Annotated in this window: 37 protein-coding genes and 2 pseudogenes (2 of these 39 cut by a window edge); 24 read left to right on the forward strand and 15 right to left on the reverse strand. The window is 69.0% G+C overall.

Features of this window, described 5'->3' with window-relative positions:
• Positions 1–186 carry the 5' end (the start) of an N-acetylglucosamine/diacetylchitobiose ABC transporter substrate-binding protein gene (gene ngcE, locus KUM40_RS38635; protein ID WP_217171016.1) on the reverse strand. The gene continues 1,227 nt to the left of window position 1, outside the view, so only the first 186 of its 1,413 coding nucleotides appear in the window; it begins with the start codon at positions 184–186; its stop codon lies off the left edge, out of view.
• Between the two features lie 611 nt (positions 187–797).
• Between ngcE and KUM40_RS38640 the strand changes: the two genes are divergently transcribed.
• The 3 genes from KUM40_RS38640 to KUM40_RS38650 all read left to right on the forward strand — a co-directional run bounded on the left by KUM40_RS38640 (position 798) and on the right by KUM40_RS38650 (position 7,300).
• Positions 798–4,604, forward strand: a complete 3,807-nt coding sequence (locus KUM40_RS38640) for a GH92 family glycosyl hydrolase (RefSeq protein ID WP_217171017.1) — start codon at positions 798–800, stop codon at positions 4,602–4,604.
• A 155-nt stretch (positions 4,605–4,759) separates the two neighbouring features.
• Complete coding sequence (locus KUM40_RS38645; RefSeq protein WP_217171018.1) at positions 4,760–5,290, forward strand: hypothetical protein; 531 nt, start codon at positions 4,760–4,762, stop codon at positions 5,288–5,290.
• Positions 5,291–5,293: 3 nt separating this feature from the next.
• The gene (locus tag KUM40_RS38650; RefSeq protein WP_217171019.1) at positions 5,294–7,300 is read left to right on the forward strand and encodes an alpha-glucuronidase; all 2,007 of its coding nucleotides are present in this window, start codon (positions 5,294–5,296) and stop codon (positions 7,298–7,300) included.
• A gap of 7 nt (positions 7,301–7,307) precedes the next feature.
• Here the strand turns inward: KUM40_RS38650 and KUM40_RS38655 are convergent, their stop codons facing one another.
• From KUM40_RS38655 to KUM40_RS38680, 6 genes are all read right to left on the reverse strand, one after another.
• Positions 7,308–9,326 (reverse strand): beta-galactosidase, encoded by a 2,019-nt coding sequence (locus KUM40_RS38655; RefSeq protein WP_217171021.1) that lies wholly within the window; start codon positions 9,324–9,326, stop codon positions 7,308–7,310.
• On the reverse strand, positions 9,323–10,006 hold the full coding sequence (locus KUM40_RS38660) for a hypothetical protein (protein ID WP_217171022.1): 684 nt from the start codon (positions 10,004–10,006) through the stop codon (positions 9,323–9,325). The genes KUM40_RS38655 and KUM40_RS38660 overlap by 4 nt, the downstream gene beginning before the upstream one ends.
• Before the next feature lie 211 nt (positions 10,007–10,217).
• Entirely contained in the window at positions 10,218–11,741 is a 1,524-nt protein-coding gene (locus KUM40_RS38665) for a xylan 1,4-beta-xylosidase (RefSeq protein WP_217171024.1), read from the reverse strand.
• Complete coding sequence (locus KUM40_RS38670) at positions 11,738–13,390, reverse strand: extracellular solute-binding protein (protein ID WP_217171025.1); 1,653 nt, start codon at positions 13,388–13,390, stop codon at positions 11,738–11,740. The genes KUM40_RS38665 and KUM40_RS38670 overlap by 4 nt, the downstream gene beginning before the upstream one ends.
• 36 nt (positions 13,391–13,426) lie before the next feature.
• Entirely contained in the window at positions 13,427–14,308 is an 882-nt protein-coding gene (locus KUM40_RS38675; RefSeq protein ID WP_217171028.1) for a carbohydrate ABC transporter permease, read from the reverse strand.
• Positions 14,302–15,222, reverse strand: coding sequence for a sugar ABC transporter permease (locus KUM40_RS38680; RefSeq protein ID WP_217171030.1), 921 nt, complete (start codon positions 15,220–15,222; stop codon positions 14,302–14,304). The genes KUM40_RS38675 and KUM40_RS38680 overlap by 7 nt, the downstream gene beginning before the upstream one ends.
• Positions 15,223–15,513: 291 nt before the next feature.
• Between KUM40_RS38680 and KUM40_RS38685 the strand changes: the two genes are divergently transcribed.
• Positions 15,514–16,506 (forward strand): acetylxylan esterase, encoded by a 993-nt coding sequence (locus KUM40_RS38685; protein WP_217171032.1) that lies wholly within the window; start codon positions 15,514–15,516, stop codon positions 16,504–16,506.
• A 128-nt stretch (positions 16,507–16,634) separates the two neighbouring features.
• Here KUM40_RS38685 and acnA read toward each other — a convergent pair whose 3' ends face one another.
• On the reverse strand, positions 16,635–19,370 hold the full coding sequence (gene acnA / locus KUM40_RS38690; RefSeq protein ID WP_308401334.1) for an aconitate hydratase AcnA: 2,736 nt from the start codon (positions 19,368–19,370) through the stop codon (positions 16,635–16,637).
• A gap of 498 nt (positions 19,371–19,868) precedes the next feature.
• On the opposite strand from acnA, the gene KUM40_RS38695 reads away from it, so the two are divergent.
• From KUM40_RS38695 to KUM40_RS38710, 4 genes and pseudogenes are all read left to right on the forward strand, one after another.
• On the forward strand, positions 19,869–21,398 hold the full coding sequence (locus tag KUM40_RS38695; protein WP_217171036.1) for a UDP-N-acetylglucosamine 1-carboxyvinyltransferase: 1,530 nt from the start codon (positions 19,869–19,871) through the stop codon (positions 21,396–21,398).
• A 939-nt stretch (positions 21,399–22,337) separates the two neighbouring features.
• Positions 22,338–22,928, forward strand: coding sequence for an SLATT domain-containing protein (locus tag KUM40_RS38700; RefSeq protein WP_217171038.1), 591 nt, complete (start codon positions 22,338–22,340; stop codon positions 22,926–22,928).
• 2 nt (positions 22,929–22,930) lie between these two features.
• Positions 22,931–23,358 (forward strand): annotated as a pseudogene (locus KUM40_RS38705) (nucleotidyltransferase); the annotation flags it as partial.
• Between the two features lie 408 nt (positions 23,359–23,766).
• Positions 23,767–24,207 carry a hypothetical protein gene (locus KUM40_RS38710; RefSeq protein WP_254396355.1) on the forward strand — a complete coding sequence of 147 codons (441 nt, stop codon included), beginning with the start codon at positions 23,767–23,769 and terminating at the stop codon, positions 24,205–24,207.
• A gap of 169 nt (positions 24,208–24,376) precedes the next feature.
• Here KUM40_RS38710 and KUM40_RS41915 read toward each other — a convergent pair whose 3' ends face one another.
• The 6 genes from KUM40_RS41915 to KUM40_RS38740 form a co-directional block, all read right to left on the reverse strand.
• The gene (locus KUM40_RS41915; protein WP_254396326.1) at positions 24,377–30,064 is read right to left on the reverse strand and encodes a hypothetical protein; all 5,688 of its coding nucleotides are present in this window, start codon (positions 30,062–30,064) and stop codon (positions 24,377–24,379) included.
• Positions 30,064–31,710: a hypothetical protein gene (locus KUM40_RS38720; protein ID WP_217171040.1), complete on the reverse strand. Its 1,647-nt coding sequence runs from the start codon at positions 31,708–31,710 to the stop codon at positions 30,064–30,066. The genes KUM40_RS41915 and KUM40_RS38720 overlap by 1 nt, the downstream gene beginning before the upstream one ends.
• Positions 31,701–36,101, reverse strand: a complete 4,401-nt coding sequence (locus KUM40_RS38725) for a serine/threonine protein kinase (RefSeq protein ID WP_217171042.1) — start codon at positions 36,099–36,101, stop codon at positions 31,701–31,703. The genes KUM40_RS38720 and KUM40_RS38725 overlap by 10 nt, the downstream gene beginning before the upstream one ends.
• On the reverse strand, positions 36,101–37,525 hold the full coding sequence (locus KUM40_RS38730; protein ID WP_217171044.1) for a restriction endonuclease subunit S: 1,425 nt from the start codon (positions 37,523–37,525) through the stop codon (positions 36,101–36,103). Before KUM40_RS38730 ends, KUM40_RS38725 begins: the two co-directional genes overlap by 1 nt.
• Positions 37,522–39,678, reverse strand: a complete 2,157-nt coding sequence (locus tag KUM40_RS38735; protein ID WP_217171046.1) for an N-6 DNA methylase — start codon at positions 39,676–39,678, stop codon at positions 37,522–37,524. Before KUM40_RS38735 ends, KUM40_RS38730 begins: the two co-directional genes overlap by 4 nt.
• A gap of 255 nt (positions 39,679–39,933) precedes the next feature.
• The gene (locus KUM40_RS38740; protein WP_308401335.1) at positions 39,934–42,045 is read right to left on the reverse strand and encodes an AIPR family protein; all 2,112 of its coding nucleotides are present in this window, start codon (positions 42,043–42,045) and stop codon (positions 39,934–39,936) included.
• A gap of 260 nt (positions 42,046–42,305) precedes the next feature.
• Here KUM40_RS38740 and KUM40_RS38745 point away from each other — a divergent pair, with 260 nt between their 5' ends.
• A complete protein-coding gene (locus KUM40_RS38745) occupies positions 42,306–43,241 on the forward strand; it encodes a DUF5655 domain-containing protein (protein WP_217171047.1) in 936 nt (311 codons plus the stop codon).
• A 95-nt stretch (positions 43,242–43,336) separates the two neighbouring features.
• Here the strand turns inward: KUM40_RS38745 and KUM40_RS38750 are convergent, their stop codons facing one another.
• Positions 43,337–44,083: a site-specific DNA-methyltransferase gene (locus tag KUM40_RS38750; RefSeq protein ID WP_217171048.1), complete on the reverse strand. Its 747-nt coding sequence runs from the start codon at positions 44,081–44,083 to the stop codon at positions 43,337–43,339.
• Positions 44,084–44,654: 571 nt separating this feature from the next.
• Between KUM40_RS38750 and KUM40_RS38755 the strand changes: the two genes are divergently transcribed.
• The 15 genes and pseudogenes from KUM40_RS38755 to KUM40_RS38835 form a co-directional block, all read left to right on the forward strand.
• On the forward strand, positions 44,655–45,800 hold the full coding sequence (locus KUM40_RS38755; protein ID WP_217171049.1) for a C40 family peptidase: 1,146 nt from the start codon (positions 44,655–44,657) through the stop codon (positions 45,798–45,800).
• Between the two features lie 86 nt (positions 45,801–45,886).
• Entirely contained in the window at positions 45,887–46,195 is a 309-nt protein-coding gene (locus tag KUM40_RS38760; protein ID WP_217171051.1) for a DUF6112 family protein, read from the forward strand.
• Positions 46,195–46,884, forward strand: a complete 690-nt coding sequence (locus KUM40_RS38765) for a hypothetical protein (RefSeq protein WP_217171052.1) — start codon at positions 46,195–46,197, stop codon at positions 46,882–46,884. The genes KUM40_RS38760 and KUM40_RS38765 overlap by 1 nt, the downstream gene beginning before the upstream one ends.
• A gap of 27 nt (positions 46,885–46,911) precedes the next feature.
• Positions 46,912–48,324, forward strand: coding sequence for an ATP-binding protein (locus KUM40_RS38770; protein ID WP_217171053.1), 1,413 nt, complete (start codon positions 46,912–46,914; stop codon positions 48,322–48,324).
• A 134-nt stretch (positions 48,325–48,458) separates the two neighbouring features.
• Positions 48,459–49,925 (forward strand): SCO6880 family protein, encoded by a 1,467-nt coding sequence (locus KUM40_RS38775; RefSeq protein WP_217171054.1) that lies wholly within the window; start codon positions 48,459–48,461, stop codon positions 49,923–49,925.
• 35 nt (positions 49,926–49,960) lie between these two features.
• On the forward strand, positions 49,961–50,413 hold the full coding sequence (locus KUM40_RS38780) for a DUF6238 family protein (RefSeq protein WP_217171055.1): 453 nt from the start codon (positions 49,961–49,963) through the stop codon (positions 50,411–50,413).
• Positions 50,414–50,437: 24 nt separating this feature from the next.
• A complete protein-coding gene (locus KUM40_RS38785) occupies positions 50,438–51,943 on the forward strand; it encodes a type IV secretory system conjugative DNA transfer family protein (protein WP_217171056.1) in 1,506 nt (501 codons plus the stop codon).
• A 54-nt stretch (positions 51,944–51,997) separates the two neighbouring features.
• On the forward strand, positions 51,998–52,441 hold the full coding sequence (locus KUM40_RS38790; RefSeq protein WP_217171057.1) for a hypothetical protein: 444 nt from the start codon (positions 51,998–52,000) through the stop codon (positions 52,439–52,441).
• A 27-nt stretch (positions 52,442–52,468) separates the two neighbouring features.
• Positions 52,469–53,167 (forward strand): hypothetical protein, encoded by a 699-nt coding sequence (locus tag KUM40_RS38795; RefSeq protein WP_217171059.1) that lies wholly within the window; start codon positions 52,469–52,471, stop codon positions 53,165–53,167.
• Between the two features lie 134 nt (positions 53,168–53,301).
• Positions 53,302–54,447, forward strand: coding sequence for a hypothetical protein (locus tag KUM40_RS41920; protein WP_254396327.1), 1,146 nt, complete (start codon positions 53,302–53,304; stop codon positions 54,445–54,447).
• 97 nt (positions 54,448–54,544) lie between these two features.
• Positions 54,545–55,309 (forward strand): hypothetical protein, encoded by a 765-nt coding sequence (locus tag KUM40_RS38810; protein ID WP_217171061.1) that lies wholly within the window; start codon positions 54,545–54,547, stop codon positions 55,307–55,309.
• A 26-nt stretch (positions 55,310–55,335) separates the two neighbouring features.
• Positions 55,336–55,833 carry a hypothetical protein gene (locus tag KUM40_RS38815; RefSeq protein ID WP_217171063.1) on the forward strand — a complete coding sequence of 166 codons (498 nt, stop codon included), beginning with the start codon at positions 55,336–55,338 and terminating at the stop codon, positions 55,831–55,833.
• Between the two features lie 228 nt (positions 55,834–56,061).
• A complete protein-coding gene (locus KUM40_RS38820) occupies positions 56,062–56,802 on the forward strand; it encodes a hypothetical protein (RefSeq protein ID WP_217171065.1) in 741 nt (246 codons plus the stop codon).
• A 50-nt stretch (positions 56,803–56,852) separates the two neighbouring features.
• Entirely contained in the window at positions 56,853–57,512 is a 660-nt protein-coding gene (locus tag KUM40_RS38825) for a hypothetical protein (RefSeq protein ID WP_217171066.1), read from the forward strand.
• Between the two features lie 93 nt (positions 57,513–57,605).
• Positions 57,606–57,671: pseudogene (locus KUM40_RS38835) on the forward strand (type IV secretory system conjugative DNA transfer family protein); it runs 1,723 nt beyond the window's last position.

Genomic DNA, 57,671 nt, shown 5'->3' on the forward strand with positions numbered 1-57,671 from the left:
GACGGTGGAGTTCGCGGCGACACCGAACGGGTTCTTGGCGCTCTTCTCGCCCTTCGGGCCGCCGTCGCCGTCGTTGTCGCTGCTGGAGGGAGAGCCACACGCGACCGCGAACGAGCCCATCGCCGCGGTGGCGATGGCCCCGCGCAGGAGCGTCCGCCTGTCAAGAGAACCGGCACGGATGGTCATCTTTGCATCCTCACTGATCGATTGGTTCTGTGCGGGTGTGCTGCGTGTGCGGCGGCCGTGGCCGGACCGGTCCTGCGCCGGCCGCACGTGAGGCGTTGTCGCCGTCGGCTCGGAGCCGCGGTGGGGCGCCGATGATCAGCTGAGCGATGCCGGCACAACAGTCGCCGAGGGCGGAGCGGCGGTCGCGCTCCGCCTGATCAGATCGCGATGGCCCACACCGGTGGTGGATCCCATGCTCAAGTCCTCGCCTTCTCCAGGACTCAGGCGGTGAACCGGATCCTCCCCGGTACCGCGTTCGGGTCAAGCTGGGTTGTGCAGGAAGTGCGGCCGTACAAGGTCGGGGGCGGTGAAGATGCCCCGGATTGCCGACAGGTATAGTCCACTTTCCGTCAGCGGAGCAAGATCGAATGCAAGGTTGGCGGTACGTCTTTTCCGAGTTGAGACCTCCCGGAAATATGACCGGCCTGTGCACCGCATGCCGTAGGAATCCCTGGCATAAGCCCCGAACACCACATCCAACACCCTTGACATCACATGCCACTTGACCCCTACTGGTCCTTGCGCAGTCGAATTGACAACGTTGTCCCCAGCGCAGGGAGGGTGGCCAGGCCATGGAATACAGAGTTCGGCACAGATGGGGTCCGGCGGTCGTGATGACGACCGCCTTCGCTTTGGCGGTGGGTTCACAGGGGGCGGCGGTCGCACTGCCGGACGCGCCCGCGAAGGCCGACCGCTCGTTCACGTCCTCCTTCGAGGCCGACGACCCGGCTCCGGACTGGGTCGACACCGTGGACACCGACGCGGACGGCGACAAGCGGTCCTCGGGCGTGGACGGCGGCTACAGCACCGGCATACCGGGCAACGTCACCGAACACGTCACCGAGGTGCGGGCCAGCGCCGAGAACACGGGCGGCGGGGAGGTCAAGGAGAACCTCGCCGACAACGAGCCGACCACCAAGTGGCTGACCTTCGCGCCGACCGGCTGGGTCGAGTTCGACCTGGACGCCCCGACGAAGATCGCCAAGTACGCCCTCACCTCCGCCAACGACCACCCCGAACGCGACCCCCGGGACTGGACGCTGAAGGGCTCGGCGGACGGCGAGACCTGGCAGACGCTGGACACCCGCTCCGGTGAGACGTTCGAAGACCCGTTCACGACAAAGACGTACGACCTCGCCGAGGCCGCCGAGTTCCAGCACTTCAGGCTGGAGATCACCAAGAACAACGGTGCGGGCGACGCGCTCCAGCTCGGCGACGTCCAGCTCGCCACCGACGACACCGAGACCCCCGCCCCCGAGGACATGCTGTCCTTCGTCGACGAGGGCCCCACCAGCTCGCCCACCGCGAAGGCCGACGTCGGCTTCACCGGCACGCACGCGCTGCGCTACGCGGGCCGGCACACCGCGGACGGCCGGGCCTACTCGTACAACAAGGTCTTCGACGTCGACGTCAGGGTCGACCGGCGCACCGAGCTGTCCTACAAGATCTTCCCGTCGATGGCGGACGGCGACCTCGACTACGACGCCACGAACGTCTCCGTCGACCTCGCCTTCACCGACGGCACCTACCTGAGCGACCTCAAGGCCACCGACCAGCACGGGTTCCCGCTGACGCCGCGCGGTCAGGGCGACGCCAAGATCCTCTACGTGAACCAGTGGAACAGCGTCCGGTCGGGCATCGGCTCGGTCGCGGCCGGCAAGACCGTCGACCGGATCCTGGTGGCGTACGACTCCCCCAAGGGCCCGGCGAAGTTCCGCGGCTGGCTGGACGACGTGGAAATCGAGCGGGCCAAACGCGAGCGCCCCAAGGCCCACCTGTCCGACTACGCGCTCACCACCCGCGGCACCAACTCCAGCGGCAGCTTCTCGCGCGGCAACAACTTCCCCGCGACCGCCGTGCCGCACGGCTTCAACTTCTGGACGCCGGTGACCAACGCCGGTTCGCTGAGCTGGATCTACGAGTACGCGCGCGGCAACAACGACGACAACCTGCCCACCCTGCAGGCGTTCGGCGCGAGCCACGAGCCGAGCCCGTGGATGGGCGACCGGCAGACCTTCCAGGTGATGCCGTCGGCCGCGTCCGGCACCCCGGACACCGGCCGGGACGCCCGCGAGCTGGCCTTCCGGCACGAGAACGAGACCGCCAGGCCGTACTACTACGGGGTGCGGTTCGAGAACGGCCTCAAGGCCGAGATGGCGCCGACCGACCACGCGGCGATGATGCGCTTCACCTACCCGGGTGACGACGCGAGCGTGATCTTCGACAACGTCGAGGACAAGGGCGGCCTGACCCTGGACAAGGAGAACGGCACCTTCACCGGCTACTCGGACGTCAAGTCCGGCGGCTCCGCGGGCGCCACCCGCCTCTTCGTCTACGGCGAGTTCGACAGCAAGGTCACCGGCGGCGACTCCGCCGGCGTCACGGGCCACCTGAGCTTCGACGCCGGCCGGGACCACACCGTGACGATGCGCATCGCCACCTCGCTGATCGGCGTCGACCAGGCGAAGGACAACCTGCGCCAGGAGATCCCCAAGCGGGCCTCCTTCAACAAGGTCAAGCGCGACGCCCAGAAGCAGTGGGACAAGATCCTCCGCAAGGTCGAGGTCGAGGGCGCCACGCAGGACCAGCTCACCACGCTCTACTCCAGCCTCTACCGGCTGTACCTGTACCCGAACTCGGGCCACGAGAAGGTCGACGGGAAGTACAAGTACGCCTCCCCGTTCTCCAAGGCGGTCAAGGAGAACACCCCGACCGAGACCGGCGCCAAGATCGTGGACGGCAAGGTCTACGTCAACAACGGCTTCTGGGACACGTACCGGACCACCTGGCCCGCGTACTCCTTCTTCACCCCCTCCCAGGCCGGTGAGATGGTCGACGGCTTCGTGCAGCACTACAAGGACGGCGGCTGGACCTCGCGCTGGTCCTCCCCGGGCTACGCGGACCTGATGACCGGCACCTCGTCCGACGTGGCCTTCGCGGACGCCTACGTCAAGGGCGTCGACTTCGACGCGAAGTCGGCGTACGACGCGGCCGTCAAGAACGCCACCGTCGTGCCGCCGTCCTCGGGCGTGGGCCGCAAGGGCATGGAGACCTCGCCGTTCCTCGGCTACACCTCGACCGAGACGCACGAGGGCATGTCGTGGGCGCTGGAGGGCTACCTCAACGACTACGGCATCGCCAAGATGGGCGAGAAGCTCTACAAGGAGACCGGCGAGAAGCGGTACAAGGAGGAGTCGGCGTACTTCCTCAACCGCGCCCAGGACTACGTCAACATGTTCGACTCGAAGGCCGGCTTCTTCCAGGGCAAGGACCTGGCGGGCAACTGGCGCGTGGACTCGGACAAGTACGACCCGCGCGTGTGGGGCTACGACTACACCGAGACCAACGGCTGGGGCTACGCCTTCACCGCCCCGCAGGACAGCCGCGGCCTGGCCAACCTGTACGGCGGCCGGGACGGCCTCGCCGACAAGCTCGACGAGTACCTCTCCACCCCGGAGACGGCCTCCCCGGACCTGAAGGGCTCCTACGGCGGTGTCATCCACGAGATGACCGAGGCGCGGGACGTCCGCATGGGCATGTACGGGCACTCCAACCAGGTCGCCCACCACGCCCTGTACATGTACGACGCGGCCGGTCAGCCGTACAAGACGCAGAAGAACGTCCGCGAGGTGCTGTCGCGGCTGTACACCGGCAGCGACATCGGCCAGGGCTACCACGGTGACGAGGACAACGGCGAGCAGTCGGCCTGGTTCCTCTTCTCCGCGCTCGGCTTCTACCCGCTGGTGATGGGCAGTGGCGAGTACGCCGTCGGATCCCCGCTGTTCACCAAGGCGACGGTCCACCTGGAGAACGGCCGCAAGCTGGTCGTCAAGGCCCCGAAGAACAGCACGAAGAACATCTACGTGCAGGGCCTCAAGGTCAACGGCAAGCGCTGGAACTCCACCTCGCTGCCGCACTCGCTGATCTCGAAGGGCGGCGTTCTGGAGTTCGACATGGGCTCCGAGCCGTCCTCGTGGGGCACCGGAAAGAACGCGGCGCCGCCGTCGATCACCAAGGACGACGAGGTGCCGACCCCGCGCGCCGACGCGATCACGGGCGAGGGCGCCCTGTTCGACAACACCTCGGCGACCGACGCGAACGTGACGTCGGTGGACCTGCCGGTGTCCGGCAAGGGCGCCAAGGCGGTCCAGTACACGCTGACCTCGTCGGCGGACCGCGCCAAGGCCCCGGCCGGCTGGAAGCTCCAGGGTTCGGCCGACGGCACGAAGTGGCGGACGCTGGACGAGCGCTCGGGTGAATCCTTCGCCTGGGACCGGCAGACGCGGGCGTTCTCGGTGAAGTCGCCGGGCTCGTACGCGAAGTACCGGCTGGTCCTGGACGGCGAGCACACGCTGGCGGAGGTGGAACTGCTGGCGTAGGCGACGGACGGACAAACGGGCGGCGGGTTCGGGCTTCGGCCGGAACCCGCCGCTCTCTCGTGCCGCCCCATTCCCCTGAGCCGACGCATGCACCAAAATGAGCGGGCGCCGTCGGCGGCCGCCGGGGGGGCGTCACGCATCGTCAGGGGGAACACATGCGGACCACCATCGGCAAACGGGTCACAGGTCTGGTCACGGGCGCGCTGCTGGCGGCGGGGGCGCTGTTCGCGACCGCCGCGCCGGCCCAGGCCTACAGCCCGGATCCCAGCGTCTCCACGTACTACCGCAACACCAGCAACTGCCCGTGCAGCGGCGGCACGCTCAGCGACCCGTTCGACGGCACCTACTTCGAACGCGACGCGGGCGGCTGGGCCGTCAAGATGGAGCTGAACGACGCGGGCTGGTTCATCGGCAAGGTCGAGTTCCACCCGGACGGCGAGAAGCTCTGGGTGTACGACACCAAGAACGACGGCGACGGGTTCTACGTGGCCGTCGGCTACTCGTCGGGGGGCTCGTACCACGACCTGGGCACCTTCTCGGCGCCGGGCACCTCGGCCACCGTGGACATGACGGTCAAGAACTTCAGCATCCCGGACGGCGCGTACGTGGACATCACGGTCTACGACGGTTCCGGCCGTTCCGACTACATCGACGCGGCGCGCGGCACCGGCGGCGCGGTCGCCTGACGCGTGGATGCCGCCGTCGACCCGGCCTGGCTGCCGGACGCTGCCTTCCGTGCGGTCGGCGTCCGGCGCACGCTGATCCGCGGGAGCGGGCCGCTCGCGGACACGGTGCGCGGCGAAGTGGCGGCGGCCTGCGAGCGGTTCGGGGGCGCGGTCGTACGGGAGGAGGCCCCGGCCGACCTGGTGCTGGAGCTGGCCGACGGGAGCGCGGACGGGAGCACCGGTGACTTCGGCGGCTTCGGCGGCTTCGGCGGCTTCGGCGGCTTCGGCGACGAGGGCTTCGCGTACGTCCGTGCGGGCGGCCGGGCCACCGTCACGGCGTCCGGCGGACGCGGGCTGCTGTACGGCCTGTTCCACGTCGTGCGGCTCGGCGAGGCGGCGTTCCGGGGCGGTCCTGCCCGCGAGGAGCACCGCCCGGCGCTCGCGCTGCGGATGCTGGACCACTGGGACAACGTGGCCGTGCACCCGGTGATGGGCCAGGTCGAGCGGGGCTACGCGGGCGGTTCGCTGTTCTGGGCCGACGGCCGGGCCCGCGACGACCTGGACCGGGTGCGGGCGTACGGCAGGCTGCTGGCGTCCTGCGGGATCAACGCGCTCTGCGTCAACAACGTCAACGTGCACGCGACCGAGGCGCGTCTGCTCACCGACCGGATGGGTGACGTGGCCGCGATCGCCGACGTGTTGCGTCCGTACGGCATCCGTACGCATCTGTCGGTCACTTTCGCCGCGCCGATGGTGCTGGGCGGGCTGCCCACCGCCGATCCGCTGGACGAGGCGGTGCGACGCTGGTGGGCGGAGGCGACGCGCCGGGTGTACGAGGAGATCGGCGACTTCGGCGGGTACGTCGTGAAGGCCGACTCGGAGGGGCAGCCCGGCCCGTTCGCCTACGGCCGCTCGCACGCCGACGGTGCGAACCTGCTGGCAGCCGCGCTGGAACCGTACCGCGGCACGGTCCACTGGCGGGCGTTCGTCTACGACCACCGCCAGGACTGGCGGGACCGGACGACGGACCGGGCCCGGGCCGCGTACGACCACTTCGTGCCGCTGGACGGAGGCTTCGCCGCGAACGCGGTGCTCCAGGTCAAGCACGGCCCGATGGACTTCCAGGTGCGCGAGCCGCTCTCGCCGCTGATCGGCGCGATGCCGGGCACCCGGCTCGCGGTGGAGGTGCAGGCCACGCAGGAGTACACCGGGCAGCAGCGGCACGTGTGCTGGCTGGGCCCGATGTGGAGCGAGGCGTTGCGGTTCCGCCCGGACGGCGAGGTGGACGTCGGGCGGCTGGCCGACGCCCTGGTGGCGGTGTCCAACGTGGGCGACGACCCGTTCTGGACCGGCCACCCGCTCGCCCAGGCCAACCTGTACACCTTCGGGCGGCTCGCCTGGGACCCGGCGGCGGACCCGCGGGCGGTCCTCGACGAGTGGATCGCGCTGACCCATCCGGGAACCGGGCGGCGGCTGGCCGAGGGCCTGCACGCGGTGCTCGACGGCTCCTGGTCGACGTACGAGAAGTACACCGCCCCGCTCGGCGTCGGCTTCATGGTGCAGCCGGGGCACCACTACGGGCCGAGCGTGGACGGCTACGAGTACAGCCCCTGGGGCACCTACCACTTCGCGGACCGCGACGGCGTCGGAGTGGACCGCGGCGCGGCGACCGGCACCGGGTACGCGGCCCAGTACGCCAAGCCCTGGGCGGAGCTGTACGAGTCCCTGGACACCTGCCCCGACGAACTGCTGCTGTTCTTCCACCACGTGCCCTACGGCCATGTGCTGCACAGCGGGAGGACCGTGATCCAGCACATCTACGACACCCACTTCGAGGGCGTCGAGGAGGCCGAGGAGGCCGGCCGGGTGTGGGCGGGCCTCGTGGACCTGGTGGACGCGGACCGGCACGCGCGCGTGGCGGAGCGGTTCGAGGAGCAGGTGCGCTCCGCCCGGGAGTGGCGCGACCAGGTCAACAGCTACTTCCTGCGCAAGTCCGGGGTGCCGGACGAACGAGGTCGGACGATCTGCTGAAGACGATCTACCGAAGGCGCAGGACCGCGACCCCGTGCGGGTCGAGGGTGAGCGGCTCGCCCCGGTCCGTGCGCCTGCCCGTGAGCAGGTCCTCGGCGGTGGCGTGGGCCGTCAGGCGGGCCGGCTCGGGGGCGTGGTTGAGGAGGAAGAGCAGGCGGGTGCCGTCGGGGGTGACCCGGTGCGCGGTCTCGACGGCGGCGTGGTCCGCGTGGGGGCCGACGAGGTCGTGCCGGGCGAGGACGCGGCGGACCACGTGGTCGACGCCCGGCTGGTCGAGGGCCGTGGCTACGTACCAGGCCTCGCCCGCGCCGACGCGGTGGCGGGTGACGGCCGGGGTGCCGGCGTAGAAGTCCGCGCCGTACGTGCCGACGGGCTCGGCGCCGCGGGGCCGCACGATCTCGAAGACGAGGCGTGCGCCGGCGGTGAGGTCGCCGAGACGGACGGGGTTGACCACGTCCTCGGGGCGGGCGTCCCACTCGTCGATCCGGATGCCCATCAGCGGGGCGAGCGGGCCGGGCACGTCGGCCGGGAAGGCGCGGTCGTGCTCGTCGCAGCGCGCGGTGAGGAAGGTGGCGAGGACGCTGCCGCCGCGCCGGACGAGGGCCTCCAGGCGGGCCGCGAGGTCGCCCTTGACCAGGTGGAGCACCGGGGCGAGGACCACGTCGTACGGCGTCAGGTCGGCCGTGACCGGGACGACGTCCACGTCGGCGCCGGCCTCGCGGGCGGCCCGGTAGTAGGCGTGCACGACGTCCGGGTAGCGGACCGGGCGGGAGGGCCCGTCGGAGATCTCCAGGGCCCACCAACTGTCCCAGTCGAAGAGCAGCGCGGTGCGGGCGGGAGTGCGGGCGCCGAGGGTGGTCGCGCCGAGATCGGACAGTTCCCGGCCCAGTTCGGCGACCTCCTGGAAGACGCGGGTGTCGTCGCGGCCGGCGTGGCCGACCACCGCGCCGTGGTACTTCTCGCAGGCGCCGCGCGAGGCTCGCAGTTGGAAGTAGAGGGCGGCGTCGGCGCCGTGCGCGATCGCCTGCCAGGTGGCCAGGCGCAGTTCGCCGGGGCGTCTGAGCGGGTTCACGTCGCGGCAGGCCGTGGTGGACGGCGTCTGCTCCATCAGCCAGAAGGGGGCGCCGTCCTTGAGGCCGCGTGTCAGGTCGTGCCCGAGGGCGGCCCGGGTGGGCGGGGCGTCCGGGGGCGGGTAGTTGTCCCAGGACGCGAAGTCGAGGTGGGGCGCCCAGCGGTGGTAGTCGAGGGGCCGGTACAGGCCCATGAGGTTGGTGGTGACGGGGGTGTCCGGGTCGTGCGCGCGGATCGCCTCCTTCTCGCCGAGGAAGCAGCCGAGCAGGGCGTCGGTGGTGAAGCGGTGGTAGTCCAGGGTGATGCCCTGGAAGGCGGTGTGGTCGGGTCCGCGCCAGTGCTCGGTGAGCGCGCTGGGCGGTTCGATCTGGTCCCAGTCGGTGTAGCGGTGCGACCAGAAGGTGGTCCACCAGGCGTCGTTGAGGGCGTCGAGGGTCTCGTACCGCGCGCGCAGCCAGGCGCGGAAGGCGTCGGCGCACAGGTCGCAGTAGCAGGCTCCGCCGTACTCGTTGTTGATGTGCCAGGCGAGCAGGGCGGGGTGGCCGGCGTAGCGCTCGGCGAGCCGGGCGGCGAGTGCGGTGGCCGCGCCGCGGTAGGCCGTTGAGGCGGGGCAGAAGTTGTGGCGCTGTCCGTAGCGGTGCCTGCGGCCCTCGAAGTCGGTCCGGTTGACCTCGGGGTGCCGTTTGGCGAGCCAGGGCGGGACGGCGGCGGTGCCGGTGGCCAGGCAGACGCGACGGCCATGGGTGGCGGCGCGATCGAGGACGCGGTCGAGGGTGGTGAAGTCGTACGTTCCCGGGTCGGGTTGGGTGAGGGACCAGGAGAAGACGCCGACGGTGAGGGTGTCGATGCCCGCCTTCGTGAACAGGCGGTGGTCCTCGGCCCAGGTGGCTTCCGGCCACTGCTCGGGGTTGTAGTCGCCGCCGTACGGGATCTTCGAGGTGCGGGGCGCTGTCATGCGGTGAACTCCTCCTGGGTCTCGGCGATCACCGGTCGGCTGCTGTGCAGCAGGGAGAGCAGCAGGGGCGCGGCCAGCAGGGCGGGCAGGGCCTCGGTCATGAGGGCGGTCAGGGCGGCGGCCAGGAGCAGCAGCGAGGCGGCGCCGAGGGTGGCGCGGCCGTGCCGGAGCAGGAAGTACGCGGCGAGGCGGGCGGTGTCGCGGGTGCGGAAGGTGAACAGGGAGGTGAGGACGAGGGCGTGCGCGCCCCACAGGAGACAACCGGCGCCCACGAGCGCGAGGAGCACCGCCCACCAGCCGGGCAGGCCGCTGGCGGTGAAGTGGGTGAGGGTGAAGGCGATGACGGTGAGCCAGGCCAGCAGCGGCGCCCACAGCCGCAGTGCGGGGAGGGCGCCCAGCCGCCAGCCGCGCAGGTAGGCGCGGGCCGGGTGGAGGTCGGTGAGGTCGGCGCTGCGGTGGTGCAGGGCGTACACGGCGGCGGACAGGGCCGGACCGAGGGGCAGCAGGCAGAGGGCGACGAGGGGGAGGTTGGCGGGGTCGGGCGCGAGCAGGAACAGTGGGGCGAGGCCGGGTGCGGCGGCCAGGAGCAGCAGGGCCTCGACGGTGAGCAGGGTGTGGATCAGCGCGGCGGCACGGGACAGCACACCGGTGCCGAAGTCGGCGACCCGCCCGACGCTCACGCGGGCACCCGCCCAACAGCCGACGCGGCGCTCACACCGGGGCCCGGCCCAGCAACCGGCACGACACCCACACCGGGCCCCGGCCCAGCAGGCAGCGCGGCGCTCACGCCACGCCCCCGCCCAACAGCCGACGCGGCACCCACACCACGCCCCCGCCCATCAACCGGCACGACACCCACACCGGGGCCCGGCCGAGCAGGCGGCACGGTGCTCACGCCGGGTCCCCGCCGAGTAGGCGGTGTTCGTCCCACCAGGGCGGGGTTTCGTCCTCGACGGGGCTCGCCTCGATGAAGGTGACCTCGTGCCGGGCGAGGGTGACCGGCAGGTCGACGCGGCCGTCCTCGACGGGCAGGGTCCGGTGGGTGCGGGCGGGTTCGGCGGCCTCGTGGAGGACGTCGAGCCGGTGGGGCCGGGGTGAGCGGGGGCTGCCCATGCGGCGCCAGGCGGTGTACGCGTTGCCGTGCTCCTCGTCCACGCTCAGGCGCCGGACGAACGCCTCGCCCGCCCCGCCGGCAGGGCCGACCGGCAGGGACAGCCGCAGCGCGTGCGCCTCCGGGCCGGGTGTGGCGCCGGACGGGTCGACGGGGGCCCAGGCGAGGACGGTGACCCGGCCGTCCGGGTGCCGGGTGACGAGGTGGTCGTCGCCGCGCGTCAGCAGGTCGGGGCCCATCCGGGCGAGGAAGGCGTACAGATGGTAGGTCGGCTTCCTCACCTGCCGGTGGGTGAGCAGTCCGAAGCCGCCGTGGAACAGGGCGGTGGGAACGCCGGACTCCTCGAAGACGTCGCTGAACGTCCAGTACGAGAAGGAGTCGACGAGGTCGCCGCCGCCTGCCAGGACCGGGGCGAGGTAGGCGGCGTGGAAGGCGGTGTCGTGGATGTGGTTGTCGGGCCGGTAGGAGGAGTTGAACTCGGTGATGTGCACGGGCACGTCCGCGAGACGGGTGCCCTTGAGGGTGCGGCGGGGTTCGGCGAACTGGTCGAGGAGTTTCCCGGCCGGGGCGAGCGTCTGGTGCGTGCCGAACGGGACGTGCTGGGCGGGGCCGGAGCTGTAGGCGTGGCGGGACACGAAGTCGACCGGCACGTCACGTCGTTCGGCGAACTCGGCGAACCGCTCCAGCCATCCCGCACCCGCACCCGGTGACAGCGCGGGGCCGCCCACCCGGAGGTCCGCGTCCACCTCCTTCACGGCGTGCGCGGTGGCCTCGTAGAACCGGTGGTAGGTGCTCTCGTCCGCGTCCGGCCAGAAGGCGGGCATGTCGGGCTCGTTCCACACCTCGACGGGCCAGGTGCGTACTTCGTCGAGGCCGTACCGGTCGACGAGGTGGGCGAGCGTCGCCTGTACGAGCGCGGTCCACTCGGCGAGGTCACGGGGAGGGGTGACGTTTCCCCGCCACCAGAACGCCGTCTGGTCGCCGCTCGCCAGCTCGCTCGGCATGAAGTCCAGTTCGAGGTAGGGACGGAGACCGACGGCCAGGTAGGCGTCGACGACCTGGTCGACGTGGGTGAAGGAGTGGTGGACGTGGCGGGTGCCCTGGTGGGTGTAGGGGCGGTGGACGGCCATGGGGTCGCTGAACAGGCCGTGGCCGCGGATGTGTCGGAAGCCGATCTCGCGCTGGAGCAGGGCGAGGGAGTCCTGGTAGTCGCGGCGCAGGGCGAGGTCGAGGCGGCCGGTGCCGACGCAGGTCCGCCAGGCGTCGGGGAAGGGGCCGGCCGGCTCGGCGGGGACGCGGATCATCCCTCCTCCTTGGCGAACCGCTCGTATGCCTTGTTGTGCACGTCGACCAACTGGTCCATGTTCTTGGCCTTCAGCTCGCTCACGTAGGCGTCCCATTCGGACATCGGGCGCTTGCCGAGGATGAACTGGAGGGTGTTCTGGCGGACGTGGTCCTTCAGCGGGGTCTCCCAGAGGGTTGCCTGTTCCTGTTCCACGGACTGGAGGGGGTGGGCGGGGTCGACGGGGAGTTCCTCGCGCCGGGACATGGCCTCCTGGAACTTCTTCTCGTCGGGGCTGAAGGCGGAGGAGACCAGTTCCCAGCTACCGCCGTAGGAGAAGACGCCGTTGTAGAAGCCGTAGTCCTTCTGGAGGTCCTCGGGTGCGTCCGGGTCGGAGCCCATGAGGCTGATGCCGTCGGCGACCCGGTACGTGCCGCCGGACTCGGTGTAGGTGACGCCCTCGACGCCCCACTTGGTGAACTTCTGGCCCTCGTCGGAGTACCAGAGCCAGTCCACGAACTGCATGAGGGCGACGAAGTCGTCACGCTCGAGGGCGTCGGCGGCGATCATCATGCCGTTCTCCAGGCGGGAGCCGCCGAGCACCACCGGGCCGGCCGGTCCGAGCGGGACCGGGATCATCTCGATGCTCGAGCCCTTGACCTGCCGCTGAAGGTTGTAGCGGTAGTTCTGCACCAGCTCCTGCGGGTTGGCGCTGATCGCGAAGGACTTCTCGGAGAGCAGCTTCCTGACCGCCTCGTCGTCGCTCTGGGTGAAGCCCTCCGGGTCCACCAGCTTCTCGTCGACGAGCCCCCGCAGGTACTCGATCATCTGCCGGTAGCCGCCCGTCGCGCCGGTGAAGACGAACTTCTCCGCCCGCGCGTCCCAACTGGTGTTCAGGTACGACCAGCCGGCCCGTACCCCGTGGGCCTGGCCGATGTACCCGAGCAGGGCGCCGCCCGGCTCGGGCTGGTTCCAGCGGTCGGAGAAGGGGTGGCTGCCGGGGTACTCCGACTTGAGCGCCCGGAAGACGTCGGCCGTCTCCTCCAGTGTCGACGGCAGGTTCAGGCCCAGCCGGTCTAGGACGTCGGTGCGCAGCGCGAGGGAGTAGCCGGACTTGACCCGCTCGTGCAGGCCGGGCAGCAGGTAGTACTTGCCGTCGGACTGGCGCAGGGAGTCCACCTCGGGGTCCAGCTTCCATCTGCCGACCTTGTCACGGAAGTTGGGCATCAGCTTCACGTACTCACTGACGGCCAGGACGGACCCCGACGCCACGAACGGGGTCTCCTGCCCGGGGTAGGTCTTGGGCAGGAGCAGGGGCGCGTCGCCGGCGCCGATGAGCAGGCTGCGCTTCTTCTCGTAGTCGCTGAGGGGGACGTCGGTGCGCTTGAAGGTGACGCCGGTGCGCTTGGTCAGCTCCTTCCAGAGCAGCCAGCCGTCCTTCGGCGGATAGTTGGGGTTGCTGAGGTGCAACAGCGAGAAGGTGAGCGGCTTGGCGGCCTTGAACCGCTGCCCGGTCCGGTACTCCTTCATCGCGCCGTTCCGCTTCTTCGACAGGTCCTTGGAGTCCCCGCCGCCGTCGTCGCCGCTGCCGCAGCCGGTGAGCGCGGCGAGACCGGCGAAGCCCGCGGCCGCCAGGATCTGACGTCGCGATAGCTGTCCTGCGTTCTTCACGGTTGCTCCCTCTACTCCCTCGGGTGTGGCTGGGACTCAGCCCTTGACCGCGCCGAGCATCACGCCCGACACGAAGTAGCGCTGGACGAACGGGTACACGCAGAGGATGGGCAGCGCGGTGAGCACGATGGTGACGGCCTGGATGTTGGCCGCGACCTGGGTGAGCTGCTCGGTGCCCGCGCCGGCGCCGGTGCCCCCGGTGGCGCCCGCGATGAGGTTGCGCAGATAGACCGTGACCGGCATGAGTTCGGCCCGGTCCATGTAGAGGAAGGCACCGAACCAGGAGTTCCAGAAGGACACCGAGTAGAACAGCACCATCGTCGCGACGACCGCCTTCGACAGCGGCAGCACGATCCTGAGGAGGATGCCGTAGGTGCTCAGGCCGTCGATCTGCGCGGCCTCCTCCAGATCGTCCGGCAGGCTTTCGAAGAAGGCCTTCATGACCAGCAGGTTGAAGACGCTGATCGCGTTGGGCAGGGCCAGCGCCCACACCGTGTTCTTCAGGTCGAGGCTGGTGATGAGCACGTAGGTGGGGATGAGGCCGCCGGAGAAGAACATGGTGAACACGGCGATGCCGACGAGGACTCCGCGGCCCTTGAGGTTCCTCTTCGACAGGACGTAGGCGTAACAGGTCGTCAGGACCATGGCGACGACGGTCGAGACGACCGTGTAGAACACGGTGTTGCCGTAGTTGCGCCAGAATGTGCCGTCCCGGAAGACGATCTCGTAGGTGGTGAGGTTGAAGCCCTTGGGCCACAGGGTCACCTCGCCGGCGCGGATGTGGCGCTCACCGCTGAAGGAGCGGGCGACGATGTTGGCGAACGGGTAGAGCGTCACCACCACGACGCCGGTGAGGATCAGCCCGTTGACGCCCTGGAAGACGCGGTAGCCCCGGGTGGGCCGGTCGACGTTCACCACAGGCTCGTCCCCACCGTGCGGCGCGAGAGCAGGTTGGCCGAGGTGATCAGGACCAGGCCGATGACCGCCTCGAACAGGCCGATGGCGGCGGCGTAGCTGAAGCTGTTGGACTCCACGCCGGTGCGGTAGAGGTAGGTGGAGATCACGTCACCGGTCTCGTAGGTCAGCGGGTTGTACAGGAGCAGGATCTTCTCGAAGCCGACCGCCAGGAAGGTGCCGATGTTGAGGATCAGCAGGGTGATCATGGTGGGGCGGATGCCGGGCAGGGTGACATGCCAGATCTGCCGCCAGCGGCTCGCGCCGTCGATGCGGGCCGCCTCGTAGAGGTCGTCGTCGATCGTGGTGAGCGCGGTCAGGTAGAGGATGGTGCCCCACCCGGCGGTCTGCCAGATCTCCGAGCCCACGTAGATGGTGCGGAACCACTCGGGCTCCTGGATGAACCGGACCGGGTCCTGACCGAACCAGCCGAGGACGTGGTTGACCGGGCCGTCGGTGGCGAGCATCTGCAGGGTGATGCCGGCGACGATCACGATCGACAGGAAGTGCGGCAGGTACGACACCGACTGCACGAACCGTTTCAGGGCCCGCGTGCGCACCTCGTTGAGGAGCAGCGCGAGCACGATGGGGATGGGGAAGCAGAAGACGAGGGTGAGGCCGCCGATCCAGAGGGTGTTGCGGAAGACCTGCCAGAAGGTGGGGTCGCTGAGGAACATCTGCACATAGCGCAGGCCGACCCACTGCTCCCCCAGGATCGAACCGCCGGGCTGGAAGCGGCGGAAGGCGATCACGTTGCCGATCATCGGCAGATAGCGGAAGACAAGGAAGAACAGCAGCGGCAGGACGGCCAGCGAGTACAGCCGCCAGTCCCGGCGCAGCGCCCGCCGCCAGTTGGCCGGCGTGGTGGAGGTGCTCATGCTCGGGCCTCCCCGCGACATGCAGGCACTCGAAACTTTCGACGGCCTGCCGGTAACTTCGCGGCAACTTAAAGGCATGGGGAAAGCGGTGTCAATGGCCGGTACACACTGGAGTCTTGGGCCATCAGACGCTTCGTGAATTGATGATCCGAGCCTGGGAATAGCGGTGTTGAGCTGTTACCGTCGACCGCACCTTTCTGGATTGTTACCGCAACGATCGCCCCCAGGTACCCGCCCGGTCGCCCGGTACCCCGGTGCCCCAGTCCCCCGAACCCGCTGCGAGGTGCCGCCGTGCCCGCGTTCGATCTGTCCCCGACGGAGTTGGCGCGCCACCGCCCCGACCTCGACGAGCCCGACGACTTCGACGCGTTCTGGCGCGACACCGTCGTCCGGTCCTCGGCCTGCGAACCCCTGGTGTCGGCGCACCCGGTGGAGACCGGACTGCGCCTGACGCGCACCTGGGACGTGATCTTCAAGGGCTTCGGCGGCGACCCGGTGCGCGCGTGGTTCAGCAGACCCGCCGTCGCGGACCGGCCGCTGCCCGCGGTCGTCGAGTACGCCGGATACGGGCGCGGCCGCGGCCTCCCCCACGAGCGGCTGACCTGGGTGACCGCCGGGTACGCGCACCTGCTGATGGACAACCGGGGCCAGGGCGACCAGTACGGCTGCGGCGGCGACACCCCCGACCCGCACGCCGCCGCGCCGGGCGGCCCCGGCCCTGCGGTGCGGGGCCTGCTCGACCCGCACGACCACCACTGGCGCCGTCTGATCACGGACGCGGTGCGCGCGGTCTCGGCGGTGCGGGCGCTGCCCGGCGTAGACCCGGGGCGCGTCGCGGCCGTCGGCAACAGCCAGGGCGGCGGGCTGGCGCTGGCCGTCGCGGGCCTGGTGCAGGACCTGGCGGCGGTACTGGTCTCCGCCCCGCTGCTGTGCGGAATCCGCCGCGCGCTGGACCTGACGGACGCCGGGCCCTACGGCGAGATCGCGGCGTATCTGTCGGTGCGCCGGGGCGCCGAGAACGCCGCCCACCGCACCCTCTCCTACCTGGAGGGCATCTCCTTCGCCCGCCGCGCGCACGCACCGGCCCACTTCGGCGTGGGCCTGCGCGACACGGTGTGCCCGCCGAGCGGGGCGTACGCCGCCTTCAACCGGTACGCGGAACTGTCCGGCGCCGAGCCTCGCAAGGAGATCCACGCGTACCCGTTCAACGGACACGAGGGCGGGGACGCGGTGCATGTACGCCGCCAACTGGCCTGGCTGGCGGGGGTGTGGGCGTCCGACTGAGGCATGAACGGTTAATTGAGCTGAGGCATGAGCCGAGGCATGAGCGAGGGCCGCACCCCCGGCGACGGGGCTGCGGCCCTCAACTGTCGTGCGTCAACTGTTGTGCGTCAACTGTTCTGCGTTGCGGCCTACTTGCGGATCAGGCTGCGCAGCACGTACTGCAGGATGCCGCCGTTGCGGTAGTAGTCCGCCTCACCCGGGGTGTCGATGCGGACGACCGCGTCGAACTCGATGCCGGTGTCGGTGGTGACCTTCACCGTGCCCGGGATGGTGCCGTCGTTCAGCTCGGTCACGCCGGAGACGGAGAAGGACTCCTCGCCGGTCAGCCGGAGCGAGTCGGCGGTGTGGCCCTCCGGGAACTGCAGCGGCAGGACGCCCATGCCGATGAGGTTCGAGCGGTGGATGCGCTCGTACGACTCGGCGATGACGGCCTGGACGCCGAGGAGCGCGGTGCCCTTGGCGGCCCAGTCGCGGGACGAGCCGGAACCGTACTCCTTGCCGGCCAGCACGACGAGCGGGATGTTCTGCTCGATGTAGTTGCTGGAGGCGTCGTAGATGAACGAGACCGGAGCCGCGTCAGCAGTCGCAGCCTGGGTGAAGTCGCGGGTGTAGCCGCCCTCGGTGCCCGGCGCGATCTGGTTGCGCAGGCGGATGTTGGCGAACGTGCCGCGGATCATGATCTCGTGGTTGCCGCGGCGCGAGCCGTAGCTGTTGAAGTCGCGGCGCTCGACGCCGTGCTCCGTGAGGTACTTGCCCGCGGGGGTGTCGGCCTTGATGGCGCCGGCCGGGGAGATGTGGTCGGTGGTGACCGAGTCGCCCAGCTTGGCGAGGACCCGGGCGCCGGAGATGTCCTCGACCGGGGCCGACTCCATGCCCATGCCCTCGAAGTACGGGGGCTTGCGCACGTAGGTGGACTCGGCGTCCCACTCGAAGGTGTCGCCGGTCGGGATCGACAGCGCCTGCCACTGGGCGTCGCCCGCGAAGACGTCGCTGTAGGACTTGGAGAACATGTCCTCGCCGATGGTGTTGGCGACGACGTCGTTGACCTCGGCCTCGGTCGGCCAGATGTCCTTCAGGAAGACCGGGTTGTTGTCCTGGTCGTACCCGAGGGCCTCGCGGGTGATGTCCACCTTCATGGAGCCGGCCAGCGCGTAGGCGACGACCAGCGGCGGGGACGCCAGGTAGTTCATCTTGACGTCGGGGTTGATCCGGCCCTCGAAGTTGCGGTTGCCGGAGAGCACCGAGGTGACGGCGAGGTCGTGGTCGTTGACGGCCTTGGAGACCTCGTCCGGCAGCGGGCCGGAGTTGCCGATGCAGGTGGTGCAGCCGTAGCCGACGAGGTTGAAGCCGACCTTGTCGAGGTACGGGGTCAGGCCCGCCTTCTCGAAGTAGTCGGTGACGACCTTGGAGCCCGGGGCGAGGGTGGTCTTGACCCACGGCTTGCGGGTCAGGCCCTTCTCCACCGCCTTCTTGGCGACCAGCGCGGCGGCGACCATGACGTACGGGTTGGAGGTGTTGGTGCAGGAGGTGATGGCCGCGACGGTGACCGCGCCGTGGTCCAGCTCGTACTCCGTGCCGTCGGGGGCGGTGACCTTCACCTTGTGGGAGGGCGCGCCGTTGGAGATGGCCGGCGCGTCGGAGGCCGGGAAGGACTCCTGGCCGGCCTCGTCGACGTCGCCGCCGTCCTTGACGTAGTTGCGCACGTCCTGGGCGAACTGGGTCTTCGCGTCCGCGAGGACGATGCGGTCCTGCGGGCGCTTCGGGCCGGCGATGGAGGGCACGACCGTGGACAGGTCGAGCACCAGCTTCTCGGAGAAGTCCGGCTCGGCCTGCGGGTCCAGCCAGAGGCCCTGCTCCTTGGCGTACGCCTCGACGAGCGCGACCTGCTGGTCGCTGCGGCCGGTCAGGCGCATGTAGTTCAGCGTCTCGTCGTCGACCGGGAAGATCGCGGCGGTGGAGCCGAACTCCGGCGACATGTTGCCGATGGTGGCGCGGTTGGCGAGGCTCGTGGCGGCGACGCCCTCGCCGTAGAACTCGACGAACTTGCCGACGACGCCGTGCTTGCGCAGCATCTCGGTGATGGTGAGCACCAGGTCGGTGGCGGTGGTGCCGGGCGTCAGCTCGCCGGTCAGCTTGAAGCCGACGACGCGCGGGATCAGCATGGACACCGGCTGGCCGAGCATCGCGGCCTCGGCCTCGATGCCGCCGACGCCCCAGCCGAGCACGCCGAGGCCGTTGACCATGGTGGTGTGCGAGTCGGTGCCGACCAGCGTGTCGGGGTACGCCTTGCCCTCACGGGTCATGACGACGCGGGCCAGGTGCTCGATGTTCACCTGGTGGACGATGCCGGTGCCGGGCGGGACGACCTTGAACTCGTCGAAGGCGGTCTGGCCCCAGCGCAGGAACTGGTAGCGCTCCTTGTTGCGGCCGTACTCCAGGTCTACGTTCTGCTTGAACGCCTCGTTGGTACCGAACTTGTCGGCGATGACGGAGTGGTCGATGACCAGCTCGGCCGGCGCCAGCGGGTTGATCTTCGCCGCGTCACCGCCGAGCTCCTTGACGGCCTCGCGCATGGTGGCGAGGTCGACGACACAGGGCACGCCGGTGAAGTCCTGCATGATCACGCGGGCGGGCGTGAACTGGATCTCCTGCGACGGCTGCGCCTGCGAGTCCCAGCCGCCGAGGGCCCGGATGTGGTCGGCGGTGATGTTCGCGCCGTCCTCGGTACGGAGCAGGTTCTCCAGCAGGACCTTCAGGCTGTAGGGAAGGCGCGCGGAGCCCTCGACCTTGTCCAGCCGGAAGATCTCGTACGACTCGTCGCCCACCTGCAGTGTGCTGCGGGCGTCGAAGCTGTTCGCCGACACGACAGTCTCCTTCATTTATGTGCGCGTACCACCGCATCCTGCCGCCACGCCGCCCTGGCCGATTCGCTGAGGTTGGGCTAAGTTAGGTAACCCTTACCACCAGGCCCGATAGCGACGTGCGGCTGCGGTGCGCCTCGGCAGATATCTCGATGTCGAGATAACTCTAGTACATAGGGGCGGTCTGGTCATGCCCGGGCACCGTGTGGCGTGCGCCCCACCGTGCACTCACCCGGGTGACCCGTACGGCCATGGCCAAGCCGAACCGGGGTACCCGATCCATGCCGATCCAGTCCCGGCACACCCCGAAAGGAGGCCGCCCACCACCCCCAGCAGCACCGGACGCCGTACGACATCGACGGATTTACCAGAACCTTTCGGATGACATCGCACAACGACGAGCAGCCGCCGCCGCGGCGCCACCGGGGCACCTTTGACGTCGCGTCACCCGAACAGACCCCCCGTGAGGCGCGATCTCATATCTGAGATAGCCTCAACCTCATGGCAGACGACTACCTCGTACGCATCGGCAAGCTCATCCGTGACGCGCGGCAGCACCGCGGCTGGACGCAGTCACAGCTCGCGGAGGCGCTCAACACCAGCCAGAGCGCCGTCAACCGCATCGAGCGCGGCAACCAGAACATCAGCCTTGAGATGATCGCCCGGATCGGCGAAGCGCTGGACAGCGAAATCGTCTCCCTGGGCTACGCGGGTCCGATGCACCTGCGTGTGGTCGGCGGCCGCCGCCTGTCCGGCGCCATCGACGTCAAGACCAGCAAGAACGCCTGCGTGGCCCTGCTGTGCGCCTCGCTGCTCAACAAGGGGCGCACGGTGCTGCGCCGGGTCGCCCGCATCGAGGAGGTCTACCGCCTCCTGGAGGTGCTCAACTCCATCGGTGTGCGCACGCGCTGGATCAACGACGGCACCGACCTGGAGATCGTGCCGCCCTCCGAGCTGGACATGGAGGCCATCGACGCCGAGGCCGCCGTCCGCACCCGCTCGATCATCATGTTCCTCGGCCCGCTGCTGCACCGCATGGACCGCTTCAAGCTGCCCTACGCCGGCGGCTGCGACCTCGGCACCCGGACCATCGAGCCGCACATGATCGCGCTGCGCCGGTTCGGCCTGGACGTCGCGGCGACCGAGGGCCACTACCACGCGGTGGTCGACCGCCAGGTGCGCCCGGACCGCCCGATCGTGCTGACCGAGCGGGGCGACACGGTGACGGAGAACGCCCTCCTGGCCGCCGCCCGGCACGACGGCGTCACCGTCATCCGCAACGCCTCCTCCAACTACATGGTCCAGGACCTGTGCTTCTTCCTGGAGGCTCTCGGCGTCCGCGTCGAAGGCATCGGCACCACCACCCTCACCGTGCACGGCATGCCGGTCATCGACGCCGACGTGGACTACTCCCCCTCCGAGGACCCGGTAGAGGCGATGAGCCTGCTGGCCGCCGCCGTGGTCACGGAGTCGGAGCTGACGGTGCGGCGCGTGCCCATCGAGTTCCTGGAGATCGAGCTGGCGGTCCTGGAGGAGATGGGCCTCGACCACGACCGCACGCCCGAATACTTCGCGGACAACGGCCGCACGCGCCTGGTCGACCTCACCGTCCGCCCCTCCAAACTCGAGGCACCGATCGACAAGATCCACCCCATGCCCTTCCCGGGCCTGAACATCGACAACGTCCCGTTCTTCGCGGCCATCGCCGCCTCCGCCCAGGGCCAGACCCTGATCCACGACTGGGTCTACGACAACCGCGCCATCTACCTGACCGACCTGAACCGCCTGGGCGGCCGCCTCCAACTCCTGGACCCCCACCGCGTCCTGGTCGAGGGCCCCACCCGCTGGCGCGCCGCCGAGATGATGTGCCCGCCGGCCCTGCGCCCCGCCGTGGTCGTCCTCCTGGCCATGATGGCCGCCGAGGGCACGTCGGTGCTGCGCAACGTCTACGTCATCAACCGCGGCTACGAGGACCTCGCCGAGCGGCTGAACTCGATCGGGGCGCAGATCGAGACGTTCCGGGACATCTGACCGGCGGGATGTCGTGCCCCTTGGAGGCAAGGGGCACGGCAGCTCAACATGCCAGCTGACCTGCGGATACCTACCTTCACAGCCCTTCGCTGATCACTGTTGTTTTTCAGCACCTTGTGCAGCGCATGTGCAAGATGATCTTGATTGGTTGATGGCGCGTCAGAAAGTGCTGAGTAGCCGTCAGCCCTTGCGCAGAGTTGTCGGCGAAGCGACCTCGCGACGTCCGACGTTGGTCGCCTCACGCCGACCGCGCGTCGTCGACGAGGTGAACCGCCATCCGCCCGATATCCCCGACCTCGCGACGGAGCCTGGGGCCCGGCGACGCATCCGACTCCTCCGGCTGACTACCTCGCCACGAGAGAGGACCGACACCACGCAGGCGCGGGTCCTCTGTCGTAGACGGGCGCCGTGTCACGTGCTGAGCCTGCACCCAGCTCGTGGGAACAGGGGCCTGCCGTTGCCGGATGGGGAAACCTGAGGGGTAATCACCCAAAATTCACCCCCTGCAATGGCCGCGGGGTGCAAGTGCCCCTGCACGTCGCCGCGGTCTGGACGTTCACGAAGGCGGTCTCAACGGCGCGCTTGGGTTGGTAACGCATCGCGTGTGTCCGAGGCAAACGCTGCCGAAACAGCGGACGCTCCGTCCCAGCGCCTGCGCGCCGAGATGCTGCGCATGTCTGCCGGCGAGGGGCATCAGGATTCGAAGATGCAGCGGTTTGGGGCAACCGAATCTTCGTGATAGCTACTGCTGCGGTAGGCAGTTCCCCCATGAGCCCGGACCCCCTGGTCCGTGATTCTGGTGAATCCCGGCTGAGTGTCAGTGGAACCGGCCATAATCGGAGTGTGCAGCGAACGTCAGTAGCCGTCGCTCTTCCGGGGCTCCAGATGCCCAAGAGGAACCCACCGGGTGCACGTCCTGGCCATGGACAACGGAGCGACATGACGAGTGAGCATCCGAACCACCGCGATCTCTATCTGCTGACACAGGTGCGCGAGACATTCGGTCGCGTGGTCTACAGCCACAAAACACACGAGAAGCAGGCGGACATATGCTTCCGCCGGCACAGATGGCAGCAAGTGGCTCTCGTCAGCCTCACGGCGATCAGCTCCGGAACCTTCTTGGCTTCCGTGCTGGGGGTCGTGGTGAATCCCCAGCAGGCCAGTCTCGCGACGTCCTTCATCGCGCTCCTCGTCACGGTGGCGAGCCTGAGCACCAAGACGTTCAAGTTCGCCGAGGAAGCCGAGTCCCACCGTGACGTCGCTTCGCAGCTCTGGGACGTCCGCGAGTCCTACCTGTCTTTGATCGCCGACGTCATGTCCGGCGCGGCTTCAGCGCCCGATGCGCGCTCTCGCCGCGAGGAGCTACAGGAGGCCGCGCGGGCCGCGTACGCGGATGCCCCCAGGACCAGCGCCAGGGCATTCTCCAGGGCCAGTGACGGGCTGCAGAACAACGAGGAAATGACGTTCACGTCTCGAGAAATCGACCTATTCTTGCCCGGCGCCCTGCGACTCAACGAAGATGAGGCGTGAGAATGGAAACCTCAGAGCTTTTTAGCAGCCTTCTCCAGAACCTGAAGGTCGGCGACAGTAATATCACCGTCGCGTCGCGTCGCGATGAGATAACCAAGGCTCTTAACAAGGAGTTCAGGGCAAAGGAGGGCTCCACCGAGCACCGATTGATGGTGGGTTCATATGGTCGCCACACAGCCATCCGCGGCGTATCGGACCTGGACATGCTCTATGCTCTCCCGCCCAGCATACGCGCGAACCACGCCGGCGAAACGGCCCGCGACGAATTCTCACACAGGTCAAGGACACGCTACAGAAGCGGTACCCGAATACCGAGGTCCGTGTCGACCAGTGCGTCGTGCGCGTGCAGTTCTCTAGCAATAGCTTCAAGTTTGAGGTCCAGCCAGTCTTCGAAAACGACGACAAGAGCTTCTCCTATCCCGATTCTGTTGATAGAGGATGGAAGGTCACCAAGCCACGCGACGAGATCCGTGCGACGCAGGAGTGCAACGAGCGCACGTCGAACAACATGCGTCATCTCGCCCGGATGGTCCGCGCATGGAAGAACACCCATGGCGTTAATATGGGGGGCCTGCTCATCGACACTCTCGTACACCGCTTCTTCTCACGGACCGAATGCTATAATTCAGCCGGACTGCACACGTACGACTTGATGGTCCGCGACTTCTTCGAATTCCTCGCTGGCCAGCCCGATCAAAGCTACTACTCCGCGCTGGGCAGTGGCCAGAATGTGGCGGCGAAGAAGGGCTTCCAGCCGAAAGCGAAGAAGGCGTACAAGCGGAGTCTCGAAGCGATCGCGTCAGAGGGGACTGCGACAGCCAACAAAAAGTGGCGCAGCATGTTCGGCACATCAGTGCCGTTGAAGGCCGTAAGTGCTGCCCACGCGTTCGACAACACCGAACAGTTCATCGAGGATTGGTACCCTGTCGACATTCGCCACTCGCTCACGATCGATTGCGAAGTCGCCCAGAACGGATGGCGGCCCGCCTCTCTGCGGAAGATGCTTGAGGAGAGAACTTTCCTTCACGCCAACAAGACACTCGACTTCACCATCGTCGAATGCAGCGCTGATCGACCGTTCGAGGTGTGGTGGAAAGTACTCAACCGCGGAAGCGAGGCCGAGAAGCGCAACGAAATCCGCGGACAGATCATCAAGTCAAACCGCCAGGATGCTCGCCATGAGCGCACGAAGTTCCGCGGCGAGCATGTTGTCGAGTGCTACATCATTAAGGACGGTGTAGCGGTCGCACGCGACCGCATAGATGTGCCGATCGCTTGACAGGGCAGGAGGCTGTCAGGGCTGTGGCAAACGCGGCTGATCTGACGTTTGTGCAGGTGAGGCAATGGTGTATGGGAATTGCCGAAGCTCCGATGTGATCGAGGACCTACCCTGGCGCGCTTCGGTACCACCTCGTTCGGAGACCGACTCTGGGCGACGTGCTGCCAGCTCACTGTCCGCCCGTTGCCGTCTTCGTCCCTCCGCCATGCCGGGTCACCCGAGGACGGCATCGCATTCGGACGGCTCCGTGAGTGAACGCCGGGTCAGTGGACTTACTCGCCCACACGTACGCCTCGCCGGGCTGAAGCTGCGCCATCTGCTCAGAGCGCAGACTGGCGAAGGCGGTGTTCGCCTTCTGGAGGTGCTTCAACCAGGCCGGAGAGGTGAACTTGTGCAGGATGACGTGGTCGGAGAGTTCGATCAGGGAGATCGGTACGGAGGGCGGGTCCTGGCTGGCGACCAGGATGCTCATTCCCTTGTGGCGCATCTCGCGGACGGTCTCGACTAGGCCGGCGACGAGGTCCGGGCTGTCGATGTACTTGTGCGCTTCGTCGAAGACGACCAGCTTGTTGAAGTGTTCGTCCCCGCTGCGCGCCTCGGCGAACAGCTGCATCAGGACGACGAAGAGACCGAGCGCTTCGTCCTTCTCGATGTACTCGTCGCGGAGGTCAACGATGATCAGTCGGCCGGGTCGGATGAGGCTGGTGAGCCGGGCATCGTCGTCGATGTAGTCCTCGGCGAGGTTGAGCCGCTCGTGGGCCAGTTGCTTGACGTGGTCGGGCATACCGGAGTCGGCCACGCCCTGCCGGATGACGCCGAGGTTCAGGTTGTTGCGGTTCGACTTCATGATGCGGGTCAGCTGCCGGATGTACGTTGACTGGTTGCCGACCGCTCCCATAAGGAAGCGCCAGTGGGATGCCTGAAGTTCGGCGGAGGAGAAAGCGAGCGGCTGGACGTCGATGCTGGGGAATTCCCGTCGGCGGTCGGCGACCTGGACGGCGGGGGCGAGCAGCAGCACGTCCGACAGCGCTTGGGGTTCGGCTCCGTAGCGCTCCTTCAGGACCTGGAGCTGCGCCTGGTCATCATTTGAGCGCGCCATGGAAGTGAACTCCGGCGCGTAGTCCATGGTGCGGCTGTAGTGGAACACCACGGTCGCGAGAGGGCGGGGAAGTTCGTTGACCGGCGGGGCAGGCAGCGAGGCCATCTCGATGATGCTGCCCAGGGTGTAGCTCTTGCCGCCTCCTTGTACGCCGAAGAGGCTGATGGTGTGGGTTTCGTCGAGATCGACCGCGACTTTTCGGCCGGCTACTTCGCCGAGTACACCGTGTTGCGGGGAGGGTCCGGTGACGCCGAGGAAGATCTCGGGGAGGCCCCCTGGTGAAGCCGATCCCGGTGTGCCAGAGGTGGGCTGGCCATCGATGGTCGGCGACTCGTGAAAGCCCTGACTTTCCGGGACGGTGCCCGTCCGCAGCGGATTTCCGGTACCGCCCGGAGGAGCAGCAGCCGATGAGGTTCCTTCCGAAGAGAGAGACACCGGGGCCGCCCCCGCCGCGTCGGAAGCTGGCACGGTCGAAGTTGCCACGGGCTGGGCCGGACCTGTCGCACGCCCCGCACGCTCAGGTGCGGTGAGCGGCGTGGTCTCGTTGCCGTTCGCGACCTCGTCTGTGTCGAGGATGGTCGCTGCCTTGCCCCCACCGGCCTGCCCGCGGTCTACCTCCTGGGCATCTTTGGCATCTCGCTCGTCCTGTACGTCAGGTGCCCGGAACTCGGCGTCGGAGAGCCGTGGCACGGCCAACTGCGACAGTGCCAGGGTGGGAGCGGTGGCCGCTCCATCCTCCTCCTCAACGGCTAGGTCCGTGGGCGCGGGTACGCCCGGCCGAACAGTGGGAATCGCATTGATCAGCTCGGTGATCAGATCACTGCCGATGCGGTGCAACTCGACCTCGTCGTCGAGTTCGCGGTCGGTTCCCTCGCGAGCGAGGTCGAAGATCAGGCCGCTGCGGGTGAAGTGGAGGGCGTAGCCGTCGTCGAGGTTGTCGAGCAGGGCGTGGGCCGCCGTCCTGGGGGCATGCCCCATGGTCCCGTGGCGTGCCGCCCGCTCCAGGTAGAAGCGGAGCAGGGAGCCGAGGGCCAGGTTTTTGACCGGCCGGTCCACCCGGTCTGGGTTGATGTGGGCCGGATCGAAGGACTCGGCGAGGACGGTCTGGCTCCGTCCGAGCTGCTGGGTGACCTTGGCCTTGAGGCGCTGGTAGGCACCGATGTCGTCGAGCGCGGTGTAACACTTGACCTCGACGAGGCGACAGGTGATGGTCCGGGCCCGCGCGTCGAGATGGAACAGAGCGAGGTCGCTGCGCTGGAAGGAGAGGGCATCGCCGAGTTCCCGGGCCTGACGGCGTACTTCGGCGTATAGCTCGGGGTGGGCGTCCAGGGGTACGACGATCTGATTGTGCAGGACGTCCTGGTAGTCCAGATAGAGGCGGGCCAGGGCGAGGCCGAGTACTTCGGTGCGCTGGGTGGGGGCGGTGGAGGCCAGCTTGAAGGCGAGGTTGCCGGAGAGTAGGCGCAGTTGCTCGAAGAAGGTGTTGAGGTGGCGCTGTTCGACGTCGAGCCCGTGCTGCTGGGCGGTCGGTCCGAGCAGAGTGCGCAGTTCGTCGACCGAGTTCGAGCTGACCATGATCTGGTGGCCGAGGCCGCTGTCCAGCGAGGGCGCATAGTCGATGACGTACTCGGGTCGGTCGCGTTGTCCGGCGTGGTCGAAGTACTCCAGGCCGATGGTCCTGTCGATGGTGACGACCCAGTCGCCGACCTGGTGGGCCTGGTAGAGCAGGGCCCGGTCGGCGTTGTCGAGGGAAAGGACGGTGCACGGCACATGGCGCGGCGCCTGTCCCGCGGTGGCGACGTTGGCCGCGGCGCCGGCGAGGAGTCCGGGCAGCCGACTCAGGAGAGTGGCAAGGTCCTCCGCGTCCTCGGCGGGCAGGGCGTTGCCGTGGCGTGGCATGGTCCGCCACACGATCTGCTGCTCATTGTCCTCGTACGTGGAGGACGTCGGCTGTACCAGGCCGTGGACCGGGGCGTGCGCGATGTCGTGGCGTGTGATGGAACCGTGCTGTTCCCCGCCGAAGGCGTCGATGAGTACGGTCAGATGGGCGTCGAACTCGGCTCCGGGTTCGCTGAATTCCTCCACCGAGCGGACGGAGTAGACGAGTTTCGCGCTGCGGGTGCCTTCCGCAGCGTGCAGGAACGCCTCCGCCTCGGTGGAGGCGAACCGACTCTGCGCGCTGATCAGTTCACCCAGCGCCGCACCGGACTCGGGGGCTTCCGGGCCGGACACGCACAGCCGAATGTCGTAGGTGAGGTCCCGGGTGGGAGTGCGGCGCTGCAGCTCGAGGAGAGCATCAGCGACGATCTCCGCGCGGCCTGCGTTGACGACGTTCATGACCAGGGTGCGGACGTACGGGTGGAGGCGTACGTACCGCTCGATCCGGTCGGCGAGCGCCGTGCCGGACAACGCACCGGCTCCGCCTGCAGCGCGGGGGCCGGCGGCCGGAAGGTGCAGCGCTGTGGTGAGCCGGCCGAGCAGGCCACGGGGGTCGGCGGTCTCGCTGGGCAGGTAGGCGGCCCAGTACGGGGTGAGGTTGTCCGCAGCTGTCATGAGTCGGCCGTCCTGGCGCGGGACGGCGAACGGGAAACCCAAGGGTGAGAGGGCCTGGAGGAAGGAGTCGCGCGCGGCGATGACCCGGCGCTTGTCCTCACCGGCGAGGCGCGCGGCCCAGTCCCGTCCCAGGGCCGACCAGGTCGCTAGCCAGAGTGCGCGAAGGGGGTGCGTCGGGGAGACAAGCAGAACCGTCTCGCGCCCGCCGAGACCATCAGTGAGGGTGACGGCAGCGCAGTCGCCCTGCTGGATGCGGGCCAGCGCCACCAGCGCGGCACCCCGGGCACCGTCACCAGCCCGCTCCGCCTGAAGCGACTGGGCTTCCACCAGTTCCGCGTAGGCCTCGATGTAGGCGACCAGTTCGTCCCGGACCGCCTCGAAGTCGACAGCCTCGCTGACCAGAAGCTGATCAGGATTGGCAAGTTCTCCCGCCTGGCCGCACAGGGCGGCGAAATAGACGTGGCGCGTCGCAAGGTAGCGGTCGTAGGCCTCGGCAGCCCTCCCGGTCAGGGCGAGGGACAAGTCCTCCTCGTTCCCCGCGGGGGTCTCGCTGGTGCCGTCGGGGCGCAGTACGAGCCGGCGCAGGGAGGTGTCCTGGGGGCGGGCGAGTAGGTCCTGCTGGAGTTGCACGAGCAGCGGGGAGAGCCGGATCTCTGCGCTTCCCGCCGTGTGGATCCGGGCGTTGAGGGCGCGCAGAGGGCTGCGCGCCGAAGTGGTCTTCCAGCGGACGTCCGTCAAGTTGACACGGGCCGGATCGTCCCCGGCGGCCAGCGCGTCGAACTGCAGTGAGCGCAGCGCCTGAGTGATGCCGTCATAGCGCCCGGCACTGCGCTCCGGCGGCTCCTCGGCTTCCCCCTCGGGGACGACGTAGAAGCGTTCGCTCTCGCCGCCGGGCAGGTCATGCGCACCAGGGGCGATGTCGAGAGCGTCACCGGAGGCGTCGAGCGGGGTGATTTTGAGGTAGTGCCACCCCTCCTCCCAGTCGATCTTGTTCAGGCGGCGCAGCGGTGGTGTCTTGTAATCAGGCTTGGCCCGGGTCCCCTTGGCGACGTGGGCGATCCGCCCGATCGGCCCGCCGCTCTCCGAGACGATCTCCACGCGGAAGCGTTCAAGACCCTCCACCTTGAGGGGGGACGGTTCGACGGTGAACCGAGCTGTCAGCTCGCGAACGCCCTTGTCCCCGGCGAGCATGTAGGGCTGCCCCACGATGGCTTCGAGCGCCGGGTGGGCCTGCAGCTCCTCGGCGTTGTCGCCGGCGGCGGGCAGACCGAGTTCGCGTACCTCGATTGAGACGGTGGCGCGGCGCCGTTCGTCGACGCGCCAGTTCCCGTAGGAGAGCGTCCAGTTCTCCCGGTCGACGACGATACGACGGGTCCATGTCACCGGGTCCTCCAGGCCGCAGCGGGTGGCAAATCCCGCGAGCCTGCCGGCGAAGTCTGCGTCGGTCAGCCCCAGATCGAGGACTCGCTGACGCTCCGAGCGGCTGGAGGTAGTGAGTTTATCGACCAGCTTGCGGTTCCGGTCGGCCCGGTCCTTGACGAGCGACGGGTCGGCGTACAGCTCGAAGTCGGGTACCAGGCCGAAGTGATAGACGGCGGCCCCCGCGACCTGGTCGCGGTAGTCGTTGGTCCGGAGCGTCAGCAGGTACAGGGCGATGGCCCGGTCGCCCGTCAGGTGCCCAGGCCTGTCGCGGAGTACGGCGAGCAGCTCGTCGACGCCGGGCCGCAGCCGGTCCGGTACCTGGTCGAGAAGGTGGTCGGCCAGCTGGGCGTAGGCGTCGCCGAGTGGTACTTCCTCGAAGGTCGCGATGCCGAAGGAGTCCTCGGCGCTGACCCGAGTGCCCGGGGGGACGAAGACGAGGAGCGGTCCGGGCTGGCTGTTCTCGTTCGCGTCGTCACTTTCAGTGCGGTTGCGAAGCTCGACCAGTTTGGTGCTGGTGACGACGGTGTCGTGGTGCGGCTGTTCGGGAGCGAGATCCTCGGTGGTGCCCAGGACACAGACGGTGGTGGCGGGCCCGAGTGCTCCCCGGAGCCGGCGAACCAGCGCGGCCGCCAGCTCGGTCTCCACCGCGGTGACCCGCATGCAGTGCCCGGCACCCCGCTTGCCGACCAGCTTGGCCAGGCGCGGTACGAGGACGCCCTCGAGGGCTTCGCGGAGGTCCTTCGCGGTGGGCTCCGCAAGGCCGGTGGTGGTAGTGCTGCTCATCAGGCCGTCGCCCCCGTCACCGCGGCCCCGATGATGTACCGGGGAGTGATGGTCTGCGTCAGATAGGCGTCCGACATGTCCTTGTAGTAGCCGATCTCGCGCAGTCGGTTGAGGAAGGCCGCAGCGTTTGCACGCAGTGCGGCCTGGTCGTCCAGGTGGGCGCCGGAGAAGCCGTCGCCGTCGGGCAGCTGGTCGATGTGGAGTCCGTACCGTTCGCGCAGCAGAGTGAGGAACTCGTCCACGCGCATGGACGTGGTACGCAGATTGCCGGAGCCATCGTCCTCCTCCCTCAGGAGCGACACTTGGAGGAGCACTTCGAGCAGGCGCGCGTCCAGGACGAATCGTCGGACGGCGGTGTCGCGTCTGCCGCGCGGCTGGGCGAGCAGGGCACCGGGCCGGTGCTTGAGCATCATCGAGTCGAGGCAGTCGATGAAGTAGCTGCGGTAGTAGCTGCCCTTGTAGTGCATCAGCATCTCGATGTACTCGTCGAAGGCGTTGAGCCCGAGCTGGGTGATCTGCTTCAGCTCTGGTGGAAGGTCCTTCTCCTCGTCCCGTACTCGGGTGGCGCGCTGAAGGAAGAACGCCTCGCGTTCCTTGGGATAGGTGGAGAGCCGCCGCAGGACCTCGGCCGGGGTGAAGTAGCTCCGGCCCACGGGCGGGGCCAGCTTCTGGCTCTTGACGAGGTTCTCGGAGAACTCGTCGAGCTTCTTGATCTGATAGGTCGCCTGGACGAAACGCGTGATCCGCCCGTACCAAATGCCGGCGCTGCGCTCGGCGAGCGCAGCCGCCGGGGTCCCGGGCAGGCCCTCGACGTCCACGAAGAGCCGGACGCGGTGCGGGCAGCGATCCGCCGTCCGCGTGCTCTGATGCCCGGTCCGGCAGGTGGCGGGCGCCGATCCGGCCTCGATCGCGGTGGGCAGCAGCTTCATCATCCGCAGGTGGTAGAGGGCCAGGTGAAAGGCGAAGAGGATCTTCAGGTAGTCCACAAGGACGGTCCGGGGCATGTGGTCCTGGTGGTAGAGCAGCCGCAGGACATCCCGGCACAGCTGGCGGGCCGGTTCGGCGCACAGGGCGGGGTAGGGGGTGCGGGGGCGGGTGGTGTCGGGCCGGTCCCGCATCTGTCCGCCCGCCTGTTCCACCAGGTGGAGCAGCGCCTGGGTCTCTACGTCGGTGTCCGTCCCCGGGGTGATCTCCGCGGTGGCGCGGTCGACGTCGGAGAAGAAGAACTCGCGGAGCTGGTCCAAGGCCCCCTCTTCGGTGGCGAGCATCTCGTACAGCTGCTCGTCGGCCCCGTACGGGCGGGACTTGCGCTTGTTGCGGAACCGGTAGGTGAGACCGTGCAGCGGCCTGGGACCGGCCACCGCCTCGGTGGCCCTGCCCCGGTTAACCATGTCGAGGAGATGGGTGGAGGCCCACCGGGTGGTGGTCTCCCGGTCGAAGCCGTCGAAGACTTCCGGGTGGTCCAGAAACAGCTTGACGAAGACGTCGACCTTGAGCTCGTTGGAGCGGTTGATCTTGCTGGGCATGCCCTGGTGCCACAGGCGGGCGAGCAGCCCGGTCAGGACACGGTCCATGTCCAGTGTCTTGTAGTCGAGCCGGCTGATGCCGGGGTGGTGGAACGTCCCCAGGGAACCGCTCAGCGCCATGTGGTCTCCTCCACCCTCGCTACGTCCCCTGCGATGCCGGCCGCGGTGTCGGTCGTGGTTCCCGCGACGGCCAGGCCGTCGCTGTCCGCATCGCTGTGGTCGTCGCCGGACCGTGCTGTCAGTTCTTCCATGTGCAGGACGGAGTCCTCGCTGCGGTGGATCCGTCGCAGGTCGTGTCCGTGCGTGGTGAGCAGGATCTCCTGGTACGGCACGGCCGCCAGCCGGTTCTTGAACACGGCGAGGGCAAGCTGCTGCCCTTGCAGGTCGGTCACGGACGGCCGGTAGCCGCGCTCGAACCGCTGGAGGAGCTCGAACAGGTCCAGTCGGATGTCGAGTTCGGCCGTCCCTCCCTGGCTCCCGGCCGGATCCCGGTAGCTCAGCCGCAGCGAGGTGCGCCCCGACTCGATGTACGGCGAGGCCGCTGCGTCTCCCGGTTCGAGCTGGAACCCTTCGGCGGGGAAGCGGCGGAAGGTACGGATGGTGCCGCCGGGTACGTCGCGTACCTTCAGCGCGAGGGCGTCGCCGATCCGCTCGGGGGCCACGAGTCCCTCACCACGGTTGAGCGCCCGCAGGATCCGGTCCCGCTCCTTGGTGCCCGTCTGCGTTGCTCGGGACAACAGCGCCATGAAGTGCAGCACCGACGGGTACGGCAGCATCCGCTCCGCACGGTCCTCGTCGTGGAGTTCGAAGTAGAGCAGGCGGCGGGCTGTGTCCACGTAGTGGCGGTGGGCAGCGGCCTGGGAGACGCGTTCGGTGACCGACCGGCCGAGCTGCTCGAACGCGCCGCGCAGCAGTACGCGATCGCGGTCGCCGCGCCCGTCGACCGCGACCAGCGCCCGGTCCTCCAGGAGCCCGGCGTAGTCCAGACGACGGTCGAGCTGCGGCTGCGGGACCGCCGCCACATCGGCCTCGCGCAGCAGAGTCAGCAGTCGGTCCCGCTCGCTCGGACTGCCGTCGGCGGCGGCCGGGGCGCCGAGGTGGGCGGAGAAGTAGAAGCTATCCAGCATCTCCTGACCGGAACCGGCCGCGTACAGCTGGTGGATCTCGGCGCAGTCGCGGCCCGCGGTGAGGGTGTAAGCGAGCGCGGAGCGCAGGTCGCGCAGGGTGATGTGGAGCCTTCCGCGTAGCTGGGTCACCTCGTAAAGGCGGCGCATACGACGCGCGGCCTGCGGGCCGGCGGTGGGGTGCTGGAAGGTCTGGGCGTTGTGCCGGGCATAACAGGTGGCGGCCAGGTCGCAGCGCTCACAATCCTCCCAGAACCGGTCGTGCGTCATCCGGTCGAGCATGCGCTCCAGGAGCGATTCGCCGTCCTGCGGTTCGCCGTCGGCACCGAGGGGCCGGGCCGCGACATCACGTGCGTTGAGGTTGACGACGGCGACGGCCTGCCCGGTGTCCCGTCCCTCCAGGCCGAGGTTGGCCACCTTGGCGAGATGCGGGAAGCGGTCGTGGTGATGGCTGAGGAAGTCGACCAGACGCCCCTCGTTGATGGCGATCAACCGGGTCTCCCCGGCGACCTGCCATGCCGATTCGTCGGCTCCGGCGAACGGTGCGAAAAACTCCGTCAGTACATCGTCGCCGCTCACCTCACCCTCGTCCTGGCTGCCGTCGTGGTTGGTACGGAACCGCTGCCCGTCCAGGGTGAAGTCGCTGCCGTTGGCCCGGCGCGGCCCGAGCTCGGCGCCGAGCTCGCGCGCCTGGCGCTCGAACCGCTCCAGGAAAGCCGTCTTGCCGTCACCCGCGTTGCCGGTCACCACGACCAGCGCGTGCCGGCCCTCCCGCAGCGCGGGCACGAGCTCCCGGTCCAAGGCCGTCTCGACGTACACGGACATCGTGCGCGGATCGAGGCCGCGAGTGCCCCGGTTGCTGCGGCGGCTCTGGCTGTACAGCGTCTGCAGGTGTGCCACGAACGGATTGGAGTTCGGCTCGGGCTCTTGCAGCTCCTGACCGACACTGGGGTCAGCCGGTGGCGCCGGCGGATGCTGAGACCGCTGGGACGACGGCGACACGGCTGGTAGAAGCGGTGTAGGGGCGACGCGTGCGGATTCCAGCGCCTCCAACGCACGCAGCAGTTCCTCGGCCGTGGGGAACCGCTCCGCCCGGTACGGGGAGATCACGCGCAGCATGATCTCGGCGAAACCGGGCGCCAGATCACCGAAACCGCTGTACGCGGTGCGCGGGTCCACCGGCGGCACACCGGGCGAGGGGCGCCCGACACCCTCCCACGGGTACAGCCCGCCGGTCAGCGCCTCGTACAGCGTGACGCCCAAGCCGAAGAGGTCCCGGTCGGTGTAGCCAGAGGCGTCGGCGGGCACCTGGTCCAGGTCCGGCGGGCTGTAGCGGGGGCTGGTGTAGCTGTGCCCCTCGGAGGAGTCGGAGGTCTTCGAGATCCCGAAGTCGATCAGCTTGACGCCGTCATCGGTCCACAGCAGGTTGCTCGGCTTGATGTCGCAGTGCCATACCCCGCGATCATGAATGTGACGCAGCCCGCGCGCAGTGTCGATCGCGAGCCGCAGCACGTCCGCCGCGCCCATCCGGCCGCCGCGGATCACCTCGGCGACGTCCTTGCCGTCGACGAACTCGAAGACCAGGTACGGGTACTCGTCCGGTGGCATCAACCGGTCCGCGTCCACCATCGACACCACATTGGGGTGCGGGGCGTCCTGCAGCCGGTCCAGGACGCCCGCCTCGCGGCGCAGCCGCTCCAGGACGGAGTCCCGGTCCCGCAGGACCAGCTTCACCGCCCGGTCGACACTCCTTATCGTGTCGTACACCCGATAAGCCACACCGAACGAGCCGGGACGGCCGAGACGGTGGCGCACCAGGTACTTCGTACCGAGCTGGTGGTCGGTCGGCAGGTCACGGAAGAACTCCGGGCCCCGCGGGCCGTCCTGCATGGGCTGCACGGCGGAGGACGCAGGAGTAGCTGAAGGAACTGCGGCCGACGAGCCGATACGCCGGGCAGGAGCCCTTCCCGCTCCCATCACCAGGCCCAGGCGGCGCAGTGCCTCCATGGCGGTCGGCCGGTCGTCCGGAGCCGTCACGCACAACTTCTGCAGCCAGTGAGCCAGTTCGACGCGGACCTCGGTGGCTTCGAGGACCTGCGCCGGGAGCCGCCCTGCCGCGTCAGCCTGCTCGGTGGCGGAGGTGAACGGCAGCTCACCGGTGAGGAGTTGGAACCCGAGGACACCGACGGCGTAGATGTCCGCCTTCATGCCCATCGCCGCCGGGTCGGCATGGCACTCGGGCGCCAGATACGCGCGATCGGCGGCCTGGTACGCCTCCCGCATGACCGTATGGGCGCGGCGCTGCGCGGTCTTCGCGTACTCGAAACCGGTCAGCATCGCCCGGCCGTCCTGCGCAATCAGCACTGTGGACGGGTTCAGCTCGCGGTGCGCGATCAGGCGGCTGTGCGCGTGGGCCAGGCCCATCAGCATGTGACGGATCGTCCGCAGCTTCGCATCGGCGGTCAGCGGGTCGGCGGCCCCGGACAGGTGCAGGGCGAGGGCGTGTCCCGGGACGTCGTCGTAGACAGTGACGAAGGAGTCCTTGCCCTCGTCGGCGAAGAAGTCCCGCACCCCGACGATGTTCGGGTGCGAGGGCAGCTTGCCGAGCGCCTCGTACGCGATGCCGATCCGCTTCTGCTGCTGAAGCCGCTCGGCCTCCGGCGCGTACGTATCGGCCCTGCGGACGGAGAGTCGGACCGTGCCCGACCCCTGCACCGCGAGGGCGTTCTTCGCCCGGTACTCGCGGTGGACGTCGTCGCCCTCCTCCGGGCCCGTCTCGCTCAGTCGCTCGATCACTTCCCAACTGCCGAACCGCAGGGGGTCCGACGACGGCCGAGACGAACCCTGCAGAGCGCGCACAATCAGTTCGCGGTGCGCGGAGAGGTCTGTCTCGAAGCGGTTGGTCGAGGTGGGTACACGGCTCACGTCCGCGAGCCGGCCGATCAAGTCCGGGAGGGTGACGGTGTCACGGGCATCGTGCTGGCGGGGCGTCCGGTCGACGAGCAGGGCGTCGGGTGCGGGAAGGACAACGAGGGCGTCCGTGTAGAGCCGGGACAGCGGACGGTGGGCCGTCTCCAGGAGCGTCTTCAGCTGCTTGGCGTGCCCGCGCAGCTTCGGCAGCGGGGAACGGAACGGCGCCCGGTGAGAGGGCTGCCAACGGCCGCCGTCGACCTCGATGCGTCCCCGGGTGCCCTTGACGTCGATGACGTACACGGCGTGCCCGGTGACCACGACGAGGTCGACCTCGAACAGTTCGTTCCGGTTGTACGGAATCTCGATGGAGTGCAGGACCGTCCAGTCGTCGGGGGCGTGATCACGCAGGTGCGCGATCACCCTCCGCTCGGCATCGTTGACGGCCTCCCCAACAGCAACGATCCTGGCACCCATCAGTCGGCGGCCTCCTCGATGGCAGTGGTGAGCAGCGCGAGGGCCCGGTCCTCCAGGGCGTCGGCTTTATCGCGGCATTTGTAGGCGTGGCGGACAGTGGCGGCGATGCGGTCGCGGTCGGCGGATGGCGCAAGAGGGACCGGCAATTCACGCAGGAACCTCGGATGGTATTCCTGCTGCTTGCCCCCGACGCTGAAGGACCGAAGGGCGCGGAATGCTGCCTCAGATCTGAAGAAGGCGAACAGGTAGGCACCAGGTACGTCAGAGTCCCCGCTGACGACACGAACGTAGTCCTGGCTGTACGCATGCCTGAGCCATGACCCAGTCACGAGAATGGAGCGGCTGTACACCTCGTTTTCGCCGAGGGTGCCACGCGCGGCAACCAGAATCGTCTCGTCCTGGAGCCGAATGTCATCGGGAGCGTGCGCTTCACTGATCCAGCGCCCCTCTGGGCGCAGCCAGAACGACTGACGTTGGCCGATGAGGCGGACGCCGTGCTCTGAATCGCTGTCGATCCGCTTGAACCGGGCTCCTGTACGGAGGCTGCCGCCCTCGCAGATGGAGCCGAGCGATCGCCCACTCACGGAGCCCAATTTTTCGACCAGCCGGTGTGCTCTTGGCGCGAAATTCAAAGCTCGCAGCGAGGCAGAGCTCACGCTCGGGACCTCGAACCCGAGGTCCCGCTCCTGCTGATGCCAGCGGACATCGATCAGCTCGGGCAGCCCCACACTCGTGAAAAGGTCCTTCGTCGCGCTGACCGAGGACGACTGGAACTCGGCGCGCAGCCGCGCGCACTCTTCCACCAGGTCGTGGATCTGCCCCTCGAGCGCCGTTCCCAATCGCGGCACCGGCAGCCCCGCGATGTGATGCGGCTCGATGTGCTTCACGGCCGAGCCGTACACCGACCCTCGCACGAGCGACTCGCCGAACTTGCTGAGCAGGAAGGCGAACAGGTACCCGGACTTGATCTTCTCCGGGTTGGGTTCGACCTTGAGGGTGTCCTGCGAAGACCAGAAGTCGCCCATATCGGGCCGGACGTAGGCCCGCCGACCGGCGTTGAATCCCGAGCACGAGATCAGTGTCATCCCGGGCTTGAGTTGGAGATACGACAAGGTCACCGATTCCGCATCCGACTTACGCAGCCGGGGCAGCCCGGTCAAGTCGGCCGCCATCATGTCTTTCGTCCCGAGGAACGGCACACTGTGTTCCGGATCAGTGAGGTAGACCCGCCGGAACATGGGCCCGTTGAAGATCCCTCCGTTGCGCCCCGCCGTCAGACTCGCCAGCGGCTGCGTCCTCGACAACTGCTCGAGCAGCTTCTTCGTCTTCATAGACCCTGCCACATACGGCGAGGCATCGAGCCGAAGTCCCTGGTCCGTGAACCAGTCGGACTTCACCGGATTGGACAGCTCGGCAACCTTCACGCCCCGACCTCCGTTCCCGCCGACCTGGCCGTACGCGGGTCCACGCCCGGCACCGGGTACTTCGCCCGGAACTCCCGGTACTTCTCCGCGATCACCGGCAGGTCGTTGTCGATGACCTTCTTGCTGCGGGTCAGCGGCCGGGTCACCTCCTTGCCCCGGATCCGAAGCCGTTCCATGACGACCTCCGTCTCCACCACGATCTCCCCGTTGGGCTCACGCTTATAGAGGTCGTTGCCACGTCGGTCGAAGCCGACCTTCTCCGCGACGGCCATGAAGACGGGGTACGCCTTCTCCGTCCCGAGGTCGTGGTTCTGGATCTCCTGCCGGGTCTTGCGCTTCAGGAAGAGGAGCGTGGTGAGGATGTTGACGTTGGCGTCGACGACGAACGTCTCCACCGGCAGCTCGACGCTCGCGAGAACCCAGCAGTTCCGCAGGATGTACCGGCGGATCGCCTCGTCGGTCGGCCCTGGGTTCGACAGGATGCCGTTCGGCAGGACGATGCCGATCCGCCCGCCCGGCTTGACCCACTCGATGGCGCGCTGGATGAACAGCTGCTCCGGCGCCATGCTCGACGGCACGCTGGTTGTGCTCGCCTCGACCGCGCCGGTCTCCTTGTTGCGGCCCCACGACCGAGCGATCCCGTTACGGAACGAGCCGAGCACCGACTCATCGCTGACCGGGATGTCCGCGCCGAAGGGCGGGTTGGTCAGGAGTACGTCCACGGTTGGCTTGTCGAGCGGGATCTTCTTCTTTGCCGCCTCCACGCCCGAGAGGTGTCCCCGCGGGAAGGCGAGCGAGTCCATGTGGAAGACGTTCCCCGTGGTCTGCGCGAGCGTCATGATCGCCATGGTCGTCGCACGCACCAGGAACGGGTCGAAGTCGGAGCCGAACAGGTGCTCGTCCGCGAACTCCTCAAGCTTGTCGCCGTACCGCTCCCTCTCCTCCTCCGTGTCCGGGAAGCCGAGCGTGCCGGCCTCCTTCTTCCAGGTCTGGTGCAGGTGCTTGAGGGTGGCCTGGAGGAAACCGCCAGTGCCGCAGGTCGGGTCAAGGACGGTCTCGTCCTCCTTCGGGTCGAGCATCTCGACCATCAGGTTGACCGCGCCGCGCGGGGTGAAGTACTGACCTCGGTCACCACGCAGGTTGGTGCCGACGAGTTCCTGATAGGCAATGCCCTTGGCGTCGACATCCGTGCCGATCAGGTCGTACGGAGCGAGCTCACTGACGATGAAGGCAAGAGCCCGGTCGGAGAGGGTGATCTCGTCGGTGGGCTTGAAAACGTCTTTGTATTCACTCTTGACGTCCTCGAAGAGCTCCTTGACGCGCTTGCTGATGGCCGCGCGACCGTTCGGGTCAAACATCTCCTTCAGACCGGTGCGGAACCGGCCGTGCACGGAGCCGTGGCTGACCCGCTCGTCGTACATCTTGGCGAAGAGCAGGTAGAGGAACTGCCAGAAGGCAGCGTCCTTCGGCATGCCCTCGTTGCCGTGGATGTAGTTGTGGCAGCGCCGGAAGGCGATCTTGAGCATCTCCGGGTCGGCCTGGCGCAGCCGCTGGTGCGAGGCGACGGTGCGGCTGCCGAGGGTGCCGTCGACGACCTCCCAGTCGCTGCGGTCCTCGAAGTCTGCGCCGAAGTCGCCCGCCACCTTCTTGAGAAAGAAGAAGTCGACACCGTCGGTCCACATGCCGTCCGCGCACTGCAGGCGGTCCTCGTTGCCCATCAGCTCCTGGAGCTCCTCCAGGTCCTTCCGGGCCTGGTCGGGCTCGCGGAGCTTGACGACGTTCTTCCCGCGCTTAGGCTCCTGCTTGCAGATCACGACCCGCCGCAGGTTCGCCGTGGTGTGCAGGGTGCCGGACTCGAAGATCGCGATATCGGCCTTCTTGCTCCGCTTCCGCTTGGCACCCTCCTCACTGACCGTGACGGAGAAGTCGCGCTGCATGTCGCCGGGGTCGATGCCGTGCTCATGCACCAGGGCCCTGGCGATCCGCTGCCGGACCTTCTCCTTCTCCGTCTCCTTGATCGCGTCGCCAGAGATGTAGTCGACGACCTGGCCCTCCTTGAGGGCCGTGACCTTAGGCTCGGAGCCCTCCGCGACAGGCTCCGCGTCCTCCTCGGGCCGCTGCGGGATGTCCAGGTCCAAGGTCAGTTCCTCCATTGACGTGCTGCTTCTTTCCTGTGCTCGGTGGTGCGGGTAGGAGCCTGCGCTCCAGGGCGGTCTGTGCGTGCGCCAACACAGTTGCCACCTGTGATCCTACGACCCCCCGGGCGCCTCCAAAGGCGCGTTCCGCCAGGCCGGAGGGTGCACAGTTCAGTGTCCGCGGACCCTACAGGGGAGCACTGACAAGGCCTGAGCGCCAGCGGGCGAAGGCGCTGGGCCAGCGGCGCCCCAGCCCCTTACTCCCTGCCTCGCTCACTTCTCCGTCGGCTCGTTGCCCTCCCGCAGCCGCACCGCCAGCGCCAGCTCGTCCAGCGACCCCCGCCCCGGCATGAACCACCGGATCGTGCCCTGCGTCGAGCTGTCCACCCCGGACGCCTCGAAGCGCATTTTCCGCGCGAGGCCACTGGGCGAGTACCACGCGTCGTCGACGTGCCACTGCAAGGGGTTACGCCCCGCTTCGTTACTCCACGTCGCCTGGGCCCGCCGCGGATCCGCCGCCAGCCACTCGGTCATCTCGCGGCGCTCCGGCTTGCTGTACGGGCGGAACTCCAGGACCGCGCCTTCCTCGATCGCACCGGCGGCGACCAGGGTCGTCACTGCGTTCACCTTCCGCCCCCGAGCCTCGGCCGTGGCTACCTGGTAGTCCTCGTTGAGCGCCGGCGCCTTCTCCTCGGAGTCGAGCTTACGCAGGGCCGCACGTACCACTCGCTCAATCCGTTCCGTGTTCCGGACGGCGGCGATGATGTGGCTGGAAGTGCCGTACTCGTTGTCGATCGCATCGAGCACCCAGGACAGGGACTCACGGACCAGGTCGGGCACCTTGGTGAGTTCCGCCGCCCAGTCGCACTCCGGGTCCTCGATGGCCCGGGTGTCCAGACGGCGGTAGACAATGTGGGTGACGAGGAGGTCGCCGTAGAAAGCCGCCGCGTCGGCACGCCAGACCAGCCCTTCGCGGAGGGACTGCAGCTGCGCCCGGACCTCGCGGAGGAGCTCGACGCTGCGCCAGACCTTGAAGACGTTCGGTTCGGAGCCGAAGGTCTCCTGATAGTTGTGGTCCTCCCACAGCCCGGCAAGGTTGTCGTCGCGCTTGGCCACGGCGGCGAGCCGGGCGTTCGGACTGACGGCAGCGAGCGCCTCGGCGGCCTCGGTGATGGAGCAGCCGTGCGCCGAGTCGGGCACGGTCTCGCCGCGCTTGGTGACGTAACTGCGGTTAAGAAGCATGGCGAAGTCGTCGCGGAGCCTGATCTGCCCGGGGTCGAGGGACTTGAAGTCGCGCTCCTCGATGGGGTTCTGCGTGTTCGTGGTGGTGGTGACCTGGTCACCGAAGCCTGACGGGCAGTCTTCCAGCGAGATCAGGCGCACCAGGACCCGTCCGTCCTGCGCCGCGCCCGTGTCCTCGGTGAAGGCTCGGTAGATGGCACTCACCGTCTGCGCGCCGTTGACCACGCTGACGCCGGACAGCTGGAAGTTGCCCACTTTGCCGGGCAGTGCCCGGCCGATCGGCTGGATCGACTCGCACAGCATGGTGATGCCGTTACTGAAGTACCAGAAGTGCTCGGGCTCCTCCCGCAGAGTCTCCCTGATCTTGGAGTTGACGTCGCTCTCGTCGAGAGAGTCACGGATATTCCGGGCGAAAAGGCCGCGCCGGTGCTCCTCGTAGAGGTCGGCGAGGGCGGGGACGGTCATGGTGCCGTACATCGCCTTGTACGGCGTCGACTCCTGGCCGAAGCACTCCAACTGCACCTTGGTGTCGATCTTCGGTGCGGCGGAGTCGCCGAGAGTCGCGCGATGGAAGTCGCGCAGGTCTAGGACCTTGACTTCAACCATGTCGCGGACGACCTGGTTCTGCTCATCCTGCTTCATCTTGATTAGCTCGCGCACGCCGTCGCTGAGAGGCGCCTCGCGCATCAAGGCGAGCAGCAGGGTGATCTTCGGAGTGCCGCAGTCGTAGGCCCGCTCGATGTCGGGGACGAACGGCTGGAAGCGGCGGTTAAACCGGCCGAAGTTCCGGTCGAGCATCAGGTCCAGACCGTGGAACATCTTGTGCACCTCGGCCTCGCCGAAGCCTCCTTTGTTCTGGTCGCTCCACTTCGCCTGCACCAGACAGATTCGGGAGCGCGTGGTTCCTAAGTCCACGGCGATCGAGTCGAGGCCCTGATCGTCCTGCCCGTCGAAGACTCGTGTGGCGGCGACCCGGTCACTGCACGGGTGCTCGATCTGCGCGGCGAGCGCAGCCAGACCACGGCTCAGGAAAGCCTGATGGCGATTGGCCTCCGACAGGCGCGCCTGGTCCGACATGTCGATGAGGCCGGTGAAACGGTCCTCGATGGCCTTGCGGACGTACCCCACGTGCAGTTTGCTCACGATCCACCCCTGTCAATGCCTCAGATCGTCAACACCCTATCGGCGGAGGGTCCTTGTGAAGTTCCCCCCGCGCACCTACGTACATTCTGTGCATCGCAGTTGTCCGTCGGGGCCAACTATCGTGCTCAGTCACACTTTCACCCGGACGGGTGCACGCTCCCAGCGGATCGCCCCGCTGGGTGGCCGGGTCTCCAACAGAAGGAATATCCAGCGCGTTCGTTCGATTGGTCTCCATGCAGAGATTGCGGGAGGGGACCCCGATGGCCGAGCTGATGTTGTTCCGGCAGGACTCGGACGGGCGGGATGTCGAGCTGTCCGGTGCGACGGTGGCGCTGGAGGTCGAGCTGCAGCGGCGGGTCGAGGCCGGTCTGGAGCAGATGCTGGGCATCCGGTTCGTGGCGTCGGAGTACGCGACCGGTCCGTGGCACCGGGGGCGGATCGATACCTTGGGGCTGGACGAGAACGGCAGCCCGGTGGTGATCGAGTTCAAGAAGGGCTCCGACAGCGGGGTGATGTCGCAGGCCGTCTCGTATCTGGGCTGGCTGCGCTCGGCGCAGCACGAGTTCGAGGCGCTGGTCCGGAAGGTGCTGGGCGCGGAGGCCGCCGAGTCAATCGACTGGCGGCGACCGCGGATGGTCTGCATCGCGGCCGGCTTTTCCCACCACGACCGCGCGGCCGTGCAGTGGCTGCCCGAGCGCATCGACCTGGTGCGCTACCGGGTGTTTGAGGGCGGCCTGCTGAGCCTGGCCCTCGTCGACTCCTCGCCCGGCTCGCCGCGTGCCGCTTCGTCCCGGCGGAACCGGAGGCGGGGCTCGGTGGTCGACAGCGCACCGGCGGTACCGGCGGCTGCTTCGCCGACGAGTGCTGGCCTCGTTCCCGAGTGCCTGCGGGACCTGTACGGGGAGTTGGACGAGGCACTCACGGCGTGGAGCGAGGTCGAGGTCGCGGCCCTGCGGCACTACATCGCCTACCGGCGGCTGGTGAACGTGGCGTCAGTGATCTTCCGTCCGAAGCACGAGGCGATCCTCGTCTACCTCAGACTCGACCCGGAAACGGTCGAGCTGGAGGAGGGCTTCACCCGGGACATGCGCGGCATCGGACATCTCGGGACCGGAGACCTGGAGGTTCGCGTCGTCTCGGCGGCCGACCTGGAGAAGGCGGCGCCGCTCATCCGGCGGGCGTTCGAGGCTGCCTGACGCGACGAGAAGGGCGGCTGGTGCATCGGTACTCGATGCACCAGCCGCCCTTCGGCGTCTGCGGGCCGCCGGCCCCGGGCTCTCCGCTCTCATGCTCACGCCTCCGGTCCGGCCAGCTCGAAGTCGTCCTTCGCCAGCTCGGCTCGCAGCCGCTGCTCGGCGACGTCGGCGTAGTGCGCGGACAGTTCGACGCCCATGAAGCGGCGTCCCTCGCGCAGGGCCGCGACTCCTGTGGAGCCGCTGCCGGTGAACGGGTCGAGGACGACGCCGCCCTCGGGGCAGACCTGGACGAGCTGCTGCATGACCTCGACGGGCTTCTGGGTGATGTGGACCCGGCCCTTGCGGGGCTGGGAGGCGATGTAGTGGCCGGGCAGGTAGAGGTCGCGGGTGTTGTCGAGGGATCCCTTGACGCCCCAGATGATGAACTCCGAGTCCTGCTTCGGACCGCCCTTGCGAGGCCGGCTGGAGGGCTTGATCCACGGGATGGTGCCGCTCCAGGTCCACCCCGCCATCTGCAGGGCGTCGGAGGTGGTCGGCTCCTGACGCCAGTCGGTGAAGACCATGGCGACCGCTTGCTCGGTCGAGGCCCGGTACGCCTCGGTGAGCAGTTCGGTCAGCCAGGAGCGGTAGGAACGCTGGTCGCGGTTCTCGCCGGGGAAGTTGGCGAGATCGTGGGCGCTGTTGCTGGTGACGTACTTGGCTCGCGCGGTGCGGCCGGTGCGGTCCGAGCTGGTGCGTCCACCGGAATTGTACGGGGGATCGGTAATCACCCCGTGGACGCTCTCGTCGGGGAGGGACTTCAAAACGGTCAGGGCGTCGCCCCGGTGCAGCGTGTAGCTCATGAGGACCTCTCTTCGGGCACGGCGGATCCGGGCCCGCTCTGGACAGCGCTCAGCAGCGGTCGTTTCGGGCGGGGTTGTACCGGAGGTTAACGGCCAATTCCGGCCGCGCCTAAGGAGGTGCCCCCTGCCGCGGACCCCGGGTGGCAGTCGTTTGGTACGGCCGGGATCCGGGTCTACTGTCTCGCCTTGTCACCGGGCAGGAGACTCGCTCTGCCCCTGCTGACCTGTACATATCCGTGCTGTCTCGTCCAATCGAGCAGTGTCGGGGGCACGTTGACCATGCATCCCCGAGCGCCCCCGGAGGTCCCGATGCGCTGCCTGAGATTACGAGCGCGGCTGGCTGCCGCGTGTGACCTGAAACCCGCGTCCGGGAGCTATCAACTCCTCAGACCCGGGCCCCCGAGAGGCGGATGCACATCGGCGCGGTGCCGACGGCTTCCAACGAGAAGTCGGCACCGCGCCTCTACGAAAACCGAGGAGCCGCTGCGATGCAGCATGTCCTGATACACCCGCGCCCCGACCCACCACTGTCACCTGGCCGTCACCGCCATCCCGGTGAACGGCGGCGGCGATGAAGAAGGCGACGGGAGCCCTTGTCGGTCTCTGCGCGACCGGCTCGCTGCTGCTGGCCCTTCCGATCCTCGCCATCGGTGCCGGTACCGCGTCGGCTTCGTGCTCGACTGACACTGCACCGGGTGTGGATACCGTCGCCGTCGCCAAGCAGGTGAAGGCCATCCTGGATGGCGGCGACAAGGGCTCGGTCTCTGTGCCGGGCCTGGACGACCCGGCCGATCAGGTGCCCAACGCCAAGACGATCCAGGCCACGGGCGTCGCAATGAACATCCCCGCCCGGGGGCAGGTCGTGGCCCTGGCGACCGCCCTGCAGGAGAGCGGCCTGCGGAATCTGACCTACGGCGACCGCGACTCGCTGGGTCTCTTCCAGCAGCGGCCGTCGCAGGGTTGGGGTACGGCGAACGAGATCCTCGACCCGGTACACGCCTCGACCAAGTTCTACGAGGGGCTGCAGAAGGTCTCGGGCTGGCAGTCCCTGTCCGTCACCCAGGCCGCCCAGGCGGTGCAGAAGTCAGGCTTCCCCGAGGCGTACGCCAAGTGGGAGCCGCTGGCCACCGCCCTGCAGAAGGCCATCGAGCCTCTGTTGCAGGAGGCCGGCCACCCGTCGCCGAGTCCTTCGCCGTCCGACTCGGCCCACGCAAGCAGTCCTTCGCCCAGTACCGCAGGCCGCTGTTCGGCGGACGGGGACGGGACGGACTTCGGCACCATCCCTGCCGGTGCACTGCCGACCGAGTACAAGATCCCCGCCACTGCCTCACGAGAGGTTCAGACGGCGATCCGGTGGGCGTTGGGTCAGCTCGACACTCCGTACCAGTGGGGCGGGAGCTGCACCGACTCCCACGGCACCGACCCGATGGGCCGATGCGACTGCTCCTCCCTGATGCAGCAGGCGTACAAGGCCGCCGGGGTCACCCTGACGCGGACCACGTACACACAGGTCAAGGACGGCAAGGCGGTGTCGGCCGACGCCCTTCGTCCGGGCGACCTCCTCTTCACCGAGGGGTCGGCTGCCGTGCCCGAGCACGTCGGCATGTTCATCGGGCAGGGCCTGATCGTCCACGCGCCGCACACCGGCGACGTAGTTCGCATCACGACCCTCGCGTCGTGGAAGCCGCAGATTCTCGCGGCCCGCCGAGTCGTCTGACCGGCGCTTCCCTTCTCCCCCTTTCCTCGCACCGTCGCTTCGCCACAGCGGGCTTTGGCGCGCATTCAACCGAACTGGAGTTCGCAATGTTTCTCGCCGACCAGGCCATACAGCTCGCCTACGATCCCGGAATCAAGCCGAACGAGGGCGGTCTGCCGGGCCTGAACGTCCTCAAGCAGGTGATGGGCTCGATCAACCTCTTCGGTCTCATCGCCGTGGTCGGCGCCCTCGCCGTCAGCGCCGGTGTGTGGGCCTGGGGACACCACTCCGGCGGTCACCAGGCGGAGGCGAACGGCAAGAAGGGCGTGTTGGTGAGCGCCGGCGCCGCCCTCCTGCTCGGCGCGGCGAACGGCGTGGTGGCCTTCTTCAGCACGCTCGGGACGCAGGTCCACTGATGGTTCAGCACCCCACTCACCCCGGCGGCGCATCTCGCGTGCGCCGCCGGGCGCTGCTCGGCACCATCGGCCTGATGGTGCTCGTCGCCCTCGCCGGCCTGGCCGCGTACCTCACCCGCGACGGCAAAAGCACCTCCGAAACCCCTGCTACACCGTCGAGTTCACCCACCGCTGCCTCCCCACCCGCATCACCGCCCGAGCCGTTCACGCCGCGCACCCGTCCCCGTGACCTTCCGGTCCCGCCGAAGACCCGCGATCCGATCGCGTTCGGGAAGGCAGCCGCAGCAGCGCTGTGGTCCTACGACACCCGCGCGTACTCGCAGACCGAGCTGCGGGAGGCCCTTCACGGGTGGCTGACCGCGGAGACGAAGTACGCCGACCCGGCCTCGGTGGACAAGATCATCCCCTCGCCCGTGCTGTGGAAGGAGATGGCCGTCAACGGCCAGTTCGCCACCGCCAAGGTGCACGAGGGGCACTTCCCGCACGCGTTCACCCAGGCCCTTCAGGACGATCCCGGGGTGATCACCCAGGCGTACGTCTACGCCGTCACGGTCTCCGGGAGGCAGTCGATCGCCTGGAAGGGCTCGCCCGCCGGCGGTGCGGAGAGCCGTTCCACCACACTCGCGGTCCAGTGCCGCCCCGACCATCCCTGCGCCCTGGTCGGCGTCATGCCGTCCGTCGCGCCCTGACCCCCGTTCACGGAAGGAGGTACCGCCATGGATGTCTGCGGCATCCCCTTGATGGACAAGGTGTGCACCGCCGTCGACTTCGCCACGAACCCCGGTGGAACCGTCACCGACGGCCTCGGGGCCTGGATCGCGAAATCGGCGGGCGAACTGGCGGCCAGCGCGGCCGATCTCGCCGCCGAGGCCGTCAACAAGACGACCGCCATCGACCTCAACGCCGGGTGGTTCCGGGACAACTACGAGCTGCTGCTGCCCATCGGGCTCGCCCTGACCGTCGGCATCTTCTGTATCCAGATCATGTCCGCGGCCTGGCGACGTGACGAACGCGCCCTGGCTCAGGCGGCGTTCGGGACGATGACCGGCGTCCTCTTCAGCTTCTCCGCCATCGCCTTCACCACCGTCGCCATCACCGTGGTCGACGCTCTGTCCGACGGACTCTTCCAAGCGGCCAACTCGTCAGTCGACGACGCGATCCGCCGGGTGGTCAAGGTCGATCAGCTGGGCTCGATGTTCAGCCTCGGCTGGGGCGTGTCAGCACTGGTCGCCCTTGGATGTGCCATCGGCGCCTTCCTCTACTGGGGTGTCATGGTCGCCCGCAAGGTCGGCGTGCTCATCATGGTCGCCCTCGCCGTGTTCGCCGGAGCCGGCGGCGGCTGGGAGGTCGCCAAGCGGTGGCGACGCGGCTGGATCGAGGCCACCGCCACACTGATCGTCTCGAAGCTCCTGATGACCGTCGTCTTCCTGATCGGTGTCTCCGCCATGGGCAAAACCGACAGCACCGACGGGATGGCGGCCCTGTCCGACGCGATGGCGGGCATCGTCGTGATGGTCCTGGTGCTGCTCTGCCCGTACGCGACGTACAAGTTCGTCCACTGGGCCAGCGACGGCGGCGGCCACGACGACCTGCACCGCACCGGCGTCGCCGGCATGGCGGTCGCCGCGGGAGCAGCGAAGACCGCGGGCAGCCTGGCGATGCAGGCCAGCACCGGAACCCCCGCTCCGCAGGGCCCGAGCCAGGTCCCCGGTGCGGGCGCCGACGGCGTCGCCTCCGGCATCAACCCCTCCGGCGGCAACCTCAGCAAGGAGGGCATCGACGCCGGCCCGCCGAAGCCGCAGACCCGCTTCCGGTACGGCGAGGATTCGAACGCCGGCGGCGACAAGGGCCGGGCCCTGATCCAGCGACCCGGGATCCCACCGCTGATCTCGCGTCCCGGCGAGGACGAAACGGAAGGCTCCGAGGCGACCGTCCAGGGCGTCAGTGGCGGCTCCGACCATGTCGCCGGCACGTCGGCGCCGGGCGGCAGCGCGGCTTACATGGGCACCGTGCCGTCCACCGGCCCCGCGTCCTCGACCACGCCGCCGTCTTCCACCGGACCGTCGGCCACCGGTTCTCCGACGCCGACGAACTGGGTGTACCCCACCCAGCCACCGACGGGTTCCTGACCCACCACACCCGGGGGCGGGCCGTACTCCACGGCCCGCCCCATCCCGCCCGACCAGCAGAAGGGTTCCGCCATGACGCCCAGAAGAGCGCCCCGTGCCCCGTCCTCCGCCCGCTCTCACCGTCTGGAACCACCATGTCCGGCAAGCACCAGGCCCCTACAGCCACCGTGAAGTTTCCCCACCGGAGCAGGCGCGGCATCCTGCTCGGTCTGACCGCCCCGCAACTCATCGTCGCCGGCCTCACCGGGCTTCTCCTTCTCGCCGTGGTCCTCACCCGCGGCGTGGTCGGCGCTCTCCAGCTCATCCCCCTGTGGGCCGTGATCGCCCTTGCCGTCTTCGTCCGCCACCGTGGCCGTGCCCTGGCGGACTGGGCTCCGATCGTCACCCGGTACGTCCTGCGCCGGATGCGCGGCCAACTCGTCTGGCTCACCCGGCCCTCCCGTCGGCCGACCCGCGAAGGGCTCCTCCACCTTCCCGGCACCGCCGCCAGCCTGCGCGTGGTCACCGCCCCCGACGGTAGGTACGGCGCGGTCCACGACCCCCACAGCAGCACGCTGACCGCCGTGGTCAAGGTCTCCTCCCGCGCCTACGCCCTGCTCGACCCGGGCACCCAGCAGGCCAACGTCAACGGCTGGGGACGCGCCCTGGCCGCGCTCGCCCGCACCGGGCAGATCGCCCGCATCCAGGTGATCGAGCGCACCGTCCCGGACTCCGGCGACGCCCTGCGCCGCTACTGGGAAGAACACGGCCGGCCCGACGCCCCCATGGCCGGCGCGATCTACAACGAGCTGATCCAGAGCGCCGGCCCAGCGGCGGCCCCCCACGAGGCGTACGCCGCGTTGTCGCTGGACACCAAGGCGGCGCGACGGCTGATCAACCAGGCCGGCGGCGGCCTGACCGGCTCCTTCAGCGTCCTGGCGCAGCTCACCTCCACCTTCGACCAGGCCGCGCGGACCGCCGGGCTCAACCCCACCGGCTGGCTCACCGCCCGCGAGATCGCCGCCGTCGTACGCACCGCCTACGACCCCAAGGCCCTCGCGACGCTGGACCGCTGGTCCACCGCCGGCCGCCCCGAGGCCGAGCCCACCGCCGCCGGCCCCGTCGTGGTCGTCGAGAAGGCGGACCACATCGCGACCGACTCGGCCGTCCACTCCACGTACTGGGTGGAGAACTGGCCCCGGACCGAGACGTCGGCCGGCTTCCTGCACCAGCTCCTGTTCACCGGCGGGGTCCGGCGCACGCTGTCGCTCTCCTACGAGCCGAAGGGCCTGGACGCCGCACTGCGCGACGTCCAGCGCAAGAAGGCCAGCGTGATCGCCGATGCCGCCGAGCGGGCCCGGCGCGGACAGGTCGACTCCGAAGCGGACTCGATCGAGTACCAGGACATCAAGTCCCGCGAGCGCCAGCTCATCGCGGGCCACGCCGATGTCGCCCTGACGGGGCTACTGACCGTCTCGGCCGACTCCGAGGACGAACTCCGGTCCGCCTGCGCGGTCGTGGAGACCGCCGCCGTCGGCGCCCAGCTCGACGTCCGGCCGCTGACCTGGCAGCAGGCCGAAGCGTTCACCGCCGCCGCCATGCCGCTCGCGCTCGCCGCCTGACGCCGGCCTCCCCTTCCCCTCGAAAGAGCACCCTCATGTCCCGCACCGCCAGCCCGACCGCGCAGGACTTCGTGCCCTTCGCCACCGCCGCGCTCGACTTCCACCGCGCGCTCAACATCCCCGGCGGCCCCCTCGTCACCAGCCGCGCCGAGCTGGACGCCCTGCACGCCCACTTGGCCGCGCTGTACGGACTGCTCGATGCCCATGCCGCCCGCACCGGTCAGCTCGTGGCGAGCGAGGGCGACCAGCTACGCGCCGCCCGCACCCGGATCTGGCAGGTCGCCGACCACGTCCACGCCGCCTACCACGCGGCGCCCCGACCGGAGTCCGGCGAGTTGCCCGAACCCGAGGCGTGCCAGACCGGCCTGCCCGAAGGGGCGCCGGAACTGACCATCTGCCAGCGCCACCAGCGCACCGCGCAACTGATCCGCCGCCGCACCACCCCGGCCGACCTGCACGCGCCGTTCACCGGCCTCGTCCGCCGCTGACCAGCCCTGTCTGGAGAAACGTTCATGTCCCGCACCCGCGCCAGCGCCTCCCCCTTGTTCGTGCCGCACAAGGCGTCGCGTGCCGAGCAGAGGGCCGCCCGAGCCGGTTTCGCCGAGGCCCGCCGCAAGGCCCACCTCGCCGGAACATCGCCCAAGCACCACACCGAGGAGACTTTCGACCCGCAACTGCGGCCAACCTACCCGCCGGCCGGTCGTCCCGGCCCGGCCTCGGCCCGGGGTGGCAAGCTCAATCTGCCCGCCCACCGGATGACCACCGCCACGGCCAGCGGGGCCTATCCCTTCGTGGCCGAGGGCGGCCTGGGGGCGGAAGGCGTCTTCATCGGCCGTGATGTCCACGCGGAAGCCGCGTTCTGCTACGACCCCTTCTCGCTGTACAGCAGCGGCCGCATCGAGGGCTTCACGAACCCGAACGCGGTCCTCGCCGGGATCATCGGCATGGGCAAGTCGGCGCTGGCCAAGTCCATCGCCACCCGGTCGATCGCCCACGACTACCGGATCTACATCCCCTGCGATCCGAAGGGCGAGTGGACCGGTGTCGCGCAGGCCCTCGGCGGCTACAGCATCGCGCTGGGTCCAGGGCTGCCGGGCAGGTTGAACCCGCTGGACGCCCCGGCCCGGCCCGCCTCCATCAGCGAGGACGACTGGGCGACCGAGGTCCGAAAGCGCCGCCTGCTGCTCCTGGCCGGCCTGGCGCGCACCGTGCTGAAACGCGATCTCCTGCCGATGGAGCACACCGCCCTGGACCTCGCCCTCGACCTGGTCGTCGCCGAGGCAGCCGCCCGTGGCACGGTGCCCCTGCTCGGCGAGATCGCGCACACCCTCGGCTCGCCCGAACGCCTCGACCGGGCCCTCGGCCAACAGGCCGGACACCTGGGGCCCGCGGCCCAGGACCTCGCGCACGCCCTGCGCCGCCTGGTGCACGGCGACCTCAGCGGCATGTTCGACGCCCCCTCGACGGTGGCCTTCGACCCGAACACCCCGATGCTGTCCATCGACCTCTCCCGCCTCGGCGGATCCGGCGACGACACCGCCCTGGTCCTCGCGATGACCTGCGCGAGCGCGTGGATGGAGTCCGCCCTGGCCGACCCCGACGGCGGGCGACGATGGGTGATCTACGACGAGGCGTGGAGGCTGATGAGGCACATCGGCCTGCTGGAACGGATGCAGAGCCAGTGGAAGCTCTCCCGGGGACTCGGCATCGCGAACCTCATGGTCATCCACCGGTTGTCCGACCTGCTCTCGGCTGGGGATGCCGGCTCGCGCGGCCGGGTGCTGGCCGAGGGCCTCTTGGCCGACTGCTCCACCCGCATCATCTACCGCCAGGAGCCCGACCAGCTCGCCGCCGCCGCATCGCTGCTCGGCCTGACCGGCGTCGAGACCCAGGCGGTCTCCGTCCTGACCAAGGGCCGGGGCCTGTGGAAAGTCGCGGGCCGCAGTTTCATCACGCAGCACATCCTGCACCCAGCGGAGCGCGAGCTGTTCGACACCGACGCCCGCATGGCGGCTTAACCCAACCACCCTGACCTACAAGGGAGTTGCCTCTTGTCTTCAACCGTATCGCGGGTGAACCACGGAACTCGCGGAAACGTCCGGACACCGGCTGCGAGTCCGGGCGTCGACACACCGACCGCCGACTGGAACGACCGCCTCGCCGCCGCCCGGCCCGAGGAGTTCGAGGAGTTGTTCTCCACGGTCCTCACAGGAGACTTCGGCGGAGTGGCCCGACTGCACCAGGCTCTCGAAACCGCATCCGAGTGGTGCCGCGCTCACGGCGCCTGCGGCAGCGCCGCCGAACTGGGCGTCCTCGCGGAGCGCCTGGCCGATCTCGGAGAGGAGCTGCACCTCGTGGGCGAGGGCACCGGCCACGAGATCCGCTCGCATCGAGCGGCAGCGGCGGCCCGTACCTCTCCGGCCGTCTCGGTACGCGGGGCTTCCGCCGGTCCGCCGGCCGCTACGTCCGCTCCTCTGCCGCCGGCTCCCGTCCGCTCGCTGCCGTGCTCACGGTGAAGACCGGCACAGGAACAAGGATCGATCATGTCTACTTCTTCCACTTCTCCCGCATCGGCCGAGGACCAGCCGTCGGCGATCACCGATCACCTGGCGTGGCGGCGGCACCTCCCGGCACTGGCTTCCGCCGCCGACGGCATCAACCAGGCGTCCGATGCCTGGGACCTGGTCTCGGACTCCTTCTGTGACCAGGACGGCTGGCCCATCGACGAGGAGGGCTACGCGGACGGCAAGGTGAAGCGCGACGCCGAGGCGTGGAGGCACGCCGAGGTCTTCCTCGATCACGGGCCCGAGGTGCTGGCCGGGGTGCGAGCCGCCGCCGAGGGTTCCGATTACGTCGAGGGGCCGATCAGCGACGATCTCCGCCGGCTGCGCGGGATCGACACCACCCTGGTACGAGCGGGTCAACTCCGGCACGAGTGGGACCAGATCATGGCACTCATGGACGCCTCGCTCCCGGGCTCACGGAAGCTGTATCAGGAGCGTGCGGAGGAGCACCGCAACTCCGAGGGCTGGCACTACGCACACGAGCTGTCCTGCCAGGGCCCCGCGCTCGTCCGGGCTGCCGAGTACCTGGCCAGCCGGGTGGACGCCGAACAGCCCTCGCAGACCGAACGTGCGCGGGTGGCCCTCGCCCGGTCCGCTTCCGGGGCCCGCGGCGTCCTGCCCGCTTCGCCTCCTGCGCCGACGGCATCGAATCCGCCGGCCCCAGGTCGTTCCCGCTGACGCTCCTAGCACCGAGTCGCGGCAGCACCAAACCGACCGATCGCCGGATCCTCATGGACCACCGCTCCCTTCCAACCCCACCGCGTCGGCGGCTCATGCCGTCGGCCCGGGGCGCCCGGCAACGGAGAAAGCTCATGCACCCCGATAACGCACTAATCACCTTCGAGCAGGAGGGATCACGCGTCCTCGCGTGGATCAGCGCATCGCCCTCCCCGCCCGCGGACGACGCTGCCGAACGAGACCACCGGTACGGCTACCTCACCGCTCCCCTACGGCAGCGCGGCCTGGAGTGCACCGTCGAGTACGGCCTCAGCGACTACATCGTCCACGCTGAGCTTCCCGACGGCAGTGCACTGATCATCTCGCCGCCGCAGGAACCACCGTCCGAGCACCCCGAGTCCCCCGAGAGCTGGATGGTCACCCGCCACCGGTCTACCGAGCCCACGGTGTACGAGTTGATCTACGACTCGGCGCTCGACGGGCCCCACGCCCGGCACGGCGGCAGCGTCCCGGCTCTGCTCGCCGCCGTCGACACGCGCCTGGACCAACTCGGCGTGCCGTCGCGACGCGAGCAGAGGCGAGCTGCCGAGGAACGCGCCGCCGGCTCGGTGCTCCACCGCGCGGGCTTCGTCCCCGCCGTCACATTCGGCGGTGAGCACTACTACCGGCTGCCTTCGGCCATGACCGACCCGGCCGAACAGCGCCTGTTGGTGACCCGGGCCTTCGACTTGCTGCAGGTCGAGGGCTTCCGCATCGCCTGCGACCCGGCGCTCCTGGAACCCGGCCTTCCTCTTCGCCGGGCCCACGAGACGAGTCTCGGCGACCGTCTCGGACGCCTGGCCCAGTCCATCCAGGCGGCGACGCACACGAGCGAGGCGGTCGCCGCGCTGAGTGAGCTGACTGCTCCCGGCGACGGCGTTCTCCAGCGGGTCGTCGAGATCCTCGACACGACGGCCGACTGGTGGCAGGACTTCGGCGACACGGCCGATCACCGCTACGCGGACCACCTGCGCCTGATCGCGGAGGGCCTGGGCTCCTACGCGGTCGAGCTTCGAGCAATACGCGGCGACCTGGCTGACCGCCACATCGCCCACCCCGGGAGGGCTCGGGGACAGCCGGAGCGGACCGGCCCCTCTTCCTCTGCCTCACCACGGGTGAACGCTGCTCTCGCACCTTCACCGTCGGCCGGACAGCGCACGGTCCCTGTCCGCCCACCGACGGAATCGTCCGCGCAGACCGTGTTGCCGTCCGCACGCCCCTCGTCCGCACCCGGTCGCTGACCACCCACCGTCTCGGAGTCCCCAGTGCACCGCACCGGCAGAAGCGATTCACCCCTCGACCACAACTGCGCCCGAGCCCACCCCGGATGGATCCGCCATGCCCAGCCCCTACGACGCGTCGCCTGATCTCACCTTCGGCCACCACCCCGTCTACGGCATCGTCGCCGCGAACCCGAAGAACCTCGCAGCCAGCACATGGATGTTGAAGGGGTTCGACTTCCACCCCGTTCCGGACCAGCCCACGCTGTACGCGCTGGCCGATGAGGAGCGTGACGGACCGGACCGTACGGCCCGGGCAGTCGCGTTGCTGCGCAAGTCCGGCTTCCGGGTCGACGTGGACGCCGCGTTCGATCCCTCGCTGGCACCCGATGCGGCACCCGCCCACGGCCGGGTCCCGTTCGGTGAACCCGATGTCGCCTTCGCCGAGCATCCGCGGCTCGGCATCGTCGCGGCCATCAACGACCGTGCCTCCGAGCTCACCGGACTTGCCCTGATGGAACACGGCTGGCGGCACAACCCGGGCTTGGACATCTACACGTTGCCTGCCACGACCGACCGTGACGAGGCCCTGGGGAAGGTCGCCGGAGCCACGGTGTCCCTGCACCGGTCCGGCGTTCGGATCGCGGTGCAGCCCCGCCTCGCTCAGGACGTAGCAGCGCGCACCCGCACTGCTGCCGCGACAACCGCGTCCCGTGAGCGCGGCCAAGGCGCCCCCGGCGCATCTCCGGTCACTGCCGCCGCGCTCGCAGCCAGCCCGGCCCGTGCCGGCCTCCCGGGCAAGGCACCGGTCCCCGCACCCGGCGCCCCCGCTGCGGCGGCGCGGCCGGTCGACCCCCGCATCGCGTTCTCCCGCACCCGCTGATCCAACTGCCGTAAAGAGAGATTTCCATGACCGTGAAGACCATCTGGTCGATCAACCACACCTGCGGTCACCAGGCCGATCGCGACCTGTCCGATCGGGCAGCCGACCGCCGGGCGGGCTTCGCCGAGTGGCTCGCCAGGCAGGAGTGCACCAACTGCTGGCGTGCCTCCAAAGAGGGCGACGAGCAGGACAAGGCCGCGTGGCTCAAGGCCAAGCGGGCCGAAGAGCAGGCCGAGTCCGAAGCCTGGTCGGAGCAGTACCGGATGCCTCCTCTGGAGGGGACCGAGCGGGCCGTCGCCTGGGGCGTGCGCTGTCGTCACCAGGTCCTGGCCGCCGCCTACACCGCCCTGGTCCTCGAAGCCGAAACCACCGAGACGGAGTGGGAGGGAATCGAGGAGACCGCTCGTACCGTCACCCGCGCCGGATGGTGGATCGACCAGCGCTCTTCCGAGCCGGACGACCTCACCGAGCTGCTCCAGGCCGCCACCGAGGCCGACCGGCCGACCGAGAATCCCCACTTCTGACAGCCCGGTGTCCCGCTGCGGCGGGACACCAGTCCCCTTCTTCCCGTCGGCGATCTGGGCGCCCCGGGTGAGCACCGGCCTCTAGCAGCGATCTTCGGCCGGTCCAAATCTCAGAATCTGCGGGCGCTCTCCCCGACGCCCACCCACGGGCCCTCGTCCCGCCGCCCGTCTCCGAGCCGGGGCACCAGCCCGCCGCTCCAGACCCGCCCCCGTACTCAGGAGGCCCACGTGCCTGCTCCTTCGATCACCATTACCTCCGAGTTCAGCGGCAGCGTCGTGGCAAAGGGCGCCACCGACGATCTCTCCGCCTCGCTCCTGAAGCACGCCGGCTTCCATCAGATCGACGACTGGTACGGCCGACGCCATCGCCTTCCCACCACCACCCCGCCCGCCGACCAGGTCGCCATAGCCACCCACGCAGCCGAGATGCTCCGCGCCGCCCGCTACGGTGTCGACCTCGCCCCCGCCCTGGACATGGCCCGGACGAGCACTCCGGCACACCCCCTCGGGCCCTATGCCGCCGGAGCGGAACTCCTCCAGCTGACGGACCGAATCAGGTCGGCCGAGAACGGGGCCGATCTCCAGCGAGCGGTCGACCACCTCCTTCACCCCGAGCACGGCGCTCTGGAGCGCGTGCGGAAAGCGCTGGAAGCAGCGGGCGAACAGATCAACGACCTCGACGACGAGGCGTACGCGCTTGCCGACCGGTTCGGCTTCGCCTCGGAGTTCGTCAGCTCGGCGCAGTCGGAACTCGTCGACTTCGAGGTCGAGCTGCGCCGTGTCGGCAACGCACAGCAGCCCCAGACCGAGACGCGAACGCACTCCCCGAAGCTGCCCGACCATCAGGGCGTCGCTCTGGCCACGTCACCGGCTGCGGCGAAAGCCAAGGTCTCCCCGGCCCCCGGCGTCGAAGCGGCACATTCCAGCGCGGCCGTACGCCCGCCGCGCGTCCCTGGTCCGCGGCAGTAATCCGGCACCCACCCGGCTTGGTCGCCCAGGACAACCGCCAAGGAGCACTCGTGCCCGAGTTCTATCCGAGCATCGGCGACGCCGTCGGCGCCGCAATGCAACACAACATCCGGCTCGCCCACGGCCCCGACAAGCCACTGCAGGTCCGTCACCTGCCCAGCGCCTCCGCCGACCCGTACTCCGTCCCCGGGATGATCGCCCGTCTCACCGACGACGCAACGCCCGACGAGGTTGTGGGGATCATCGAGGAGGTCAACGGTGCGTTGGTCGGGGCTCTCCCTCAACTGACCGAACTCGTCGCCGCTGCCGCCGACTGGACCCGTGTCCGTCTGGCGTTCGACGACCCGCACCACAGCCCCGCCTTCGAGACCTGGGCACGGCTGGCCGCCGCCCACGGGCTGCTCCGGGACGTTCAGGAGCAGTTGGACATCGCTGAGGACGGGATCGCGGCATGCCCCGCCGCGCACACCGACCCCAGGCACCACGAGACGGTCAACGTCCTCCGGACCCGGGAACTGCTCGACGACGTCCTCGGTACCGGCACGGTCCCCGTACCGGCTTCCGCCTGGGATCCCGAAGCAGACCGGAAGCGTGCCGCCCGTACCTCCTCGCCACAGGCCGGCCCCCGACAACCGTCGTCGCCGACCAGCACCCCGCCGACCGCCCCGCCGCTCCCGCCCACGGCACGCCCCGCCCGCCGCCCCCGCTGAACGTTCCGCTCGATCCGCAAGGAATAGGCCCGTGAGCTGCACGAGAGCCGAGCGCGCCCCGCCCCCACCCGCTCGCACACCCAAGGAATCGCCGTGCCCTCCCCGCGCACCAGCGCGCCCTCGACCACCACCGGGTCGGACGCGCTCCTCTACCTCCTG

It is taken from the genome of Streptomyces sp. AC512_CC834 (assembly GCF_019049325.1).
Classification (GTDB): Bacteria; Actinomycetota; Actinomycetes; order Streptomycetales; family Streptomycetaceae; genus Streptomyces.

Excerpts from the sequence above, each read along its gene's own strand:
- KUM40_RS38775 (WP_217171054.1), top strand. The coding sequence starts at position 48,459 with ATGTCCGGCAAGCACCAGGCCCCTACAGCCACCGTGAAGTTTCCCCAC.
- KUM40_RS38745 (WP_217171047.1), top strand. The coding sequence starts at position 42,306 with ATGGCCGAGCTGATGTTGTTCCGGCAGGACTCGGACGGGCGGGATGTC.
- KUM40_RS38760 (WP_217171051.1), top strand. The coding sequence starts at position 45,887 with ATGTTTCTCGCCGACCAGGCCATACAGCTCGCCTACGATCCCGGAATC.
- KUM40_RS38735 (WP_217171046.1), bottom strand. The coding sequence starts at position 39,678 with ATGGAGGAACTGACCTTGGACCTGGACATCCCGCAGCGGCCCGAGGAG.
- KUM40_RS38725 (WP_217171042.1), bottom strand. The coding sequence starts at position 36,101 with ATGGGTGCCAGGATCGTTGCTGTTGGGGAGGCCGTCAACGATGCCGAG.
- KUM40_RS38795 (WP_217171059.1), top strand. The coding sequence starts at position 52,469 with ATGTCTACTTCTTCCACTTCTCCCGCATCGGCCGAGGACCAGCCGTCG.
- KUM40_RS38645 (WP_217171018.1), top strand. The coding sequence starts at position 4,760 with ATGCGGACCACCATCGGCAAACGGGTCACAGGTCTGGTCACGGGCGCG.
- KUM40_RS38710 (WP_254396355.1), top strand. The coding sequence starts at position 23,767 with ATGTTCGGCACATCAGTGCCGTTGAAGGCCGTAAGTGCTGCCCACGCG.
- KUM40_RS38720 (WP_217171040.1), bottom strand. The coding sequence starts at position 31,710 with ATGGCGCTGAGCGGTTCCCTGGGGACGTTCCACCACCCCGGCATCAGC.
- KUM40_RS38810 (WP_217171061.1), top strand. The coding sequence starts at position 54,545 with ATGCCCAGCCCCTACGACGCGTCGCCTGATCTCACCTTCGGCCACCAC.
- KUM40_RS38765 (WP_217171052.1), top strand. The coding sequence starts at position 46,195 with ATGGTTCAGCACCCCACTCACCCCGGCGGCGCATCTCGCGTGCGCCGC.
- KUM40_RS41920 (WP_254396327.1), top strand. The coding sequence starts at position 53,302 with ATGCACCCCGATAACGCACTAATCACCTTCGAGCAGGAGGGATCACGC.
- KUM40_RS38680 (WP_217171030.1), bottom strand. The coding sequence starts at position 15,222 with ATGAGCACCTCCACCACGCCGGCCAACTGGCGGCGGGCGCTGCGCCGG.
- KUM40_RS38655 (WP_217171021.1), bottom strand. The coding sequence starts at position 9,326 with ATGACAGCGCCCCGCACCTCGAAGATCCCGTACGGCGGCGACTACAAC.
- KUM40_RS38640 (WP_217171017.1), top strand. The coding sequence starts at position 798 with ATGGAATACAGAGTTCGGCACAGATGGGGTCCGGCGGTCGTGATGACG.
- KUM40_RS41915 (WP_254396326.1), bottom strand. The coding sequence starts at position 30,064 with ATGAGCAGCACTACCACCACCGGCCTTGCGGAGCCCACCGCGAAGGAC.
- KUM40_RS38780 (WP_217171055.1), top strand. The coding sequence starts at position 49,961 with ATGTCCCGCACCGCCAGCCCGACCGCGCAGGACTTCGTGCCCTTCGCC.
- KUM40_RS38770 (WP_217171053.1), top strand. The coding sequence starts at position 46,912 with ATGGATGTCTGCGGCATCCCCTTGATGGACAAGGTGTGCACCGCCGTC.
- KUM40_RS38665 (WP_217171024.1), bottom strand. The coding sequence starts at position 11,741 with ATGATCCGCGTCCCCGCCGAGCCGGCCGGCCCCTTCCCCGACGCCTGG.
- KUM40_RS38755 (WP_217171049.1), top strand. The coding sequence starts at position 44,655 with ATGAAGAAGGCGACGGGAGCCCTTGTCGGTCTCTGCGCGACCGGCTCG.
- KUM40_RS38785 (WP_217171056.1), top strand. The coding sequence starts at position 50,438 with ATGTCCCGCACCCGCGCCAGCGCCTCCCCCTTGTTCGTGCCGCACAAG.
- KUM40_RS38695 (WP_217171036.1), top strand. The coding sequence starts at position 19,869 with ATGGCAGACGACTACCTCGTACGCATCGGCAAGCTCATCCGTGACGCG.
- KUM40_RS38815 (WP_217171063.1), top strand. The coding sequence starts at position 55,336 with ATGACCGTGAAGACCATCTGGTCGATCAACCACACCTGCGGTCACCAG.
- KUM40_RS38750 (WP_217171048.1), bottom strand. The coding sequence starts at position 44,083 with ATGAGCTACACGCTGCACCGGGGCGACGCCCTGACCGTTTTGAAGTCC.
- KUM40_RS38700 (WP_217171038.1), top strand. The coding sequence starts at position 22,338 with ATGACGAGTGAGCATCCGAACCACCGCGATCTCTATCTGCTGACACAG.